At 50.9% G+C, this 54,811-nt stretch carries 51 protein-coding genes (1 of these 51 running past the window's edge); 32 read left to right on the top strand and 19 right to left on the bottom strand.

Annotation, left to right across the window (positions count from 1 at the left end):
- Positions 1–184: 184 nt before the first annotated feature.
- The 7 genes from ACYVBJ_RS17190 to ACYVBJ_RS17160 form a co-directional block, all read right to left on the bottom strand.
- The gene (locus ACYVBJ_RS17190) at positions 185–556 is read right to left on the bottom strand and encodes a hypothetical protein (protein WP_460983532.1); all 372 of its coding nucleotides are present in this window, start codon (positions 554–556) and stop codon (positions 185–187) included.
- Between the two features lie 600 nt (positions 557–1,156).
- Positions 1,157–1,717, bottom strand: a complete 561-nt coding sequence (locus ACYVBJ_RS17185; RefSeq protein WP_460983531.1) for a hypothetical protein — start codon at positions 1,715–1,717, stop codon at positions 1,157–1,159.
- 122 nt (positions 1,718–1,839) lie between these two features.
- Entirely contained in the window at positions 1,840–2,040 is a 201-nt protein-coding gene (locus tag ACYVBJ_RS17180) for a hypothetical protein (RefSeq protein WP_460983530.1), read from the bottom strand.
- 103 nt (positions 2,041–2,143) lie between these two features.
- Positions 2,144–3,091 carry a ketopantoate reductase family protein gene (locus ACYVBJ_RS17175; protein WP_460983529.1) on the bottom strand — a complete coding sequence of 316 codons (948 nt, stop codon included), beginning with the start codon at positions 3,089–3,091 and terminating at the stop codon, positions 2,144–2,146.
- A gap of 96 nt (positions 3,092–3,187) precedes the next feature.
- Positions 3,188–3,967, bottom strand: a complete 780-nt coding sequence (locus ACYVBJ_RS17170) for a class I SAM-dependent methyltransferase (protein ID WP_460983528.1) — start codon at positions 3,965–3,967, stop codon at positions 3,188–3,190.
- A gap of 79 nt (positions 3,968–4,046) precedes the next feature.
- Positions 4,047–5,945, bottom strand: coding sequence for a CocE/NonD family hydrolase (locus ACYVBJ_RS17165; protein WP_460983527.1), 1,899 nt, complete (start codon positions 5,943–5,945; stop codon positions 4,047–4,049).
- Complete coding sequence (locus tag ACYVBJ_RS17160) at positions 5,942–7,381, bottom strand: aminotransferase-like domain-containing protein (RefSeq protein ID WP_460983526.1); 1,440 nt, start codon at positions 7,379–7,381, stop codon at positions 5,942–5,944. The genes ACYVBJ_RS17165 and ACYVBJ_RS17160 overlap by 4 nt, the downstream gene beginning before the upstream one ends.
- A 197-nt stretch (positions 7,382–7,578) precedes the next feature.
- Here ACYVBJ_RS17160 and ACYVBJ_RS17155 point away from each other — a divergent pair, with 197 nt between their 5' ends.
- The 3 genes from ACYVBJ_RS17155 to ACYVBJ_RS17145 are packed head-to-tail and all read left to right on the top strand — an operon-like array spanning position 7,579 to position 9,819.
- The gene (locus tag ACYVBJ_RS17155; RefSeq protein WP_460983525.1) at positions 7,579–8,778 is read left to right on the top strand and encodes an aminotransferase class V-fold PLP-dependent enzyme; all 1,200 of its coding nucleotides are present in this window, start codon (positions 7,579–7,581) and stop codon (positions 8,776–8,778) included.
- Between the two features lie 59 nt (positions 8,779–8,837).
- Positions 8,838–9,428, top strand: a complete 591-nt coding sequence (locus tag ACYVBJ_RS17150; RefSeq protein WP_460983524.1) for a DinB family protein — start codon at positions 8,838–8,840, stop codon at positions 9,426–9,428.
- Positions 9,429–9,438: 10 nt separating this feature from the next.
- The gene (locus ACYVBJ_RS17145; protein ID WP_460983523.1) at positions 9,439–9,819 is read left to right on the top strand and encodes a nuclear transport factor 2 family protein; all 381 of its coding nucleotides are present in this window, start codon (positions 9,439–9,441) and stop codon (positions 9,817–9,819) included.
- Positions 9,820–9,848: 29 nt separating this feature from the next.
- Here the strand turns inward: ACYVBJ_RS17145 and ACYVBJ_RS17140 are convergent, their stop codons facing one another.
- Positions 9,849–11,078, bottom strand: coding sequence for a multidrug effflux MFS transporter (locus ACYVBJ_RS17140; protein ID WP_460983522.1), 1,230 nt, complete (start codon positions 11,076–11,078; stop codon positions 9,849–9,851).
- Between the two features lie 266 nt (positions 11,079–11,344).
- Here ACYVBJ_RS17140 and ACYVBJ_RS17135 point away from each other — a divergent pair, with 266 nt between their 5' ends.
- The 9 genes from ACYVBJ_RS17135 to ACYVBJ_RS17095 all read left to right on the top strand — a co-directional run bounded on the left by ACYVBJ_RS17135 (position 11,345) and on the right by ACYVBJ_RS17095 (position 20,698).
- On the top strand, positions 11,345–11,572 hold the full coding sequence (locus ACYVBJ_RS17135) for a 4a-hydroxytetrahydrobiopterin dehydratase (RefSeq protein WP_460983521.1): 228 nt from the start codon (positions 11,345–11,347) through the stop codon (positions 11,570–11,572).
- 86 nt (positions 11,573–11,658) lie between these two features.
- A complete protein-coding gene (gene rsmI / locus ACYVBJ_RS17130) occupies positions 11,659–12,381 on the top strand; it encodes a 16S rRNA (cytidine(1402)-2'-O)-methyltransferase (RefSeq protein ID WP_460983520.1) in 723 nt (240 codons plus the stop codon).
- Positions 12,359–13,588, top strand: coding sequence for a lipoprotein N-acyltransferase Lnb domain-containing protein (locus ACYVBJ_RS17125; RefSeq protein WP_460983519.1), 1,230 nt, complete (start codon positions 12,359–12,361; stop codon positions 13,586–13,588). Before rsmI ends, ACYVBJ_RS17125 begins: the two co-directional genes overlap by 23 nt.
- A 73-nt stretch (positions 13,589–13,661) precedes the next feature.
- Positions 13,662–14,966, top strand: coding sequence for an acetylxylan esterase (locus ACYVBJ_RS17120; protein ID WP_460983518.1), 1,305 nt, complete (start codon positions 13,662–13,664; stop codon positions 14,964–14,966).
- Between the two features lie 41 nt (positions 14,967–15,007).
- Entirely contained in the window at positions 15,008–15,940 is a 933-nt protein-coding gene (locus ACYVBJ_RS17115) for a D-2-hydroxyacid dehydrogenase (RefSeq protein ID WP_460983517.1), read from the top strand.
- Between the two features lie 146 nt (positions 15,941–16,086).
- Complete coding sequence (locus tag ACYVBJ_RS17110) at positions 16,087–18,792, top strand: DNA gyrase/topoisomerase IV subunit A (RefSeq protein WP_460983516.1); 2,706 nt, start codon at positions 16,087–16,089, stop codon at positions 18,790–18,792.
- A 51-nt stretch (positions 18,793–18,843) separates the two neighbouring features.
- Positions 18,844–19,209 (top strand): VOC family protein, encoded by a 366-nt coding sequence (locus ACYVBJ_RS17105; RefSeq protein WP_460983515.1) that lies wholly within the window; start codon positions 18,844–18,846, stop codon positions 19,207–19,209.
- A 1-nt stretch (position 19,210) separates the two neighbouring features.
- Positions 19,211–19,906, top strand: coding sequence for a SanA/YdcF family protein (locus tag ACYVBJ_RS17100; RefSeq protein WP_460983514.1), 696 nt, complete (start codon positions 19,211–19,213; stop codon positions 19,904–19,906).
- 192 nt (positions 19,907–20,098) lie between these two features.
- Complete coding sequence (locus ACYVBJ_RS17095; RefSeq protein ID WP_460983513.1) at positions 20,099–20,698, top strand: CAP domain-containing protein; 600 nt, start codon at positions 20,099–20,101, stop codon at positions 20,696–20,698.
- Between the two features lie 144 nt (positions 20,699–20,842).
- On the opposite strand, the gene ACYVBJ_RS17090 is transcribed toward ACYVBJ_RS17095, so the two are convergent.
- Complete coding sequence (locus ACYVBJ_RS17090; protein WP_460983512.1) at positions 20,843–21,397, bottom strand: RNA polymerase sigma factor; 555 nt, start codon at positions 21,395–21,397, stop codon at positions 20,843–20,845.
- Positions 21,398–21,700: 303 nt separating this feature from the next.
- Positions 21,701–23,191: a capsule assembly Wzi family protein gene (locus ACYVBJ_RS17085; protein ID WP_460983511.1), complete on the bottom strand. Its 1,491-nt coding sequence runs from the start codon at positions 23,189–23,191 to the stop codon at positions 21,701–21,703.
- Between the two features lie 531 nt (positions 23,192–23,722).
- On the opposite strand from ACYVBJ_RS17085, the gene ACYVBJ_RS17080 reads away from it, so the two are divergent.
- The 8 genes from ACYVBJ_RS17080 (at position 23,723) to rplT (ending at position 30,818) form a co-directional block, all read left to right on the top strand.
- Positions 23,723–24,298 carry a DinB family protein gene (locus ACYVBJ_RS17080; protein ID WP_460983510.1) on the top strand — a complete coding sequence of 192 codons (576 nt, stop codon included), beginning with the start codon at positions 23,723–23,725 and terminating at the stop codon, positions 24,296–24,298.
- Positions 24,299–24,375: 77 nt separating this feature from the next.
- The gene (locus tag ACYVBJ_RS17075) at positions 24,376–24,786 is read left to right on the top strand and encodes an EVE domain-containing protein (RefSeq protein ID WP_460983509.1); all 411 of its coding nucleotides are present in this window, start codon (positions 24,376–24,378) and stop codon (positions 24,784–24,786) included.
- 56 nt (positions 24,787–24,842) lie between these two features.
- On the top strand, positions 24,843–25,739 hold the full coding sequence (locus tag ACYVBJ_RS17070; RefSeq protein ID WP_460983508.1) for a class I SAM-dependent methyltransferase: 897 nt from the start codon (positions 24,843–24,845) through the stop codon (positions 25,737–25,739).
- A 20-nt stretch (positions 25,740–25,759) separates the two neighbouring features.
- Entirely contained in the window at positions 25,760–27,079 is a 1,320-nt protein-coding gene (locus tag ACYVBJ_RS17065; RefSeq protein ID WP_460983507.1) for a tetratricopeptide repeat protein, read from the top strand.
- A 136-nt stretch (positions 27,080–27,215) separates the two neighbouring features.
- On the top strand, positions 27,216–29,159 hold the full coding sequence (gene thrS, locus ACYVBJ_RS17060; RefSeq protein ID WP_460983506.1) for a threonine--tRNA ligase: 1,944 nt from the start codon (positions 27,216–27,218) through the stop codon (positions 29,157–29,159).
- Positions 29,160–29,354: 195 nt separating this feature from the next.
- A complete protein-coding gene (infC, locus tag ACYVBJ_RS17055) occupies positions 29,355–29,912 on the top strand; it encodes a translation initiation factor IF-3 (RefSeq protein ID WP_460983505.1) in 558 nt (185 codons plus the stop codon).
- A 262-nt stretch (positions 29,913–30,174) separates the two neighbouring features.
- Positions 30,175–30,369, top strand: coding sequence for a 50S ribosomal protein L35 (gene rpmI, locus ACYVBJ_RS17050; protein WP_381524364.1), 195 nt, complete (start codon positions 30,175–30,177; stop codon positions 30,367–30,369).
- A gap of 104 nt (positions 30,370–30,473) precedes the next feature.
- A complete protein-coding gene (gene rplT, locus ACYVBJ_RS17045) occupies positions 30,474–30,818 on the top strand; it encodes a 50S ribosomal protein L20 (RefSeq protein WP_460983504.1) in 345 nt (114 codons plus the stop codon).
- Between the two features lie 111 nt (positions 30,819–30,929).
- Here the strand turns inward: rplT and ACYVBJ_RS17040 are convergent, their stop codons facing one another.
- On the bottom strand, positions 30,930–31,355 hold the full coding sequence (locus tag ACYVBJ_RS17040) for a nuclease A inhibitor family protein (protein ID WP_460983503.1): 426 nt from the start codon (positions 31,353–31,355) through the stop codon (positions 30,930–30,932).
- Between the two features lie 141 nt (positions 31,356–31,496).
- On the opposite strand from ACYVBJ_RS17040, the gene ACYVBJ_RS17035 reads away from it, so the two are divergent.
- The 4 genes from ACYVBJ_RS17035 (at position 31,497) to ACYVBJ_RS17020 (ending at position 36,741) form a co-directional block, all read left to right on the top strand.
- Entirely contained in the window at positions 31,497–32,048 is a 552-nt protein-coding gene (locus tag ACYVBJ_RS17035) for a hypothetical protein (RefSeq protein ID WP_460983502.1), read from the top strand.
- 288 nt (positions 32,049–32,336) lie between these two features.
- Positions 32,337–34,265, top strand: coding sequence for a molecular chaperone DnaK (gene dnaK, locus ACYVBJ_RS17030; protein ID WP_460983501.1), 1,929 nt, complete (start codon positions 32,337–32,339; stop codon positions 34,263–34,265).
- 209 nt (positions 34,266–34,474) lie between these two features.
- Positions 34,475–35,635 (top strand): zinc-dependent alcohol dehydrogenase, encoded by a 1,161-nt coding sequence (locus ACYVBJ_RS17025; RefSeq protein ID WP_460983500.1) that lies wholly within the window; start codon positions 34,475–34,477, stop codon positions 35,633–35,635.
- Between the two features lie 56 nt (positions 35,636–35,691).
- The gene (locus ACYVBJ_RS17020) at positions 35,692–36,741 is read left to right on the top strand and encodes an SDR family NAD(P)-dependent oxidoreductase (protein WP_460983499.1); all 1,050 of its coding nucleotides are present in this window, start codon (positions 35,692–35,694) and stop codon (positions 36,739–36,741) included.
- 67 nt (positions 36,742–36,808) lie between these two features.
- On the opposite strand, the gene ACYVBJ_RS17015 is transcribed toward ACYVBJ_RS17020, so the two are convergent.
- The gene (locus ACYVBJ_RS17015) at positions 36,809–37,384 is read right to left on the bottom strand and encodes a DUF4142 domain-containing protein (protein ID WP_460983498.1); all 576 of its coding nucleotides are present in this window, start codon (positions 37,382–37,384) and stop codon (positions 36,809–36,811) included.
- 82 nt (positions 37,385–37,466) lie between these two features.
- Entirely contained in the window at positions 37,467–37,823 is a 357-nt protein-coding gene (locus ACYVBJ_RS17010) for a hypothetical protein (RefSeq protein WP_460983497.1), read from the bottom strand.
- A gap of 154 nt (positions 37,824–37,977) precedes the next feature.
- Here ACYVBJ_RS17010 and parS point away from each other — a divergent pair, with 154 nt between their 5' ends.
- The 4 genes from parS to ACYVBJ_RS16990 all read left to right on the top strand — a co-directional run bounded on the left by parS (position 37,978) and on the right by ACYVBJ_RS16990 (position 43,229).
- Entirely contained in the window at positions 37,978–38,358 is a 381-nt protein-coding gene (gene parS, locus ACYVBJ_RS17005) for a type II RES/Xre toxin-antitoxin system antitoxin (RefSeq protein ID WP_460979490.1), read from the top strand.
- A gap of 29 nt (positions 38,359–38,387) precedes the next feature.
- Positions 38,388–38,837, top strand: a complete 450-nt coding sequence (locus ACYVBJ_RS17000; protein WP_460983496.1) for an RES family NAD+ phosphorylase — start codon at positions 38,388–38,390, stop codon at positions 38,835–38,837.
- Between the two features lie 262 nt (positions 38,838–39,099).
- Positions 39,100–41,613: a DNA gyrase subunit A gene (gene gyrA / locus ACYVBJ_RS16995; RefSeq protein WP_460983495.1), complete on the top strand. Its 2,514-nt coding sequence runs from the start codon at positions 39,100–39,102 to the stop codon at positions 41,611–41,613.
- Between the two features lie 146 nt (positions 41,614–41,759).
- Entirely contained in the window at positions 41,760–43,229 is a 1,470-nt protein-coding gene (locus tag ACYVBJ_RS16990) for a tetratricopeptide repeat protein (protein ID WP_460983494.1), read from the top strand.
- A 918-nt stretch (positions 43,230–44,147) separates the two neighbouring features.
- Here ACYVBJ_RS16990 and ACYVBJ_RS16985 read toward each other — a convergent pair.
- Positions 44,148–44,618 carry a helix-turn-helix transcriptional regulator gene (locus tag ACYVBJ_RS16985; protein WP_460983493.1) on the bottom strand — a complete coding sequence of 157 codons (471 nt, stop codon included), beginning with the start codon at positions 44,616–44,618 and terminating at the stop codon, positions 44,148–44,150.
- A gap of 185 nt (positions 44,619–44,803) precedes the next feature.
- On the bottom strand, positions 44,804–45,619 hold the full coding sequence (locus tag ACYVBJ_RS16980) for a 2,3,4,5-tetrahydropyridine-2,6-dicarboxylate N-succinyltransferase (RefSeq protein ID WP_460983492.1): 816 nt from the start codon (positions 45,617–45,619) through the stop codon (positions 44,804–44,806).
- A gap of 1,090 nt (positions 45,620–46,709) precedes the next feature.
- Here ACYVBJ_RS16980 and gap point away from each other — a divergent pair.
- Positions 46,710–47,702 carry a type I glyceraldehyde-3-phosphate dehydrogenase gene (gene gap / locus ACYVBJ_RS16975; RefSeq protein ID WP_460983491.1) on the top strand — a complete coding sequence of 331 codons (993 nt, stop codon included), beginning with the start codon at positions 46,710–46,712 and terminating at the stop codon, positions 47,700–47,702.
- Positions 47,703–47,794: 92 nt separating this feature from the next.
- On the opposite strand, the gene trmB is transcribed toward gap, so the two are convergent.
- From trmB to ACYVBJ_RS16960, 3 genes are read right to left on the bottom strand one after another with little or no spacing between them, the layout of a single operon-like run.
- Positions 47,795–48,457: a tRNA (guanosine(46)-N7)-methyltransferase TrmB gene (trmB, locus tag ACYVBJ_RS16970; RefSeq protein WP_460983490.1), complete on the bottom strand. Its 663-nt coding sequence runs from the start codon at positions 48,455–48,457 to the stop codon at positions 47,795–47,797.
- Positions 48,458–48,459: 2 nt separating this feature from the next.
- Positions 48,460–49,746, bottom strand: a complete 1,287-nt coding sequence (locus ACYVBJ_RS16965; protein WP_460983489.1) for a bifunctional folylpolyglutamate synthase/dihydrofolate synthase — start codon at positions 49,744–49,746, stop codon at positions 48,460–48,462.
- A complete protein-coding gene (locus ACYVBJ_RS16960) occupies positions 49,746–50,690 on the bottom strand; it encodes an energy transducer TonB (protein WP_460977524.1) in 945 nt (314 codons plus the stop codon). The genes ACYVBJ_RS16965 and ACYVBJ_RS16960 overlap by 1 nt, the downstream gene beginning before the upstream one ends.
- 170 nt (positions 50,691–50,860) lie before the next feature.
- Between ACYVBJ_RS16960 and menD the strand changes: the two genes are divergently transcribed.
- The 3 genes from menD to ACYVBJ_RS16945 all read left to right on the top strand — a co-directional run bounded on the left by menD (position 50,861) and on the right by ACYVBJ_RS16945 (position 54,383).
- Complete coding sequence (gene menD, locus ACYVBJ_RS16955; protein WP_460983488.1) at positions 50,861–52,597, top strand: 2-succinyl-5-enolpyruvyl-6-hydroxy-3-cyclohexene-1-carboxylic-acid synthase; 1,737 nt, start codon at positions 50,861–50,863, stop codon at positions 52,595–52,597.
- A 109-nt stretch (positions 52,598–52,706) separates the two neighbouring features.
- Complete coding sequence (locus ACYVBJ_RS16950; RefSeq protein ID WP_460983487.1) at positions 52,707–53,276, top strand: Crp/Fnr family transcriptional regulator; 570 nt, start codon at positions 52,707–52,709, stop codon at positions 53,274–53,276.
- Between the two features lie 69 nt (positions 53,277–53,345).
- Positions 53,346–54,383 carry an alpha/beta hydrolase family protein gene (locus tag ACYVBJ_RS16945; RefSeq protein WP_460983486.1) on the top strand — a complete coding sequence of 346 codons (1,038 nt, stop codon included), beginning with the start codon at positions 53,346–53,348 and terminating at the stop codon, positions 54,381–54,383.
- A 64-nt stretch (positions 54,384–54,447) separates the two neighbouring features.
- Here the strand turns inward: ACYVBJ_RS16945 and ACYVBJ_RS16940 are convergent, their stop codons facing one another.
- Positions 54,448–54,811, bottom strand: the 3' end of a protein-coding gene (locus ACYVBJ_RS16940; protein ID WP_460983542.1) for a tetratricopeptide repeat protein. 674 nt of this gene lie beyond the right edge of the window; 364 of the gene's 1,038 nt are visible here — the last part of the coding sequence; its start codon lies beyond the right edge, outside the window; it ends in the stop codon at positions 54,448–54,450.

Below are 54,811 nucleotides of genomic sequence, written 5' to 3'. Positions count from 1 at the left end.
GTTGGAAGCCCTGACAGAAGCTGTTTTAGAGCAAATCGACACTTTGGGAAAAGATCGGAGATTAGTACAAGCCTTCTTCTACAAAAAGGAGATTGGCTTCTTTACAGGTTAATTCACGCATCAATAGAGACAATTCTTAACATGGTTAACGTATTGCCACTTATACAACAAATAAAACAGGTCATTACTTGATTTTTACTGCTATGGTATCCTTACTCTTTATATAAGCTGTTGTATCCTCAAGCACAAGTCTAATAGTTGATTCATTAATCAACTGAATTGTGTCCACTATATCATATCGCTCGTAGTTAGCAATAATACTATCCTTACCACCCGTAGATCGTCTCAGTTGTATGTAATCTTGAGTAGTAGCATTAGATGGGGTATAGAAGCATTTATAGCATACTTTATTTTGTTGAGTACATGTAGTTGCTAGTTCTTCAAATTTAGGCTCATCAAAAATTTGCACGTTATAAATAAAGAGCGAAACGAGTTTTGATATTAAAATAATAAAGCCTAACACACCGATAAGAACAACAATATTTCTTTTTCTCATTGATGAATATTTTGAATTTTTCTGATATACAACTCTAACAAATTAGGAGTAAAAACCTGGAATAGTTTCTTTACATAAAATCAGTTATAGAACTATTCTCTAGAAAGTGCTATTAACTGACTATTAATCAAGACCTTATCAGTAGTATTTTTCAAAGATCTTCTAATTCCTCAGAAAATACATTGTCGAAAATTTTGATATAAATATGGTCTAGAACTGAGTACATACCATGATTCCTATTACCAATGTATTTTTTCACTTCTTCGAGAGTAGGATAATGGTTCTCATTGTGAAAATAGTCTCTCCATTATTCAATGGCTTTGTAGACGAAAAGAAGCTGTTTGAGGTTAATCTCAATAGTTTCATCTTCTGGCACAGAAGCTAATTTTTTCTCTATTTGCTTTACTGAATGACGCATTGTTAATGAGCTAAAAACAAGAGTGAATGCAAAATTAAATTTCAAATTGAGAGTTTACATTTTGCACTTAACTAAGAGCTGTTGCATAACTACACTTATGTTAAGAGAATAAATTAAGAGCGTAAGAGTTTCGTGTAATAGATCTAGCTTAGAAAAATTACAATCGATAGAATGGGTTATAGCTACTGATGACTCATTTTAATAATGGTTATTAAAGGTCGGTTTGAAACTATTGGCCCATAAACAGAACCAAGTCGAGAGGTCCATCTTTTATTCAGGTCAACAAATGTTGTGCCCTTCGGTATTTCTACATTAAAGCTCAGACTACTACCATCAAGCTTTGCAATATTATAGTGTTCAGTTAACTGAGTGTCTTTATTCTCAAGTCTAAGAGTAGCTCCTCCATCGATCAGTGACCAAGCCCCCGAAGATTTCGAACCATCCGTGTCAACTTGGTTAAATGAGCCATCTTGATTCAGTTTTAGCTGAAATTTTGAGAAATCTGCAACATTAACGGGAGATTGCTTGGCATAAACGAACATGGCCTTAGAATAAATAGAGGTTGTCGTTAGCGTATCCATTTTTGATACCCTAACACTGTCTATGGTCCAGTTGTTGCTAATTGATTTTGCGTCAAAAACTGACGCTTGCGTTTGACCTGTTGATGTAGGCGCAAGCGGATATGGAGCGTTACAAGCAAATATTACTAAGCATATGGACAGTACTAATATTGTAAGTTTCATCTTTCAGTTAGCGTTTGTTAGTATGACTCAATACAGGATAAATTAATTGTATAATCATTTATATGTAAAGCTAGCTAACAAACACAATTTTGCAACTTGATCCAGTTACCAGTTTTTTATGGTTATTGAGCCCGTTGTTGCTGCCTGAACTTGCGCCAATTCCACCAGCCGAACAGCCGAACACCTGCGTAATACAGTCGATTGCTGAACTGGCCCCGATTAAAGCGCTCCATGAGCTCCAGATAGGCCTGATCGGCATACAGCCTGGCATCACGATGACCAGCCAGATCTGGATAAACCCTCACGAACTCCTCCCAATTCATATACAGTCGGTCATGGCTCCAGGCTGCGCTCGGCCTCAGGCAATCCGACCTGCATTACGTTACTGATAAGGTTTAGGCCAGCATTAGAGGTATTTTATTGGCATTACGTTGCCTTAGTGCGATGCCAAGCCAATCTATTGTCAGCTTTCAGGCGAACCAGTTCACCCAGGAGTCGAGTTCGGTTGGCTAGTTGAGGTTTACCCAGTCGCTCAGCCAGACGGGCTACGGCAAGGTTCAGCGCATCAATTTCGGTCTGGCGGCCCTCGTTAATGTCGACCAGCGTCGAAATCAGTTGCCCATCGGAACGTTGACTGATTTGCAGCAGGCGCTCCTCTACTTCCTGCTGATTCAGCACAATACCTACTTCCTTCGCCACGGCCACACATTCGTCGATGATGTCGCGGGCTAAAGCCATCGCCAACGTATTGCGATGAAAAATACCATTGTCAATCCCAAGCAGCGGACAAATGGCATTAAAAACACAGTTCGTAATGACCTTTTCCCAGATCGTCTGCTGAATAGCGCGCTCGGCCCGGAACAAGAACTGTGGTGTACTCAGCTGCGCCACAAGCTCCGATACGCAGGATTCATGGCCACATATCACCCCAATGGGCGATGCCGCAACGGGTTTGTAGCTAACCTTATACGGAGCTTGTACCTGACTGGTCGCCAGTAACACGCACCGATACACCTGAGGGAAACCGGCTGTCAGAAACGGCTCTTCGATTCCTAAACCGTTTTGCAGCAGAACCAGCGGAGACTGACCTATTTTTCCGCGTAAACGCTGGGCCAGTTCCTGATTGCCGAACGATTTACTAGTCAGCAAAACAATGCCGTTCAAGAATTTTACCTGTTCCAGTTCACGGATAGGAATAGATGCCGTTTCGGTAAGCCCATTGCTAGACTCAACCGTAATAGACGCGTCCTCGGGTTCCGGCGAACTATCCCGCCGACCGTGCAGCAGTATTACGTCTTTACCCGACTGCCTCAGCACAACAGCTAAGGTCATGCCAATGGCGCCGGCCCCGATTATATACATAGAGTTCTGCATAAGAAAAGGCTGGGAGGAGAGTTCATTTTTAGCTTGCAGGTAAGGAGTAACTACCTGATTACCGGTTGACTACAGAGTGGTCGTACGCCTGAGATGTCACGGTTTAAGCGGCTTTATAGCAATAAATCGCAGGCGCTTATAGTCCGCAAACCAGGAGCCGTCGCGGAAATTGGTTGGCCGGAGCTTTTCCTGCACTGCCTCCAGAACGGTTTGTCGGTCTTTATCAGTAAGGTCATTCAGGATGTCGCCCCGAAACATGCTGAGCCAGTCGGTCAGGCCGGTCACAGAATCGACCAGCGGTGTGTCACGATCAAAAAACCGCGCCCACGTAACGGTGAAGCCAGCGGTTTCCAACAGTCGAGCGTACTGACCCAGGCTTGGAAAGTAGTTTATCTCGACCGCTTTGCGAATGCCCAGTCCGTTCAGCGCATGGGTAAAGGCGTTTAGAATCCGTTCGACATTACCCCGACCACCCATCTCGGCCACGAAGCGCCCACCCGCTTTGAGCGCAGTAAAGACATTCGTCAATACCTTCGGTTGCTCCGTTTCGTCGATCCAGTGTAACGTAGCGTTGCTGAACACCGCGTCGAAGGGCTGATCCGTAACAAACTGCCGAGCATCGCCCTGTTGAAAGCTAAGCCGGGGGAACGATTGCCGGGCGTTTGCGATCATCGCTGCCGATGCATCAAGGCCAATGACGTCGGCACCACTTAGGGCTATCTGGGCCGTCAGTTCACCCGTACCACAGCCCAAATCCAGGATACGTTCGCCAGGCTGCGGCTTAAGTAAATTCAATACGTCAGTGCCATAGTGGAACACAAACGCGTGTTTCTGCTGATAGAGGTCGGCATTCCAGGGGCGATCAGATGGATTCATAAGGGATTGGCATTAATTGGATACACGTACGAAACGGATATACATGTTGGTTGCCTTAAATCCTGTTCACGAACAGAATTCAGGGCAACGCAGCTACTTCAATGACGGAGTTACCATACAGTCGATGATGAGCGGCCTGGAAATCGGTCGCTTTGGCTGTATAGATATTGTTGACGAACGTCTGCGGATTTCGGTCGATTAAGGGAAACCAGCTGCTTTGCACCTGGATCATGACCCGATGGCCTTTTTTAAAGGTGTGCAGTACGTCGGGTAACTGAAATGTCACTTCTGTAATTTGATTCGGGGTAAAGGGTTTGGGGGTTTCGAAACCGTTCCGAAAGCGCCCGCGCATCACCTCGGCCCGGACCAGTTGCTGATAATTAGCCAGTTGCGTATGGGGATTAGATCGGTAGGGGTGATTCGGCTCGTCGGGCGGGTACACGTCGATGAGCTTAACCACCCAATCGGCGTCGGTGCCCGTCGTGCTGACCTTCAGCCGTACTGTAATTTCTCCGCCTACCGTTATGGGGGCCGACAAAACAGTTGTCTGAAAGGTGAGTACATCGGGACGCCTGGACGCAAATCGCTGATCGGCCGACATATAGCTGAACAACGCGCTGAAACCCGGTTCGGCAGTCAGCGTTGCTTCACTGTAAGGGACAGGCTGAGCCGGGTCGCTGACATACGCCCGGAAACCGGATGGGTTAGCCGCCTGTGCGCTTAGCTGGCCAGCCGGGCTCAGATACCAGCTTAGACGGTGATTGTTCGATGCGGGCCATTGTGTAAACGTTCGCCAGGTCTTCAGTCCGGTATCGAACAGGCAGATTTTAGGTAATCCGGTTTTGCCATCGCCCGTGCCTTTCAGGTAGTGATGAAAGAAAGGAGCTTCCAGGGTGCGCTGGTAATACGTCGCCAGACTGTCGCCAAAATACAGGTCGTTGTGGAGCGTATGGCCGGTCTCTTCCGACCAGCCCCGGTGGCCAAACGGCCCCATGACCAGCATTGGGTGGGATTGTGGACTCTGCTGGTCAAGTGTTTTGTAAATACTTAAGGGGCCATACAGGTCTTCGGCATCGAACCAGCCCCCAACCACCAGCGTAGCAGGTCGAATGTTCCGCAGATGGGGCAGGATGTTCCGTTCCTGCCAGAAGGCATCGTAACTGGGATGGTCTATCGTTTGTTGCCAGAACACATTCCGGTCTAAATACGGCTTCGCATTGGCCAGGGGACCGAGGCCGATATGCCAGGCATACTCGGTTTGGGTCTCCGTTTGAATCCAGTCACTCATGAACCAGGGTTTGGTTGTTGGGCCGGTTGGGCGATCGCCGAACAGGGGGTAGGCCAGCAAAGCCAGCTGCGTGAAGGCACCGTTGTGGTGAATGTCTTCCCGAAAAAAGTCGGCAATAGGCGCTTGCGGGGAAGTCGCTTTTAGCGCGGGGTGCGCATTGATCGAACCCGCCACGGCATAGAAACCAGCGTAGCTCATGCCCCACAGACCCACCCGACCATTGTGATCGGGCACGTGCCGGAGCAGCCAGTCAATGGTGTCATAGGTATCCGTGCTTTCGTCAACAGAGCTGGAGGATGTCGATTTTCGGCGGTCGCTGACCATCGGGGTCATGTTGGTCCAACGGCCTTCCGAAGCCCAGCGCCCCCGTACATCCTGATACACAAAAATATAGCCATCCGCCTGGAGCGTGGGTGAAGGCCCTAAAGCGGTTTTGTACTGTTCAGGTCCATACGGAGCAGAACCAAAGCAGGTCCGCTGCATGAGAATGGGATAGGTTTTCGCCGGTGACGCGTCGCGGGGTACGTAAACGGCGGTGTATAGCGTAACCCCGTCGCGCATGGGAATCCGGTACTCCAGCTTTTTATACTGATCGTGTATCTCAGACGCTACGCATACAGACTGAACAAGAAAAAAAGACAGCAAAAGCGCGGGTAATAGAGCCAGAAAAGGCGCTCGTAGGTGTTTCATAAAGCTAATTGCTGGTGAACAAGCTGGCCGATGGTTTGCAGTCCCCGGGCGACGTGCTCGTCGAAGGGGAGACCGTAGCTAAGCCGCATGCAGCTGGCGTACTGCGGCTGAAGGCTGAATAAACTGCCGGGCATGATACTGATTTTATGCGGTGCCAGCTGGTCTGCCAGGGCCAGCGTATCGACCCTGGTATCGACTTCTACCCATAAGGTAAACCCGCCCTGGGGCTCGCTGATGCGCGTACCGTCAGGGAAGCAGGCGCGAATGGTCTGCTGGTAGCGTTGACAGTTGCTTTTCAGGCGCTGCCGCAGTCGGCGCAGGTGCAGCTCATACCGGTCGTTCGCCAGAAAGGTGGCTACCGCCTGCTGGGTGATGCCCGGCGAGAAGCCGGCCTGGTAACGCTTAATTTGAAGCAGCGCGTCATAATAGCGCCCCGGAGCTACCCAGCCCACCCGGTAACCGGGAGCCAGCGTTTTGCTGACGGAACCACACCATAGGACCAGTCCCTGCCGGTCAAAAGCCTTACAGGGAAGCGGTCGGTCGGGGGCGAAATGCAGGTCGCCGTAGAGGTCATCCTCAATGAGTGGAATTTGGTGCGTTTCCATCAACTGCACCAGCCGTTGTTTGTGGGCATTCGGCATGCAGCAGCCGAGCGGGTTGCTGAAGTTGGGCACCAGCAGACAGGCCTGTACCCGTCCCGCCCTCAAATACTCTTCCAATACGTCCAAATCAACGCCCGTTAAGGGATCGGTAGGCAGCTCAAGCACCTTCAGGCCCAGCGAGAGAATGGTCTGAAGGATACCGAAATAGATGGGACTTTCTACGGCAACGGTATCTCCGGGCTTAGTAACCGCCTTCAGGCATAGGGTCAGCGCGCCCGTGCAGCCTTCGGTCGTAATAATCTCTTCATCGGTGAGCCGACTCCCCCAGAACAGGGCGTACCGGGCAATCTGCCGACGTAGAGCCGCGTTGCCCGCCATCAGTTCATACTCGATACCACCATGCGGCAAATCGCGCTGGGCCTGCTGCAGAGCCCTGGTTAACTTGCCGACAGGCAGTAGCGAGGGAGCTGGTACACTCAGGGAAAAGGGCAGCCAGTCCGCCTGCCGCTGCTGGCGCATCAGCCTTAGCAGTACCGACTCCTGATCGGACAACGGGGTTTGATGGGCCGAGGACTGGGGTGCCGACCGGCGTGGTACCTGTCCCATCCGTTCGCTCAGGGTCCGGACGTAATAACCCGACTGAGGCCGGGCTTCCACCAATCCTTCGGCTTCCAGGCAATAATAGGCTTGCTGCACGGTGTTGATGCTGACGCCAAGCTCCTGGCTGAGCATACGAACGGAGGGCAGCTTGTCGCCCTCGGTTAGCATACCAAACCGCAGCTTATCACCTAGTTGACGAGCAATCTGCTGATACCTGGGCGTCGATAGGGCCATACGCTTCTTGGGTAGAAAAGTGCTGCTTTACGGAGCAAAAGTAGCAGCCCGATCTGTACGGATTACCATACAGATTTTATCAAAGTAAACCGTACAGTTTGGTTGTGCCAGCTAATGCCCAACAAACTGATCTGTATGGCTCCGAAATCGCTAAAGTGTATCTGGCTCCATAGACGCGGGTTTTCTTTTTTTGCCCCATGCAATCACAACCGATTCCTTTTTTAGATGTCGTCCAACTGCGGACGGATACGCCGGGGTGCCTTGATCACCTGTTTATGAACAGCGCTGGAGCCTCCCTGATGCCTCAACCCGTCGTGGCGGCTATGCTCAATTACCTTCAGCAGGAGACCCGGCTCGGTGGCTACGAAGTCGAACGGTTACGAGCAGATCAGATCGCCCAGTTTTACCAGGAAACCGCTCGGTTACTGAATACCCGGCCCGGCAACATCGCTTATGCGTACAGTGCTACGGATGCCTGCATTCAGGCTTTATCGGCCATTCCGTTTCGGGCGGGCGATACGATGCTGACCACTACCCATGATTACGTTTCCAATCAGCTGGCGTTTTTGTCGATGCGGCAGCGGTTGGGTATTCGCCTGATACGTATCAATGACCGGCCCAACGGCGACCTTGATCTGACGCATGCCGAAGAGTTGATTCGGGCACACCGGCCGGTGCTGGTCGCCATAACGCACGTACCAACGAATTCGGGTCTGGTGCTGCCTGCGGAAGAGATGGGTACCCTCTGTCGACAATATGGCGTCTGGTATCTGCTCGATGCGGCCCAGTCGGTGGGGCAGTTACCGCTCGATGTGACCCGCATTCAACCCGACTTTCTGGTGGCAACGGGCCGTAAGTTCCTGCGCGGTCCCCGCAATACGGGATTTCTGTACGTCTCCGATCGGGTGCTGGAGGCTGGTCTGTCTCCGCTGTTTATCGACCGGCGGGCGGCTGGCTGGACCGGATCGGACAGCTATACCGTGCAGGGCAGCGCCCGTCGGTTTGAACCCCAGGAGATTTCGCTACTTACTGTCGGGTTAGCGGAGGCCGTTCGGTACGCCAATGAGGTCGGCCTGGAGACGATTGCCCAACAAAATCAGCGCCTGATGCACCGGCTCCGGGTGGGCTTGAACCAGCTCGATGGAATCTCTTTACTGGATTGGGGCTCCCGGCAAAGCAACATCCTGAGTTTCCATACGCCCCGCCACTCGCTTTCCGCCCTGGAAGCTCTCCTCCGATGTGAGCAAGTGGTCTACACGGTGCAGTATTCGAATTCTGCTCTGATCGATTTTCAACGTAAGGGTGTAGAGTGGATAGTCCGACTTTCTCCTCACTACTTTAATACGCTGGAAGAACTGGATGAAGTGGTCGATATAATCGGCCGTTTTTTGTCGTAAGCCGCTCCTGATTCAAAGGATAAGTACAGCTGATTTTCAGCTATAAACTAACTTGCCGTATGTCAACCGATTACTTAAAAAGCGTGATCAGCCAATTTGAGTATTACAAATGGCTGGGCGAAAAAACGCTGGATCAACTGCCCGACGACGCCTTTTTCTGGCAGTACAACGAGCAAAGCAACAGCGTTGCCATCCTGATCAAGCACCTTTGGGGCAACATGCTCAGCCGCTGGACGGATTTTCTGACAACCGATGGCGAAAAAGAATGGCGCGATCGGGATGAGGAATTTACCCCTGATAGTCAGTCCAAAGACGAATTACGTCAAAAATGGGATGAAGGCTGGCGGGTTCTTCTGGAGACTCTTCAATCGCTTCGGGAAGAAGACCTGACCAAAACCATTTATATCCGAAACCAGGGCCATACGGTTGTGGAAGCGATCAACCGGCAGCTGGCTCATTACTCGTATCATATCGGGCAACTGGTGTTTCTGGGAAAAATGCTGGCGAAAAACTGGACGTCGCTCTCAATTCCAAGAGGGGAGTCCAGCCAGTTTAACGCCGATAAATTCGCCCTGCCAAAACACCGGGAACATTTCACCGATGCGTACCTGAAACCGGGCCAACCGGACGAAGAAACCACCTTAAATTAAGACAAACGCCATGACCCAACAAGAAGCGCTTCGTTTTGCCGACGAATGGATCGAAGCTTTTAATGCGCACGACCTGAACGCCATTTTGACCCATTATGCTGAGGAGCTGGAATTCCATTCCCCGTTTGTTCAACGGCTGAAGTTCAATGCGTCAGGCTGCATCACCAGCAGGCACGATCTGGAGCGCTACTTTCGGGTAGGTCTCAGCACCTATCCCGACCTGCACTTTACGCTGCATACCGTTTTTATAGGTATCGATACGTTGGTTATCTACTACACGTCGGTGAATAACCAACTGGCCAGTGAAGTCTTTCACCTGAATGAAAGGGGAAAAGCCAGGAAGGTGTTTTGTCACTATGCCGGGAATGAATCTTATCCCAAAAACACGTAGTGAGTGAACGGGTCTGGGGTAAGCGCCTTCTAGTGGAGTAGCGCTGCCTCGGCATCCTGTTGAACGTCGACCGGCCTTTGTATCCGTCTGCGTCCCGTCAGCAAGACCAGCAAGGCCAGAGTGGCCGATCCCGCCATACCCATCACCATTGGAATGGCCGAAGGAACTTCGAACATACTTATATAAACCGAGATCAACGTCCCCATTCCCATTTGTAAGGCGCCCATCAGGGCCGAAGCGCTGCCGGCATTTTTAGCAAAGGGAGCCAGCGACAGGGCGGCCGCATTGGGGTTTGTGAAACCGATGCAGCACAGGAACAGGAACAGAAAAACAAGGGTGATTGGCAGCGTCAGCCAGCCGTTCAGCGCAACTGCCAGAAACGTTAAGCCAATGAGTACCTGACAGATCAGGGCGACCGGGACAATCTGCTCGCTCCTGTAGTTTCGCAGGAGCAGGGTATTTACCTGACTTGACCCGATGAAGCCAACCGAAAGAAAGGCAAAAATCCACCCATACACTTTTTCATCGGTATGAAACACTTCCATAAACAGGATTGGTGAGCCGGAAACATAGGCGAAGAGTCCGGAGAAAGCGATGGCACCCGTGAAGGCATAGGTGTAGAATTGGGGTTCACGCAGCACATGCCAGAAATTAAGCAAGATCGGCTTCGGCTTCAGGGAAATCGACTTGTCGGGCGTATATTTCGTGGGCAGCCAGAAGAAAACGGCGCCTAGAACAGCGGTCCCCATCCCCGTCAGAATGACAAATACCGCCTGCCAGCCCAGGGCCGCGGTCACGTAGCCACCGATCGTTGGGGCAATCATCGGCGACGCACCCACTACCAGCAGTAGCAAGGAGAATACCTTTGCATTGTCTTTTACCGGAAACAGATCGCGCACCATGGCAACCGAAGCGACCGCTGCCGCGCAACTGCCGATGGCCTGGATAATACGCATGACGATCAGTCCGTTGATACTCACCGTAAAGGCGCATCCTATCGAGGCCAGTATGTAGATAATGAGCCCGACGTAGAGCGGCTTTTTCCGGCCAAACCTATCCAGCAGGGGGCCGTAAAGCAGCTGGCCTACCGAAATGCCGATGAAAAAGCCGGATAAGGACAAGGAGACGTTGGCCGCGGTCGTGTGCAGATCGTTGGCAATGGCCGGGAAGCCCGGTAGATACATGTCAATGGAAAACGGCCCCAGCGCCGTTAAACTTCCCAGAATCAGGATAAGAAAGAAATACGTCTTTTTGGACATCAGAAATGAAGGAGGTGAACGCGACTGCGGACGCGGCCAAGGAATAGCCGCCCGCGAACCATGTAAAGCTTGTTATGTATACACAAGTTCAGCGTCAATAATTTCAGAAAGCTGAAAAAGCTCGGTGAGCCGGCGAGTTCAATAAACCGGTTTGCGCTTTGTCAAAAGTAAGCGAGAAATCACGTGTGCACACGACTCGCCCGCGCCGGTCTGAACCCTGATGCACAGGTGGCGGTTGTAGGACTAAACGTTCAATCAACCCGTCTATGTGGCAGGAACAGGATAACCAACTCGTCCGCGAGTTTACATTTACTGATTTTAGCGAAGCCTTTTCGTTTATGACGCGGGTGGCGCTGCTCGCCGAAAAGATGGACCATCATCCCTGGTGGTCCAATGTCTATAACCAGGTGACCATAAAGCTAACGACGCACGATGCGGGGAATGTCGTTACCGAAAAAGACCGTCAGTTAGCCGCAGCCATCGACCAGTTGTAGTAGGCCGATTTTGGTTCAAAAGCTGGGCACAAACCGCTTTCCGTAGCGGGAAACGGTAAACCCGAAACCGTACGCTATCTTGCATCATGAAATTGTACCTTGTGCCAACGCCCATTGGCAATCTTGACGACATTACGTTGCGGGCCATCAAAACGCTGCAGGCGGCCGATGTGATTCTGGCCGAAGACACCCGTACGTCGGGTGTTTTGCTGCGTCACCTGAACATCAGCAAGCCGCTCCAGAGCTACCATATTTTTAACGAGCACCAGACGGTGCAGCGGCTGGTAAATCAACTGAAAGAAGGTAAAACCTTTGCGCTGGTGACGGACGCGGGGACGCCGGGTATCTCGGACCCTGGGTTTCTGCTGGTTCGGTCCTGCATTCAGAACGATATACCGGTTGAGTGCCTGCCGGGGCCAACGGCCTTCGTGCCTGCGCTGGTGAACTCGGGCCTACCCAACGATCGGTTCACGTTCGAAGGGTTTTTGCCGCACAAAAAAGGGCGTCAGACGCGGCTGGCTGAACTGGCGGCTGAAGCCCGAACGATGGTGTTCTACGAGTCGCCCCACCGGCTGGTCAAAACGCTGCAGCAGTTTGCCGAAGCCTTTGGCGCTGACCGGCCCGCCAGCGTATCGCGCGAACTGACGAAGCTGTTCGAAGAAAACAAGCGCGGGCCGTTGTCCGAACTTATTACGTACTTTGCCGAAAAAACAGTAAAAGGTGAGCTTGTTATCTGCGTTCAGGGAAAAGAGCCAAGCCGGGAGAAAACCCGTAAGTACAGCCGTGATGACGACGACGAAGACGAGTAGGGGAGCGCTCGCCAAATGGGTAGTTAGCCTGTTTCTCGCCCTTGGCGGCCTGCTGCCAACGGCCAGCGGTCAGCAGCTTTCGCCAGCCGCCCAGATTAGTCTGCTGACGGTAGGGCCGGGGGAGGAGCTGTATTCCGTATTTGGGCACACGGCCATTCGGATTTACGATCCATCGCAAAACATGGATGTGACTTACGGCTGGGGTGGCTTCCGGTTTTCTGAAGATAATTTTTACCTCAAGTTTTTACGGGGTACACTGCCGTACTACATCGATGGGTACGATATGTATCCGTTCCTGTACGCCTACCAGGCCGATAATCGTACCGTCCGCGAGCAACTGCTGAACCTGACCGCTGCGCAGAAAAATCGGTTGTGGAGCCAGATTCAGGAGAACTACCAGCCCGAAAATCGAACGTATCAGTATAAATTTTTCTATGATAACTGTGCGACCCGGCCGCGGGATGTGATCGCCCGGGCGTGTGGCGATAGCCTGAACGTACCCACTCGATCAAAAATGACGGGAAAATCGTACCGCGACTGGATGAACGATCACCTGGGCGAGAAACCCTGGGCGAAACTGGGCATGAACCTGGCCATTGGTCAGCCCGCCGACGAACAAACCGATGGTTGGCGCGCCATGTATCTTCCCAACAACGTCCACGATCAGATGGCTCAGGCAATGCTTCGCAGCCCGACCGGCCAGATCAGGCCCTTGGTAAGCCGGGACCAGGCTCTGTTTACGGCAACGAAAACAATCCGGCAGCAGATCCCTTTCTTTTTCGACCCTAACGTTGTCTTTACCATCCTGGGCGTCGTGGTTGTGTTGGTTACTGTTCGCCGGTATCAGCAGGGGCGGGTTGATCGGTGGCTCGATCGGCTGCTGTTTGGCGTTTCCGGTTTTCTGGGCTGGTTCCTGTTTCTGCTATGGGTCGGTACCGATCATGGCGTTACGGCCTGGAATCCTACGTTGCTTTATCTGATGCCGCTGCATCTGCCCTTGATCTACTGGGCAACCGGTTCCAATACGACCGCACGTCGCCGGACCACGTATTTTGGGCTGACGGCCGTTCTGATTCTGCTCGGTATGATCTTGTCGAATGTGCCGGGTGGGGTCGACGTCGTGTATCCGCTGATGCTGCTGGTCCGTTGCCTGGTCAATGTTCAGCCCGTTCGGCGGGGACAGCAGACGCCAATGCGGGTGTCCTGACCGGTTTCCGGTTATAATTCGGAACGTAGCTGCTTTGTCAGGATGATAGGACTCTGTATTCATCCTGAACTTCATGAAAACGCGTTTACTTTCTGGTTTATTCCTGATCTGGGTCAGCACGGCCCTGGCCCAGCCCGCCGAACGGCTCGTCAAAATCATCGTTACGCCCAATCATGCCGACTGGCTTTATAAGATTGGCGAACCCGTTTCGTTTTCCATCGCCGTTTACCGGGACAACGTACCGCTCAAGGCCGCTCCGCTCCGCTATGAGGTCGGACCCGAAAAAATGGAGCCCGTTAAAAAACAAACCGTTACGTTGAAAGACGGAACTCTTACCCTGGATGGAGGCACTCTACGTACCGCTGGCTTTCTGCGCTGTACCGCCACGGTTGAGCTGGACGGGAAAGAGTACCGGGGACTGACCACGGTGGGGTTTGAACCCCAGGCGATCAAGCCGACGGTCGAGAATCCGGCCGATTTCCGGGCGTTCTGGGACAAGGCGAAAGCGGATCTGGCCAAGGTGCCTATCGACGCCCGGATGACCCTGCTGCCCGAGCGGTGTACGGAGCGGACCAATGTCTATCAGCTTAATCTGCAGAACATTAATAATTCGCGCTTCTACGGGATTTTGTGCGTACCCAAGAAAGAAGGAAAATATCCGGCCATTCTGCGCGTACCCGGTGCCGGTGTGCGACCTTACAACGGCATGATTGCTGAAGCTGAAAAAGGCTTCATTACGTTGGAAGTCGGTATCCACGGCGTACCGGTCACCATGGACCCCAGTGTGTATGATAACCTGAGTCGGGGACCGCTCAATGGCTATCAGGCCGCGAACCTCGACGATCGCGATCGGTACTACTATAAGCGGGTATATTTGGGCTGCGTGCGCGCCGTCGATTTCCTGACGAGTCTGCCCCAGTACGATGGGCAGAACCTGGCCGTAACGGGCGGTAGCCAGGGGGGCGCTTTATCGATTGTTACGGCCGGTCTCGACTCCCGGATAAAGTGGCTGGGGGCGTATTATCCGGCCCTGAGCGACGTAACGGGGTATCTGCACGGCCGGGCAGGCGGTTGGCCGCATCTGTTTACGGGTGATAATCTCGCGTACAACAACAAACCCGACCGCATCAAAACCACCGGTTATTACGACGTCGTTAACTTTGCCCGGCTGGTGAACGTACCCGGCTATTATTCCTGGGGGTTCAATGACGAAACCTGCCCGCCTACGTCTATGTATGCGGCTTATAACGTGATTCCCGGCACGAAACAACTGGAACTGTACCGGGAAACAGGGCATTGGACCTTTCCCGAACAAACCGAAAAAATGACAAACTGGCTGTTGAGCCAGTTAACCGGCGGTGAAGTTGGGAAGCGATAGCCGATGCGCAACCATTTAGGCGCAATTTTCGTAGAACTACTATGATACTTTTTGTAAACACCGCCCTCGACACTGCGCTCAAAGAAACGCTCCTGCGTGAACTTCCCCAGGACATTACCGTCCGGTTTCGGCACGACCTGCCCGAATCCGAACAGCAGACATCTCTGCGGTCGGCGAATTTTCTGCTTGGCAATCCGCCGGCCGCCTGGTTCACGGAGCCGTTGCCCAGGCTGAAGTTCTGGCAACTCGACTCGGCCGGCTTCGACGGCTACCGTTCTACCCAACTTGATGCCGTCGTGGCCAATATGGGCGATTACTTCGCCTGGCCCTGCGCCGAGACCATGGTAGCGGGTATTCTGGGGGTGTACCGGCGTATTCCGGAGTTAGCCCTGCTCCAGAGCCGGAGTGAATGGATCGGTGCCCCCATCCGGGCCCGGACGGGATTGCTCCGGGCGAAACAGGTGGTTATTCTGGGGACGGGGACGATTGGGCAGGCCGTGCGGCAAATGTTAACCGGATTTGACTGCGATATGAAGATGCTGGCCCGTACCGACCCGCAGGCCGAGCTGCATTCGGTCGACGAGTTGAAGGCCGTTCTGCCCCAAACCGATATTGTAGTCAACTGCCTGCCCGGTACGGCGGTCGGGTTCTTTTCGGCCGAGCTGATCGAGGCCATGAAACCCGGCAGCCTGTACGCCAACGTGGGCCGGGGCAGCACAACCGATGAACCCGCCTTAATCAAAGCCCTGCAATCTGGGGCGCTGGGGGGCGCGGTGCTCGACGTAACGGAAACGGAACCTTTGCCCGTCGACAGTCCACTCTGGACGTTGCCAACTGTCCTGCTGACCCAGCATACGGGCGGAGGGCAGCCCGCCGAAGATGCGGGTAAAGTTGCCTTGTTTTTAGAGAACTTCCAGCGCTACCTCAAGGGCGAGAGCATAACGAATAGAGTAGAGCTTGGGCGGGGATATTGACCAGTCGGGAAAGCGCCTTAAATTGCCTTTTTACGCCAATCAAGGCTGTTTTCTTAACTTTTCTTCGTATATTTAAGGAGCCGAATGGCACATGACCATTCGGGGTTACCCGCCAATTTTCAACTGAAATAGTTTCAGACCAATTCATGATAGACAACGAAGATCAGGAACCGATGGCCGATGATGCGCAGCCGCTCCCGTCAGAATTTTCGGCGGAGGGAGCGGAGCTAAGCGATGCCAGCGGGGCTAATGAACAACCCCTTGATACAGGTAAAGATATGCTGCACGACCAGACGGTTGTGTCAGGGCTTTACGAAAATTACTTTCTCGATTACGCATCTTATGTTATTCTCGAACGGGCGGTCCCAGCCGTAGAAGATGGGTTGAAGCCGGTTCAGCGCCGGATACTGCACGCCCTGAAAGAAATGGACGATGGCCGCTTCAACAAGGTGGCGAACGTAATTGGGCAGACCATGCAGTTCCACCCGCACGGCGATGCCTCGATCGGCGAAGCGCTGGTCAACATCGGCCAGAAAGAGCTGCTCTTCGATACGCAGGGAAGCTGGGGTGATGTCCGCACAGGCGATGGCGCGGCTGCTCCCCGGTATATTGAAGTCCGGCTCTCCAAGTTTGCCCTCGATACCATCTATAACGACAAAACCACCGAGTGGCAGCTGTCGTACGATGGGCGTAAGAAAGAGCCGGTAACCCTGCCCGTAAAATTCCCGCTTCTGCTGGCACAGGGCGTTGAAGGTATTGCCGTTGGGTTATCCACCAAGATTCTGCCCCACAACTTCAACGAGCTGGTCGAAGCGTCGATTCAGATTCTGAAAGATAAGCCGGTTCAGTTGTTCCCCGATTTTCAGACCGGTGGGTTGGTCGATGTCAGCAACTACAACGATGGACACCGGGGGGGCAAAGTTCGGGTACGGGCTCGAATCGAAGAGGTCGATAAAAAGACCCTGGCGATTCGGGACGTACCGTTTGGGGTAACCACTTCGCAGCTGATCGACTCCATCGTGAAAGCCGCTGAATTGGGCAAGATTCGGATTAAAGCGCCGAGTCGCAACGTAGCGGCCGTCGTTGACAACACCGCCAGAGATGTCGAGATTCTGGTGCACCTGCAGCCGGGCGTATCGCCGGACGTGACCATCGATGCGCTCTACGCGTTTACCGACTGCGAAGTGTCGATTTCGCCGAACGCCTGTGTCATCATCGGCGACAAACCCCATTTCGTTAGTGTTACGGACATTCTGCGCGTCAATACGCATCAGACCGTTCAGTTGCTGCAACGCGAACTGGAGATTCGGCGTAGTGAGTTACTGGAGCGGCTGCTTTACAGTTCACTCGAAAAGATCTTTATCGAGAACCGCATCTATCGGAAAATCGAAGACTGCGAAACGTTCGAAGCGGTACTGGCGACGATTGACAAAGCGCTCAAGCCGTTTAAAAAGCAGTTCTACCGGGAGATCAACGAAGATGACCTGATTCGGCTCACCGAAATAAAGATCAAACGAATCTCTAAATACGACGGCTTCAAGGCGGATGAACTGATGCGACGTCTGGAACAGGAACTCGCTGAAACGGAAGATCACCTGGCCAACATCACCCGCTACGCCATTGCGTTTTACAAGGACCTGCAAAAGAAATACGGCAAAGGCCGCGAGCGCAAAACTGAAATCCGGGCGTTCAATACCATTGCCGCGAGCGTAGTGGCAGCCGCCAACCAGAAGCTGTACGTTGATCGGGAAGGTGGTTTTATTGGCTATGGCCTGAAGAAAGACGAGTACGTAAGCGACTGTTCGGACATTGACGACATTATCGTGTTCCGGCGCGACGGCAAATGCCTGGTTACCAAAATCCAGGAGAAAGTTTTTGTCGGCAAGGATATTCTGTACGTATCGGTTTTCAAGAAAAACGACGAACGTAAAATCTATAACCTGGTGTACTTAGACGCCAAGTCGGGTATTTCGATGGCGAAGCGATTCCCGGTTACCGGCGTTACCCGCGATCGGGAGTACGACCTGACCATGGGCAATCCGAAGTCGAAGATTACCTACTTCAGCGCTAATGATAACGGAGAGGCCGAAGTGATTACGGTGAACCTGACCGCTCAGAGTTCGGCCAAGATCAAGCAGTTTGATTATGACTTCGCTTCGGTTGGTATAAAGAACCGGTCGGCCCAGGGCAATATCCTGACGAAGTATCCGGTGCGGAAGATCACCCAGAAAACAGGTGGGGTGTCGACGCTCGGCGGGGTAGACATCTGGTACGACGAGCATCTGGGACGGCTCAACCGCGATGAGCGGGGCAGGCTGCTCGGTAACTTCGACGCTAAGGACAGTATTCTGGTTGTTTACAAGGAGGGGCAGTATGAACTGACCAGTTTTGACCTGACCAACCGGTATGAGCCGAACGAAGTGGCCATTTTGACGAAGTTCGATCCCGAAACGGTGCTGTCCGCTGTATATTACGAAGCGAATCAGAAGTCATGGTACGTAAAACGGTTTAAAGTTGAAACCACCACGTTGGATAAGAAATTCAGCTTTATTGGGGATGCCAAAGGATCGAAGTCGTTGATTGTTACGGCTGATCAATACCCGCGTATCGAAATTGTCCACCAGGTCAAGGAGCGTGGTCCGGTCGAGAAGATGGTCCTGGAACCCGAAGGATTTATCGATATTCGGGGCTGGAAGGCACTAGGCAAACCTTTGCCCTTCGCTAAAGTGAAAGACGTGAAGCTTCTGGCTCCCAGAGTGGTCAGAGAAACCGTGAAAGTAGCCGAAGCGATTGAGCCGGTTGCCGCTGAGGCTGAGTCGGCAGAACCCGTGCAGTTAGGATTGTTTTCATAAGTAGAGCCGTTGCCAAACGTCAGCCGGCTTTTGGCAACGGTACCTGAAATCATGCTGGAAAAACCTTTTTTAGGGCTGCGCACAGTAATTTACGCGGCTCCCGCCCTTTCCGAAGCCAAAGCCTGGTACACCAACGCCTTTGGTGTTGCACCGTACTTTGATGAGCCTTTTTACGTTGGCTTTTCGGTAGGTGGCTACGAACTTGGCCTCGATCCAAACCGGCAGCCGACTGCGGGAAGCACTATTACGTACTGGGGTGTTGCTGACATTCAGACTGCACTGGAACGGCTGCTTGGCTTGGGGGCGACAACCCACGAAGATATTCAGGATGTGGGAGAAGGTATAAAAACAGCCGCCGTTAACGACCCGTTTGGCAACGTAATTGGTTTGATTGAAAATCCGCATTTCAGTTTATGACATGAATACCCTGTTGGCCACCGAATACAATAGCGATATACCTCCGGAAACGGTGGCGGTTCGTGTGGTCAAGTGGTGCATAAAATTCGTGGTGGCCGTGGTGTTTACGACCTCGGTTGGCATCCTGATCTGCAACTGGTGGGTGGTTTATAACACCCGTGACCAGATTTATTTTGACATTCAGGAGCTGCCGACGAACGATGTCGGGCTCGTGCTGGGTACCAGTAAGTTCGTCCGGACGGGCAAAGAAAATTTATTTTTCCGCTACCGGATGGAGGCTACGGCCCGACTTTGGAAAGAAGGTAAGGTAAAGTACCTGATCTTAAGCGGGAATAACGACTCCGAATACTATAACGAACCCGTCGATATGCAACGGGCTCTGATCAAATTAGGTGTTCCGCAATCGGTGATGACGCTGGATTACGCCGGTTACCGGACATTTGATTCCGTAGTGCGTTGCAAAGACGTATTCAATCAGGAAAAGATTACGATCATCTCCCAGAACTTTCACAATGCCCGCGCCTTGTACATCGGCAACCACGAGGGCATTGAAGCGATTGCCTTTGCGGCTCAGGATGTGCCCGATGGCTATTCATTTCGTACGCTTATCCGCGAATATTTGGCACGTCCGTATGCGTTACTCGACGTGTATATCATCCGTCCCCAGCCCGAAAAAGGCAACTTCCAACGCAAATAATAGCAGCTGCCATCTCACACCTTTTAAGGGGCCGATAGGCCGGTTTGGTGTAATGTAGCGTCTTTATTTTAAATTCACAGGGTACATTACTATATCGATATATATGTAAACTTAATATTAAGTTTATTGGAGATTTGTATAATAATTAAAGTAAAGATACCGTTTAATCAACAAACATAACCAGATCAACTGATGAAATTTACGTATTTCCTGAGTGCTGCTGCTCTTTTATGGGCAACCGCTGCCTGTCAATCCGATCGGGAATCGCAAACGCCCGCGCCGGTCATGTCATCCGTTTACAAGGAGGGTGGAGCAGGGAACGAGACAACCAGCCCGCCGAATTTGGCTGGTGCCCGGGCCGCAGCCGCGACTACCGCTCAGCAGCAGGAAGTCTTGGCTTATGTGAACCAGGCCCGGTCGAAGCCCTGCCAATGCGGAGCAACAACGTATCCGGCCGTACCCGCTCTTGCGCTCGATTCGCAGTTGAACGCTGCCTCGGATAAACACGCTCAGGATATGGCTACGTATAATTATTTCAGTCACACCGGTCGTGATGGCTCCCAACCCTGGGATCGTATGACGCGGGAAGGATACAGCTGGCGGGCCGCCGGGGAGAATATTGCCGCTGGCTACACAACGACCCGCGCCGTGGTAGACGGCTGGCTTAAGTCGCCCGGCCACTGCGCAAATATTATGAGTGCCAACTTCAAAAATGTGGGTGTCGGCTATACGTACGGTGCCAGCAGTACCTATAAACACTACTGGGTAACCGACTTCGGTACCCGACGGTAATGACCTGTATCTAAACGGAACCAGCCCGCTACGTAGCGGGCTGGTTCCGTTTGTAACTACGAATCACTAGCCTGAAGTGACCAATGGAGAGTAGATTCGAATAAAGTAAGCGGAAACGTAGAATTGATCGATAGAAAAAATTAGTTAGTAGGATTGTTCACCGTACATCCGGCGGATCTTGTCGCGGGTGCGTTTCAACCGCATTTTCACCGCACTATCTTTTAGACCGAACTGCTCGGCGATCTCTCTGATATCCAATCCCTGTTCATATTTCAGCCGGAGCATAAGCGTTTCTTCGGGCGATATGGTGCCCATGACCTGGGCTAGATGCTGTAACCGGAATTCTGTGGTTTCCTGCTCGGACGAATCACTCCAGGTATATTCCTGATCCTGTTCAATGGAAACGGTACTGGTTCGATTGGCGTAGCGGAGCTGGTCCATACAGTAGTTGTAGGAGATCGAATAGAGCCAGGTCGAAAACGCCGAATTCTCTTTGAAGCTGCCTAGATTCCCATGCACCCGCAGAAAAATATCATGCGTAAAATCTTCAGCCTGGGCCGAATCCTTAGTCAGCGACAGACACCGTCGGTATACTTTGCTAACGTAACGATTGTACAGCGTTTCGAAATAATTGTTCTGTTCGCTGCGCAGGTGCATACGAATTAATTCTTCATCTTTCAGTTGGTGATGGGTAGCCATATAGATTAAGTACTATTTATAGTTGAGGTTATTGAGGCTAAAACTAAGGCAAGGGTAAGTAATTATTACCAGATCAGATTAGGCAAAAATCAAATGTTACCGAAGGCTACATTTGATTGTGTTGCGATCTGGAAGTATTATGTAGATGGAAAAATACGAAGAGTAAGTAAAATAACAGTTACTCGAAAAAAACAATTTTTGAGGATTTACTATTCGGTAGCTTTTCTTTATAGACTAGATAGTACAACTTAAGGAGGAGTGCATACGCTGAAGAAACTCAGCGCTACCGGAATGGTTGTAACGTCAATCTAGTGTTCGCTTACGGCTTTGTCCTTCCTTGCGGATTCCTACAAAAAATCCAATACTGTTCGTGTACAGCTGGCCGAAATCGGCAGCTACGGCCAGACTGCCGGTAACGCCGTTGAGAACAGAGAGAGGTGCTGACATCCGGAAGCTGGATGAAAATTGCGGCACCGCCGTCGGGAACGGTTTTTCGTAGGTACCAAAGTTTTCGCTGTACGAGGCTTTAAGCTGAAAACGAAAGAAGTCGTACAGGTGCCCCGACAAACCCAGGTGTAGCACCGTCAACCGATTGTTATTCGTGAATGCGTAGCGGGGTAAATCACTTCGGCTGTCGCCCGAAGGCGTAATGAACGGGGTGCCGATGGTCATGCCGTAGCGGGACCAGCCATCCTGGTACTGGGAATGATTGAAATAGTTGTCCCGGCCCCGGTGCGCCTGGTCATCCAGGAATAAACTGCCGCCCTGGCTTTTCGTGTATAAATATTCGATAAGTACGTTTTGGATCTGTAAGCCGTTAGGGTTGAGCGGGCGACGGTTACGTATGCGCAGGCCATTCAGGCCATCCTGTATGTTGGTCAGGTAAAACAGGGAGCCGTCGTCGTAAACGCTTTGCCGGTAGGCGAGAATCGAAAATGAGCGGGCGGTATATTCAAACGCGAGGTCAACGGAGCCAAGGTGGTTCCCAATTCGGTTTTCCCGATCAAATTTGCTCACCCGGTTTGTGTCGACATCGCTTCGGTCGCCCAGCGTATTGCCCATCACGATGTCGAGGTAATCCTGAAAGGTGGCGGGTAACTGGTTGTTTTTGATGAGCGAACCCGGCAGGCGCTCGGTGTTGCCGCCCCACATGACCTGGTGGTTGATGCCGCCGTAGAACTTCACCCGCCACTTGGGTTTCCCCACGCGCACGTACAACGCTTTTTGATGGAGCATGGTGTTTTTTACAAACTGATCCGACTCAAACCAGCCGTGCGCGTAAAACCCTTTAAAGCTAAATAAACCTAAGCGGGGCGTAAACTCAGGAATGGCGACCTGAAATTTAAGCAGCGGTAAGGCGTTGCCCGACATCGAGTAGGCCCCGGACGTAAGACTCGTATCGACCAGGCCCGCTATTTCCCGTCGGCGGCCAGTCCAGATTTCTACTGCGCCTAACTTTACTTTAACGTAAGCCTCCGGAATGAGTAGACGATACGTATAGCCCGCATTGAGTACCGCTTCGGCCCCCCAGCCCCAGTCAACCCGTCGGTTTGCCGCCCGTAAGCTATCGAGTTTGCTCACGGGCGCATCGTGGTAATCTACGCGCATGGCGTGCCGGAGGGTCATGATCGCGTGTTCGTGCGGGACTGTACCGTACTGATTCGCCCGGAGCCAGAACGGCGTTTGCCCGGAGGTTGAAAAATAACTGCCCACTTCGGTTTGGTAGCGAAGAGGCTTGAGCGTCTGTCCGAAGCAGGTGGATGCCAGCAATACGTATAAAAGCAACAGCCGCATGAGATCGAGTGGGGAAGCAGTACACACAGACGGACTACCTGAGTCGTAAAATCGGGAATTTCGTCACTTCCCAAGGCAAAGAGAAGTACCTGGAATTCGCTGCATAAAATATGCCACGCCGATAAAAATGAGTAGATATACCGCTGAAGTAAGTAAAATACCGGCACGTCCGGCCGTCGCCCTTAAAAAGAGGCCTTGCCAGGGCCAACTGCTAATAATGTGCCAGTGATCCATAGGGGCTTGTCGGTAATCTAGGCCGATAAATTTTTGGGAGCCCCATTAATTATAAAACGTAACTTTGCGGAAGATTTCTGGTAACGCGATAGGGCTGTTCCGTAAATTTATTGCAGCAGCATGAGTATAAACGGATCTGGCGGCTCATTACGGGTAAAGCCGTATTGAATCGAGGCCGGGTAGGAGATTAACCGGAAACCAGTCTTCTTTTTTTACATCGTATAAACCAGACAGTCCTGTAAGCGACACCGTTCCCTGGCGCGGAACGTCAGGGCTGTATGACCTAATTCATTGACTATGATTTCTAATGACGAGCTAATACGCATCATTGATCTGCTCAACACAACGTATGAAAGCGAGGAGGCCTGGCACGGTCCCTCGGTAGTGGAAGCGTTACGGGGTGTTACGCCGGATATGGCCGGACGCCGGATCACGCCAAACACCCATTCGATTGCTGAACTGGTTTTCCATATGACGAGCTGGCGGATTTTCTGCGTCAAGAAGATGCAGGGCGACGCTACGTTCGATATCACAACGCCGGAGAAAAACTTTGGCGCGCTCCCCGATAAGATCGACGATTTTGAGTGGGAAGCCCTGGAGATGGAACTTAGCCTGAGTCAGGAAGAACTGATCAATGAGCTCGACAAACGAGACGACGACGAATTCCTGGAAGATATTGTACCGGGGCGCGACTATACGTATTACGATATGCTCCACGGGATCATCAATCACGATCTGTATCATACCGGGCAGATCATGATTATCAAAAAAGCGCTGACTTTCAACCGGGCTGGTTCCCGCTTCGCCGAAGATGACGAGGATCAATACGGTTCGCCGTTTGGCGGCAGCCAGGAACACGACGATTATTATTGAGCAAATTAAGGAAATACGTGCCGACAAGACCTCAGGCATACGTACTGAATTTCTTGTAGCGTCTGTATTTGGTGACAATGAACTATTGGCTTGTTAAATCCGAACCCGACGCATACGGGTGGCATCATTTTGTGAAACAGGGCCGGGCCGTATGGGATGGCGTTCGCAACTATCAGGCACGTAACAACCTGAAAGCCATGCAGGTGGGCGACCAGGTCTTGTTCTACCATAGCGTAACGAACCCGGCCGTAGTAGGTCTGGCTTCCGTTGTGCGGGAGGCCTACCCGGACCCTACCGTACCCGATGACGCCCGTTGGGTTGTAGTCGAACTCGAACCTGTACTGACCCTGCCGAATCCGGTGGCACTGGCTACAATCAAAGCAGAGCCTATGTTGGCTACTATCGGCCTGATCAAACAATCGCGTTTATCCGTGATGCCGGTTCGCCCCCATGAATTTGAATTAATCCTGCAAATGGGTCAGGATTAATCGTATGTTTATCTGCCGAAAGCCTCCTCATGCGGGGAGGTTTTCGCGTTTTACTTATGACTGACATTCAACTGATTACCCCCGCCCCCTGGACCCAGTACGAGCTGATTGACACGGGTGGTTTCCAGAAACTGGAGCGGTTCGGCGAGTATATACTGTCCCGGCCGGAACCCCAGGCGATCTGGGATAAATCCTTATCCGAGTCGGAGTGGGAACGGCAGGCACACGCCATTTTTCGGCGCGACCGCCAGTCACCCGAGCGGGGTGACTGGCAAACAAAGCCGACCATGCGCGATCCGTGGTCTGTATCGTTTCGGCAGGGTAACCTAAACCTCACGTTCAAGCTTGCGCTGACTACGTTCAAACACGTTGGTCTGTTTCCCGAACAGGCCAACAACTGGATGTATATCGACCAGAAGATCAACGCCCTCAAGGCCCATGTGCCGCGGCCCAAAGTGCTGAACCTGTTCGCCTACACGGGGGGAGCTTCGCTGGCCGCCCGCCAGGCCGGGGCCGACGTAACGCACGTCGATGCGGTGAAACCCGTCATCAGCTGGGCGCGGGAAAACATGGATCAGAGTAAGTTAGATAATATCCGCTGGGTTGTAGAAGATGCCGTGAAGTTTGTCCGGCGGGAAGTGCGCCGGGGCAATCGCTACAACGGCCTCATCCTCGACCCGCCCGCCTATGGCCGGGGCCCGGATGGGGAAAAGTGGGTGCTCGACGAACACCTGAACGATCTGCTGAAATCCTGCGTGGAGATCCTGGAGCAGGACCACTTCTTTTTCGTAATCAATCTGTACTCGCTGGGATTCTCGTCGCTTATTCTGGAAAACCTGATGCAGCAAACCTTTCGTCAGGTGCCAAACCCGGAGTGGGGCGAATTAGTCATGAACGATTCGGCCCGAAAACGCTTGCCCCTGGGCGTATTTTATCGGTTTGCATCGGCTTGAAACCGTATCTTTGTCAGTCTATGAACGAGCGAAAAGCGGAAATAGTGAATAAGAACGCCGAATCGGAGCGAAAGGCGGAGTACGGTCACCGAATCGGAGTGAACCTAATGGCTTCGCTCCGATTCGGCGTTCCGATTCGCTCATTCACTCTTTCACTCTTTGTTTTGTTTCTCTTATCGAGTTGTGGAGATGACAACCGGCAAACCGCGCGTATTCCGGATTTTCCAAAGCCCGGCGACAGCAGCCGCACGGAGGGCGCTTTGCGGGCCTTAACACAGGCCATCAATCAGTCGTCGCCCGCGTCGGCCTATGCCAAGCGAGCCATACTCTTACTGACCATGGGCCGGTACGCCGAAGCGCTGGCCGACATCGAAGAAGCCATCGACCGGAACGACAACGCCGGTTCGTATTATTTAACCCGCGCCCAGATCCTGCGCGCTTTGCAGCAACCCGCCAAAGCGCTCGAGAATGCCCAACGCGCCGAAATATTAGGGGTTGAGACCCCTGAACTGTATACGTTGCTGGGGGATTTACTCCAACAGCAGAACCAATTCGACAAAGCACGGCTGTACGTTGCCAAGGCTCTTCAGATGGCTCCGTATGACGGAGAAGCCTATTTTTTCAACGGACTGATGACCGCCCGGCAAGGCGATACGGCGCAGGCCTTGGTGCTCTACCAGCAATCATTACGGCTCAAACCCCGCTATCTGGAAACCTATAACCAACTGGCGTCGATTTACCGATCCCTGGGTGATCTGAATGCTGCGATGACCTATAACGGGCAGGCACTGGCGTATTTTCCGAATAACGCAAAGCTTTATTTCGGCCGGGGCCTGATTTATCACGCGTGGGGTCAGCTTGATAGCGCCATGACGTGCTACCAGCAAACTATTAAGCGGCAGCCGACGTATTATCAGGCGTATTTCCAGGCGGGGCTAATCAACCAGAAATACCGAAACTATTACGCAGCTCTGATCAATTACCAGCGGGTGCAGCAGCTACGTCCGCAGTTTCCGCGTATCGATACGTACATTGGCTACTGCCACGAGCAGATGGGGCAGTTCGACTTAGCGATTGCAGCCTATACCAAAGCCAGTCAGCAAAATGCCGCCGACCGACAGGCCACGGCGGGGTTATGGCGCTCCCAGCGACGGCAGTATGCTCAAAATTCGTATAACCCCTTATTTTTGCCGAATGAGTCCGTTCAGCCACTGCCCTCAACGGCGAGTCGACCGGTTCTCGATACCACCCGGGTGCGAATCTCAACCATTCAACCCAAAACGCGCGTCGTGACCAGCGAGAGCGATTCATTACGTCGAACGATTAAACCAATAAACTGATTTGTGATGTATACGATCAGGGCTTTTTACGGGAAAGGCAGTGGCTTTACCCCAAAATCAGCGCATCGTAACTCGTAAATAAAGTAGCTTACAGTTGTAGGTAAGCTGCGGGTGCCCACAAATAACCAATACACAAATGATTGCGCAGGACGAACAAATCCGCGTAACGCTGCCCGACGGGAGCGTACGGCAATATCCCAAAGGAAGTACCGGGGTCGATATTGCCACCCAAATCAGTGAAGGGCTGGCGCGTAATGTGCTGGCCGCCAAGGTCAACGGCAAGGTGCAGGACGCTACGCTGCCGATTGAGGAAGATGCCAACGTGCAGCTTCTGACCTGGAACGATGCCGAAGGAAAGGCCACGTTCTGGCACTCGTCGGCGCATTTGCTGGCCGAAGCACTCGAAGCCCTCTATCCGGGCGTCAAGTTCGGCATCGGTCCGGCGATCGAAACGGGTTTCTATTACGACGTTGACCTGAATGGCCAATCGTTCTCGCAGGAAGACTTCAAAAAAGTAGAAGACAAAATGCTGGAGTTGGCCCGCCAGAAACAGCAGTATGTACGTAAGCCCATGAGCAAGGCTGATGCCATCGCTTATTTCGACCAGAAAGGCGATCCGTACAAGCTCGACCTGCTCGACGGACTCGAAGATGGGACGATTACGTTTTATACCCAGGGGGATTTCACAGATCTGTGTCGGGGTCCCCATATTCCGAATACGGGGTTTATTAAAGCGGCCAAGATCATGAACGTGGCCGGGGCCTACTGGCGCGGCAACGAAAAAAATAAACAGCTCACCCGGATTTACGCCGTTACGTATCCGAAGCAGAAGGAACTCGACGAGTACCTGTATGTGCTCGAAGAAGCCAAAAAACGGGATCACCGCAAACTGGGTAAGGAACTGGAACTGTTCGCGTTTTCGGAGCGGGTAGGGCAGGGTCTGCCCCTTTGGCTACCCAAAGGAACCATGCTGCGCGAACGGCTGGAGAATTTCTTGCGCAGAGCACAGGTGCGAGCGGGTTATCAGCAGGTTGTAACCCCCCACATCGGCAGCAAGCAGTTGTACGTAACGTCGGGTCACTGGGAGAAATACGGGGAAGATTCGTTCCAGCCGATTAAGACGCCCGACCCGAACGAGGAGTTCCTGCTGAAGCCCATGAACTGCCCGCACCACTGCGAAATTTACAAGACCAAGCCTCGCTCGTACCGGGATCTGCCGCTTCGGCTGGCCGAGTTCGGCACAGTGTATCGCTACGAACAGTCGGGTGAGCTGCACGGCCTGACGCGGGTACGTGGGTTTACGCAGGATGATGCGCACATCTTCTGTCGGCCCGACCAGGTGAAAGACGAGTTCATGAAGGTGATCGACCTGGTGCTGTACGTATTTAAATCGCTTGGGTTCAGCGATTACAGCGCGCAGATATCGTTACGTGATCCGGAAAATAAAACCAAATACATTGGCTCCGACGATCTGTGGGAGAAAGCCGAATCGGCCATTGTGGAAGCGGCCGCCGAGAAAGGGCTCCGCACGGTAACCGAGCTGGGCGAAGCGGCTTTCTACGGGCCTAAGCTCGACTTCATGGTTCGCGATGCGCTGGGCCGGAAGTGGCAGCTTGGTACCATTCAGGTCGATTATAATTTACCGAATCGGTTTGAGCTTGAATACATTGGCGCTGACAACCAGAAGCACCGCCCCGTAATGATTCACCGGGCGCCCTTCGGGTCGATGGAGCGGTTTATTGCGATTCTGATCGAGAACACGGCTGGTAATTTCCCGCTTTGGCTGTCGCCCGAACAGATTGCGATCCTGCCGATTTCAGAGAAGTACGAAGCCTACGCCAACGATTTGTTCTTTTCCCTGCAGGAGCATGACATCCGTGGCGTGGTCGATCTGCGCGACGAAAAAATCGGCCGCAAAATCCGCGATGCCGAAGTCAACAAAGTGCCGTATATGCTTATTGTGGGCGAAAAAGAAGCCGCCGAAGGCAAGGTTTCGGTTCGGCGCAAAGGCCAGGGAGACCTGGGCAGCATGAGCGTTGAGGAGTTTGTTAAAACCTTCCAGGCCGAAGTGAAGATATAATAGATAGGGAACGCATATTTAGTGCAGGATGGACTGACACCCGGGTCTTGCTGTAGCGTCAGTTCATCCTGAATAGAATCCGGCCGGGTAAACTGCGGTCAAACTTGCACTGAATCTGTATTTTCAATAGCTTCCCGAACTTTTTAACAGCCTGTACGTTATCCAAGCGATTTTCAGTTACACTAAACATAATCTATGGCATTACCCCAGCGCAGACCACCCCGTCGCGTGGTTGAAGAACCTTACAAAGTCAATGAGCGCATCCTGGCCCGCGAAGTGCGGGTGGTCGGTGAAAATGTAGAGCAGGGAATCTACGACATTAACAAGGCGCAGGCCTTGGCTAAGGCGCAGAATCTCGACCTCGTCGAGGTATCGCCCAACGCCGTGCCGCCCGTCTGCCGTATTGTCGATTATTCGAAGTTCAAGTACGAGCAGAAAAAGAAGCAGAAAGAAATCAAGGCGAATGCCACCAAAGTTGTCATCAAGGAGATCCGATTCGGGCCGAATACCGATGACCACGACTTCGAGTTCAAGCTGAAGCACGCCATCAACTTCCTGAAAGAAGGGGCCAAGGTGAAGGCCTACGTGCAGTTCGTGGGCCGGGCCATTGTGTTCAAAGACCGCGGATTTCAACTGTTGGAACGGTTCTCGAAGGGACTGGAAGAATACGGTAAAATTGAAGCGGAGCCGAAGCTGGAAGGCAAACGGATGACGATATTTTTAACGCCGAAGGTTGCTACGGTAAAGAAATAAGTTTCTTTACCCGGCAGCGCCGACCGCAGTTTACCTCTGTGCCCTTGGCTGTATAGCATCAACGGAACAGCAAATCCCAGCCTGACCAGCCATCAAGGTTGTCAGACTGGGATTTGCTGTTCCTTCAGAATGCCGGTTTAGAACTGCTTGCTCTACGCAGTCTATTCGTGCGAAGAAGACCGAATGACATGCCGTTTTTCTGCGGTTTTTTCGTATCTTTGCGGCCTGTTTACTTAAATTTTCACGAAAGCGGGTTACGATAATGCCTAAAGTAAAAACCAATTCGGCGGCCAAGAAGCGTTTTAAGCTGACCGGCACCGGAAAAATTAAGCGGAAGCACGCCTTCCATAGTCACATCCTGACGAAAAAAACAACCAAGCAGAAGCGCAATCTAGTGCACGACACGCTGGTTAATGGTTCTGACGAGCGTCGCATCAAAGCGTTGTTGAACGTCTAAGAACAAAGAAAAGACGCGGTTGCGTCTTGGTTTCACGTTTCACCCGATTACTGGCTTTTAAGCGCCTGTCAGCCGGTCGCCAGTCGTCAAAAAACAATTAATGTATGCCACGTTCCGTCAATCACGTTGCCTCACGGGCGCGTCGGAAAAAAGTAATGAAGCTGGCCAAAGGATTTTTTGGTCGGCGTAAAAATGTTTGGACGGTTGCTAAGAACGCCGTCGAAAAAGGCTTAGGGTACGCCTACCGCGACCGCCGGGCCAAGAAGCGGGATTTCCGGGGTCTCTGGATTCAACGGATCAACGCGGGTGCCCGGATCAACGGCATGTCGTATTCGGCGCTGATGGGTGCACTGAATAAATCAGGCATCGAACTCAACCGCAAAGTACTGGCCGATCTGGCCATGAACCACCCGGAAGCATTTGCCGCCGTTGTGGAACAAGTGAAGTAAACAGAACAAGTAGGTAGAAGCGAGGAGATCGGAGTGAGAATGCAGATGTCGTCTATGTAAGATGCATCAGCCATTCTCACTTCGATCTCCTCGCTTCTTTTTACTCGTATCCTATGTCTGCACGATTTTAGTTTTTATCCCCACCCGTTCACCGTTGGCTTGTCGGCCGAGCAGATACACGTCAATCTCGGTTTCGCCAACGCGAAACACCTGCCGTACGCTCAGTTCGCTTTCCATCACCTGTCTTATCTGCTGAAACTTAGCCGTGCGCGCTTTTTCTTCGTCGTCATACCAGGCTTCGTCGGTACTAACCGGCTCCCAGAACTCTGTTTCCGGAATTTCTTCTACGTAAATCGAGGGGGGGAGCAGCTGCCAGTCTTTGATCTGGCTAACGGTTAAGGGTTCGGCTTGTCGCAGGTAGCAGGTCACTACGTCAACCGGCTCATCCGATTCACCGGGATAATACAGATCAACCAGCAACGGACGGAGCTGTTCTTCGACAGTCTGACCGTTACGTTCATCGGATTCGTTCGTCATAGGGTAGTTTTGAATGGCAAGAAGTGCTAGTTGACTGCAAACTTATCAATTTCGTTCAACAGCGCTGTTAACGACGCTGAATCTACTCCCGGTTAAACAATTTGGTTTGCTTTCAACTTAAACTATAAAAACAATACGAATATGTTTGAAACCCTTATGAACCTGGTTCAGCAGCAGGCGGGACAGGCGGTCGTTAATAATCCGGCCATTCCGAACGAACAAAACGATAACGTAATGCAAACCGTGACCAGCAGCATCCTGAGCGGTCTGGGTCAGCAGGCGCAGGGGGGCGGGTTGGGTAATCTACTCGGTATGGTTGTCAATGGGGGCAGTAACGTGCACGAGAGTCCGGTGACAAGCGGTGTTCAGCAGCATGTCGAACAAAACCTGATGCAGAAGCTGGGTATTTCGCCCCAGGTGGCTATGTCGATAGCTTCGGCGGTAGTGCCGATCGTGCTCAGCAAACTTATGCACAAAGCCTCTGATCCGAACGACAACAGCGTAGACGGAAACAGCATCATGGGTGCCGCAACCGGTCAGCAGGGTACCGACTGGATGGGCATGGCCTCGTCGGCGATGGCCGATGGGAAACTGGATATGAATGATTTGATGCGGACAATGGGTGGTGGCGGTAACCAACAGTCAGGCGGTGGCCTTGGTGGTATGCTGGGCGGTCTGTTCGGTGGTCGATAACACTATAAAGATAGTTACCAGTACGCAGTGAACAGACTCCCGTTGGGCACGACTCAGCGGGAGTTCTGCTTTTGAGGGAATTGAGGTTATCGTTACGTGTTTTCTGCCACGTATCGGGACTTGATTATGTCTCTAAACGTCATTATGGCCCATCCAGTCAGGTTATTCTGCCAATCTGACAGCAAACCGAACAAATTAGCCCGCTGGCATTTGTATTGATAGATAGGTGATGTCTGTCAGTTAACAACCGCTGCAACAAGAAGCTAAACCACTATTGAATTAGTAACTATGGGAAAGATTATTGGTATTGACTTAGGAACCACGAACTCGTGCGTGGCCGTCATGGAAGGGAACGAGCCGGTCGTTATTCCAAACAGTGAAGGTGCCCGGACGACTCCGTCAGTGGTGGCATTTATGGATAATGGCAACGGCGAACGTAAAGTGGGTGCTCCAGCGAAACGCCAGGCCATCACCAACCCGAAAAACACAATTTCTTCGATTAAGCGTTTCATGGGTAAACGCTTTAATGAAGTAACGAACGAGACTAAAAACGTCGCTTACGACGTAGAGAACGGCCCGAACGCTACGCCCCGTGTGCGCATTGGCGACCGTCAATATACACCTCAGGAAATTTCGGCCCTGATTCTGCAAAAGATGAAGCAGACAGCCGAAGATTACCTGGGCCAAACCGTAACCGAAGCCGTTATTACGGTACCGGCTTACTTTAACGATGCCGAGCGTCAGGCCACCAAAGAGGCAGGTCAGATTGCGGGTCTCGACGTAAAACGGATCATCAACGAACCGACCGCAGCCGCGCTGGCCTACGGTTTAGACAAAACAAACCACGATCAGAAAATCGCCGTATTCGACCTGGGTGGCGGTACGTTCGATATTTCGATTCTGGAACTGGGCGATGGCGTGTTCGAGGTAAAATCGACCGATGGGGATACGCACCTCGGTGGTGATGACTTCGACCAGGTGATCATTGACTGGCTCGCCGACGAGTTCAAAAAAGATGAAGCTATCGATCTGCGTCAGGACCCAATGGCCCTGCAACGCTTGAAAGAAGCCGCCGAAAAAGCAAAGATCGAACTGTCGAGTTCAAACTCGACCGAGATCAACCTGCCGTACATTATGCCGGTGAACGGTATTCCCAAACACTTGGTACGTACCCTGAGCCGGGCGAAGTTTGAGCAACTGGCCGATTCGTTGATTCAGCGCAGCCTGGAGCCTTGCCGCCGTGCTCTCAAAAACTCGGGTCTGTCGGCCAGCCAAGTCGATGAGGTGATTCTGGTGGGTGGTTCGACCCGGATTCCGAAAGTACAGGAAGAGGTTGAAAAGCTGTTTGGCCGTAAACCATCGAAAGCCGTTAATCCCGACGAAGCGGTAGCTATCGGGGCTGCTGTTCAGGGTGGTGTATTGACGGGTGAAGTGAAAGATGTCCTTTTGCTCGACGTGATCCCGCTCTCACTGGGTATTGAAACGATGGGTGGCGTGTTCACCAAAATGGTCGAAGCGAATACGACCATTCCAAGCAAGAAAGTGGAGGTGTACTCGACAGCTTCGGACAACCAGCCGAGCGTAGAGATCAACATCCTGCAAGGGGAGCGGCCAATGGCGCAGCAAAATCGTCAGTTAGGCCGGTTTATCCTGTCGGATATTCCACCAGCACCGCGCGGTGTTCCACAAATTGAAGTAACCTTCGACGTGGATGCCAACGGTATTCTGAACGTAACGGCCAAAGACAAAGGCACCGGTAAAGAGCAGAAGATCCGGATTGAAGCGTCGAGCGGTCTAACCGAGACGGAAATCAACCGGATGCGCGAAGAAGCCAAAGCCAATGAAGCCGCCGATAAAGCAGAACGCGAAAAAATCGAGAAAGTCAACCAGGCGGACTCGATGATCTTCCAGACGGAGAAGCAGCTGAAAGATTACGGTGACAAACTGTCGGAAGGCAACAAATCGGCGATCGAAGCGGCTCTCGGTCAGTTGCGTACGGCGCACGGTTCGCGCGATGTAGCGGCCATTGATTCGGCTCTCGAAGGACTGAACGCGGCCTGGGCTACGGCTTCGCAGGAACTGTATAACGCGACGAACGGCGCGGGTGCCAACCCAGCGGATGGCACGGCCGGTTTCGACGGTGGCAACACGAACCCTAACCAGGGTCAGCCAGCCGGCGATAACGTATCCGACGTCCCCTACGAAGAAGTGAAGTAATCGAATAGATTCTAGCGAAAAGCCCCTGCTGGTACCGGCGGGGGCTTTTTGCTTTTGCGCAGAAATCACATTTATTACGTACCCCTACGTATCCCACATAGTTGGTAAATTAAACCAAGCGAAGCGAGTGGAAGTTACGGATAGATGCTGGTAGCATGTCCTGAGGTATCCTTGACAGACCAGTTCACGCAACTTTTTCATCGCTTCGTATGAAAGCAGCAGTGTTTCACAAAGTTGGCGACATCCGTTACGAAACCATGGATGACCCCAAAATTGAGCAGTCGCGGGATGTTATCCTGCGCGTTACGTCCACCGCCATCTGCGGCTCCGACCTGCACATTTACGACGGCTTCCTGCCCCAGTTACGTAACGAGGTGCTGGGCCACGAATTTATGGGCATCGTTGAGGAGGTTGGCTCGGAGGTGACCAATCTCAAAAAAGGCGACCGGGTTGTCGTACCTTTTACGATTGCCTGTGGCAAGTGCTATTTCTGTCAGCATCAGCTGCAGATGCACTGCGAAAATTCAAATCCTGAAGCGTACGGACCCGACGGAGGGCTGCTCTCCGAAAAAGGAGGAGGCCTGTTTGGCTATTCCGATCTATACGGCGGCTACAATGGCGGACAGGCACAGTACGTCCGGGTGCCGTTTGCTGATTATGGTCTTCGGCACGTACCCGAACAGCTCAAAGACGAACAGGTGCTGTTTCTATCCGATATTTTCCCGACCGGCTGGAGTTCCATCGAGTGGGGTGAACTGAGCGGGGGCGAAACCGTAGCCATTTTTGGGTCCGGTCCGGTTGGCCTGATGGCGCAGAAATCGGCCTGGCTGCAGGGGGCCGGACGAGTCATTGCCATTGATCCGGTTAACTACCGACTGGAACGGGCCAAGCGGGTCAACAATGTGGAAACGCTGAACCCCAACGAGGTAGACGTAGTGGAGGTGATCCGGAGCATGACCGAAGGGCGGGGCGCTGACCTCTGCGTGGATGCCGTGGGTATGGAAGCCCACCGGTCGGTTCTCGATAAAGCCAAAGCTGTTATCAATCTGGAAAAAGGAACGACCAGCGTACTCGAACAATGCTTCCGGGCGGTGCGTCGGGGCGGTATTGTGTCCGTTGTCGGAGTCTACGGTGCCCCCACCGACAACTACCCAATTGGACGCATCTTCGATAAAGGGCTGACCGTTCGCTACGGGCAGTCGCAGGTACACAAAAATATTGATCACCTGCTGAATCTGGTCGTTGACGGCAAAGTCGTGCTCGACGACATTATTTCGCACGTACTGCCTCTGGAGGAAATCTCGCGGGCCTACGACATTTTTAAGAAGAAAGAAGACGATTGTACAAAAGTGATCCTGAAACCGTTTTAGATCATCTCAATCATCCGGTTTGATCTGGCCCAACGAATGAACTAAACAACTCAACTATGGAAACCAAACAGAATGGAAAAACGGCCTTGATTACGGGAGCCAGCAGCGGCATTGGTCGTGAGCTTACCCGACTGTTCGCCAAAGACGGCTATAACCTGGTGCTGGTTGGGCGCGATGAGGAAGCCCTGCAACAGTCGGCCTATAATTTTCAGAACCAGTACGGCACCCAGACAACGATCATCAGCAAAGACTTATCGGACCCGAAAGCGCCCGACGAAATCTACGCCGACACCAGCCAGCAGGGAATACAGATTGATGTGCTGGTGAACGATGCGGGATTTGGGGAGTACGGCATGTTTGCCACCGAAACCGATCTTCAGAAGGAACTGGATATTGTGCAGGTTAATGCCGTGGCGCTCATGCACCTGACCAAGCTGTATCTAAAAGATATGACCAGCCGGAACGAAGGAAAAATCCTGATGCTCGGTTCCGAAGTATCTGTTGCGCCTAACCCCATGATGGCCGTTTACGGAGCCACGAAAGCATTTATAAAATCGTTTTCGGAGGCCATACGTAACGAACTGAAGGGAACGAATATTACCATTACGGTTTTGATGCCGGGGGCTACGAACACAAATTTCTTTAAAGCCGCCGGAGCAACGGAGGCAAAAGGAGCGGACCCCAACAAAACGGCCGATCCGGCAGCGGTGGCCAAAGAAGGGTATCAGGCGTTGATGAGCGGCAAAGACCACGTAGTGGCAGGTTGGAAAAATAAGCTAACCGTGGCTATGGCGCATGTATTGCCAGATCCGGTTGTTGCGGCCAACGTCCGAAAAGACATGACCCCAAAAGAAGAAGCTGAACAGCAGCAGAAGCAGACCATCGTCATGGCCCTTGCCGTAGGGGCGGCCGTACTCGGCGGTCTGTGGCTGCTGTCGCGCAATCGCTCGTCGGTTATTCCGGTTAGTACGTATGATCGGGCAAAATACCGATACAAAGCGCACAAAGTCGGGATGTCGGCGAAGCATGCACTAGCTTCGGTTACTGATTCCGTCAAGGGAGTGTATCACGATGCCAAAGCTACCGTCGAGGGAGCATTGACGTAAACCAAATACGTTACATACAGAAAATGCCCGGTACATACCGGGCATTTTCTGTATGTAAGCTTCGCGATTACTTCATGCTCTTGTCAATGGTGGTGATCCGTTCGAGGTGCTTTTGCAGCGTGGGCAGGGTTTTTACCGCAAAGGCTTTTACGGCTGGATCGTCTGCATCGTCGGCTGCTTCCTTAAACAATTTGACGTCTTCTTCGTGATCATCGACCATCATATCCACGTACTTTTTGTCGAACTCAGCACCGGATAATCTACTTAATTCATCGACATGCTCCTGGCCTTCTTTGCCCAGCGTGGTTGGCAGGGTGATGTTTTTACTGGCCGCAATCGTTTTCAGTTCGTCGTTGGCTTTTGAGTGATCAGCGATCATCATGGCCGCAAACTCTTTCACCTCGCTGCTCTGGGCTTTTTCGCGGGCAAGCTGGGCCAGTTCCACCTCGAGCATACCACCATTGGCGGCTTTTACCGCGAAATCGTTTGTGTCGTCGCTTTGACCTGTGTCGTTCTGTTCCTTCAGATCATTCGCATCGTGGGCGTTTTCGACACTGTCGTCGCTTGCTTTTTTGTTTTCGTTGCAGGCCTGAAAGCTTAATGTGCTGACGGCCAGGCAAATTGCTAAGGTTATCCGTTTCATAACGTTGATTAACTAGTTGAACGATAATTAACTAAACCATCAGTCGCCGGTAAGGTTTGAGCCGGACGCTGACAATTTCGGCTTACGGGTTACTTTTTGCCGACGCCCGTTTGCCCGACCGAGTGCTTTTTTGGGGAGAGGAACCGGCAGACGTAGCGTTAGCGCTTGATTCTTTCCGATTGGATGAGCCGTCGGGTGAAGCTGATCGGTTCTTTGTTTGTTTCGGCGGTACGTACATATAATCGCGGGAAGCACCTTCATCCGCGATGGTCATGCTCTGCGGATTACTGGCCGCTTTTCGTTTACCGCCGGTTAAATAGCCTGAACCCGTTGAGGCTGTAGACCCACCGCTTTTTCCGCCGGTGGTCGACTGGGCCTGACCGCTGGTAAATACCACTACGGCTAAAAAGGTGACCAGAAAAAAAGGGGTTGGTTTCATAGCATCCAGACGTTGAGTTTGATTATACTAACCACCAAAAGTCGACAAAGGCTGTGATTATCGCTGAATCTGATAAAACGGTAGGGACGAGTCAGGTTGAACCATAAGACAAATTTCTTTGTATTACAGACAAAAGTCGTATGTTTGTATTGCTATGATCCAGGACCGTACTGCCATCGTTCTTTCAGCCCTCAAAGGAATTCCGGCCACCTCATTCTTCGATATCGCCGATTTAACCGGCTACAAGCGTGAGCAGCTGGCCGAAGTGTTCGATACGTCCCTCAAGACCTTCCAGCGCTACGAGCGTGAACAGAAAAAGCTGAATCCGCAGGATAGTGAGAAAGTGCTCAAAATCATGGCGTTATTCCGAACGGGCGAGTTTGTGTTTGGTTCGGCGGATGCCTTTCGACGCTGGATGGATAAACCGGCGTATGGATTAGGCAATCAGATTCCGTTTGACCTGCTGCATACCTCAGGCGGAATTGACCTGGTAATGGATGAGGTCACCCGGATCGAATACGGTGATCTGGCTTAGCAGTCGCTTACTACGGAATCTTTATTTGCATGCTGGTTTATCGGATTACAAAGGCCGTCTACGCGGATCGACTGGCGGCTTCGGGCGGTGCTGCACGCTGGAATAGCCGGGGGCAGTTTGTGATTTATACAGCCGCAACACGGGCGCTGGCCTGTTTAGAGAACGTAGTGCACCGGAGTGGGGAGGGGTTGCTCGACACGTTCCGGGTAATGCTGATTGACGTTCCTGATGAACTTGGCTTCGAAACCATAGAGCCTGATACGTTACCCGCCGACTGGGTTGATTTCCGTCAATACGACGTCTGCCAGCGGATAGGAGGGGAGTGGCTGCGGACTGGCCGCACGGCCCTGCTTCGGGTGCCGTCTGCCATTATCAGCCACGAATGGAATTTTTTACTCAATCCGGCCCATCCGGATTTCGGACGTATCCGGCTCAAGGGAAATGAACCGTTTACCTTCGATCCACGCATCAAATCATAAACGTTTCGCCGGTCATTAACCATAACTGCAGGGATACATTTTTGTTGAAATAGAATTGTATTTCATTTAGATGATACCGGTCGGTTTCATTCCGGTGTTATGAGCCGGATAAATGAGCCAAAAGCGCCGGTTTACGCCTTGTGCGCGTGTATTTACGGTATTATTTCTAGTTCTCCTGAAAATTTTGTATATTTGTCTATACGGCGATATGCGCGTACTGTGCGTGCCGGAATAGTAATTTTCTGCGAAACTCACTTATCACATGGCGGAAGAAAATCCCGACCTCGAAACTCCTAGTAACATTATTCCCATCAACATTGAGGACGAAATGCGCGGTGCCTACATTGATTATTCAATGTCGGTTATTATCTCCCGCGCCTTGCCCGACGTCCGCGACGGCCTTAAGCCAGTGCATCGGCGGGTATTGTTCGGAATGGCTGAACTAGGGGTTAATTACAATAAACCTCATAAAAAATCGGCCCGTATCGTCGGGGAGGTGCTCGGTAAATATCACCCCCACGGCGACTCGTCGGTTTACGATACAATGGTCCGTATGGCCCAGGACTGGTCGCTGCGGTATCCGCTGGTGGACGGGCAGGGAAACTTCGGATCCATCGATGGCGACTCGCCGGCGGCTATGCGGTATACCGAAGCCCGGCTAAAACGGATTGCCGAAGAACTATTAACCGACATCTACAAAGAAACGGTTGATTTCCAGCCCAACTTTGACGACTCGCTTGAAGAGCCGAGCGTGATGCCTGCCAAGCTTCCTAACCTGTTGCTAAACGGTTCGTCGGGGATTGCGGTCGGTATGGCGACCAACATGGCTCCGCATAATCTGACCGAAGTTGTAGATGGTATCATCGCTTATCTCGACAACAACGACATTACGGTAGAGGAGCTGATGCAGTACGTGAAAGCGCCCGATTTTCCTACGGGGGCTACGATCTACGGCATGGAAGGCGTTAAGTCGGCGTTTAAAACCGGTCGTGGCCGGGTAGTGATGCGGGCCAACGCGACCATCGAAGAGAACCGGGGTAAAACGCAGATCATTGTAACGGACGTACCGTACATGGTCAACAAAGCCGTTATGCTCGAAAAGACGGCCGAACTGATCAACGACAAGAAGATCGAAGGCATTACGGCCTTCCGCGACGAGTCGGACCGGGATGGCCTGCGGGTGGTGTACGATCTGCGCAAAGATGCCATTGCGAACGTAGTGCTCAATAACTTATATAAGCACACGGCGTTGCAGTCGTCGTTCAGCATCAACAACGTAGCGCTCGTAAAAGGGCGTCCGATGCTGCTGAACCTGAAAGATATGATGAAGTATTACGTCGAGCACCGGTTCGAGGTAGTTACCCGTCGTACGCAGTATGAGCTTCGCGAAGCCGAGAAGCGGGCGCACATCTTGGAAGGCCTGCTGATTGCGCTTGACAATATTGATGCGGTGATCGAACTGATCCGTTCGTCGCGTGATCCTGAAGTCGCGCGCACCGGCTTAATGGAGCGGTTCTCGCTGAGCGATGTGCAGGCTAAGGCCATCCTGGAGATGCGTCTGCAAAGGCTGACGGGTCTGGAGCGGGATAAGCTGCAGGCCGAGTACGACGAGCTGATGCAGGAAATTGCTGACTACAAAGAAATTCTGGCCAGTGAAGACCGCAAGCGTCAGGTAATCAAAGACGAGCTGGTCGACATCCGTGCCCGTTATGGTGATGCGCGTCGGACGCAGATCAACGCCCTTGGGGACGGTAACATCAGTGACCTGTCGCTGATTGCCGACGAGGACATGGTTATTACCATTTCGCACGAAGGCTACATCAAACGGACACCAACCACCGAATACCGGTCGCAGAGTCGGGGAGGGGTTGGGGCCAAGGCAGCCGCTACCAAAGAGGAAGATTTTACCGAACACCTCTTTACGGCGACTATGCATAATACGTTGCTGGCGTTCACTCAGAAAGGGCGGCTGTACTGGCTGCCGGTATATGAGTTGCCCGAAGGGTCACGGACGGCGAAAGGTCGGCCCCTGGCCAACTTCATCAACATCGAGTCGGACGATAAAGTCCGGGCGGTTATCAACGTATCGGACCTCAAGAACGAGGACTACATCAACAATAACTACATTGTGATGTGTACGCGCCAGGGCACGATCAAGAAAACCATGCTGGAAGCGTTTTCGCGGCCGCGGCAGAACGGCATTATCGCCATTACGATTGATGAAGACGATCAGCTGATCGGCGTTTGCCTGACCAACGGGGACAATGATATTGTCATCGCGTCGAGTGCTGGTAAAGCGGTTCGGTTCCACGAGAGCCGGGTTCGTCCGATGGGACGTACGGCCGCTGGTGTTCGGGGTATCTCGCTGGATGAGGACGATTCAACCGACCACGTAGTCGGTATGGTGTGTATTGCCTCGGCAGATGCCCAACTGCTGGTGGTATCCGAGAAAGGATACGGCAAACGTTCGGACATCGATGGCTATCGGATCACGAACCGGGGCGCAAAAGGCGTCGGTACGTTGAAAGTGACCGAGAAAGTCGGTCGACTGGTGGCCGTGCTTGACGTTGCGGACAATGACGACCTGATGATCATCAACAAATCGGGGATTGCCATCCGGACCCCGGTTGATGCGATCAACGTCATTGGACGTAATACGCAGGGCGTACGGTTAATCAGCCTGCGCGATGGGGATGAAATATCGTCGGTAACTAAGATTAAGCGGGAAGAAGGCGAAGAGGAGACTTTAGCAGGAGAGGAACCCGTTGCCGAATAGATTAGCTGACAATGAGTAGTTTGAGCCGTTGGTTCTGATTTTACGAATCAGGCTGGCGGCTCAAACAATTTAAGGTCGGTCATGCTTATACGGATTGATTCCGTAATTTCGTTTTTGAAAACAATTAACATAATCCCATTTAACACATGAAACCAGTTTTCTTAGTTCTTGTAGCATGTTGCCTGTCCGCGGGCGCACATGCTCAGAACCAACAGGGGCAAGGCCAGGCAGGAGCTGCTGGAGGAGCAGATGCACTCATCATAGAGGGGTACAAGAAGAATAAAGAAAAGAGCGATAAGGATATTGCGGATGCCAAAGCGTCAGCGAAGGCAAGCACTTGGATGGATCGGGCCAAAACCTACCAGGATATTGCGTCGCAGGCCATCCGGCTTGATTCGGCAGCCGCAACGACGGCGTATGAGGCTTATAACAAGGTCATTGAATTAGACAAAGACAAAAAAGGCGGTCCCGGCAAATTGGCTAAGGAAGCTCAGGAAGCGTTGAAGAGCCCTGGTATGTATGGCGCATTCATGCAGCAGGGGGTTGCTAAGTTCCAAAGCAAAAACTACCAGGATGCCATTAAGTCGATGGCTATAGCGGGCGACATAAATCCTAAGGATACGTTAGCCCCTCTGTATACGGCAATCGCTGCCCAGCAGGTTAAAGACAATCCGACCGCGAAAACCCAGTTAGAAAAATATATTGCTGCAGGTGGTAAAGATGCTTCTATCTACGGATCGTTAGCTATGTTATATAGCTCCGACAATGAGGTTGACAAAGCACTGGCCGCGCTGGACAAAGGCATTGCCCTGGCTCCAGGCAACAAAGATCTGTCCAATGAGAAGATCAACATAATGCTACGTACTAACCGGATGGATGAGGCTATCGCTGGTATGAAGCAGATGGTCGAAAAAGATCCGAACAACGTACAGAATCTGGTAAACCTGTCGATTGTATATAACAACATCGCGCAGAAAGATCTGGAAGAACTTCGTAAACTGGAAGCCGAAACCAAAAAAGGAAGCAGCACAGGTAAGCAGCTTGCCGACGCAAAAGGCTTGCTGGATACGTACAACGGAGAGGTAACCCGCTTGGGCGGTTTGATAAAGAAGCAGCCTAAAAACGCTGACTTGAAGCGCCAGCTCGCCGACGTTCAGAAAAAAGCTGCGGATCAGAAAGCGAACATTGCTAAACTGGAGGCTGATGCCAAAGAGGCTGCGGCCAGCGCATCGGGTAATGCTGACAAAGAAAAGCGTCTGGCTGAGTTGAAGCAGAACTACGCAGCGCAAAAAACTCAGGAGAAAGATTACCTGAACAAAGCGTTAGCCATTGACCCGAACAACTACGACGCCAACTTTAACCTGGGAGTTTATTATTTCAACGAAGCGGTTGATATGAAGAAGTCCGTTGATGCAATGGATATGGCTGAGTACAACAAGCGCGGTAAAGAAGTGGACGGGCAGGTTTGTGGTAAGTTTAAACAATCGCTGCCGTACTTTACCAAAGCGAAGTCGGTGAAAGATGAAGCAGATTTAAATGAAAACCTGACAAATCTGCAAAACATCCTGAAGCAATACGAAGAACGTAAAGTGGTTTGCGTAGAGCCTAAGTCATAATAGTAGGGGTCGGTGGGAAACCATCGGCCCTTTATTTGAAAATTCTACTTAACATAATATAAATTATACAACAAAATGTATATCCCTGAAAACCTAGTCAGCAGCCATACGGTAATTACTATTTAATATAGTAGTTAGGTATAACGTGAGAAAGACAGCTCAACCTCTGCATTGGTAGAAGCGTCGGTGATTACAAAAATTGATTGTAGCCAATCTTTGTAGCTGCAAAAAATTGAATAGTGTCAGCAAAGTTCATTTTTTACGATTGCAGACGTTAACTTATCCAACTGTAATTCAGATTTTTAAACACCAATAAGTTTGGCCTGACTAACCAAATACAACATGCGCAGTATGCGGTTACTGGCTACGAAGAAAAATAAGAATTTATACGTGATTTGCTTATTATAACTATTCGGAGCGAGTTGTGAAGCGCGACGCCTGAATATATCTACGCTATCGCTGATGCAAAATTCAATTCATTATAAATGAGTCATATTAAAGGTTGTGATGTTAAATAGTTAAGAACGTTGATTAAACGTATGCAGCGATACGGGTTAATGCAGAAAGTTAGCACGTTTCCTTACGCTATGCACATGTTTTCCACAAGTTATCCACGTGGAACGTTAAAGTCTTGCTTCACAAGGAGTTAGCTCATTCCTCGTAGAAAATGGCTATATGAGCCAGTAAACAAGGTTTTAACCTATTTAAGTAGATGCCAATTAATCTGTAAAATCGGTTAAAGTAAAAATTCAATTTGATTTATTACCCCTTGAAGCTTCGTCAGAGGCATGTGCCTCTGGCAACTAAATAGCTAGTAAAGTTCATTTGCTTCAGTTCGTTATCTATAAATAGACTAATTATGAAATAGTTGACTAAAAACTATAATTGATTGTTAAACTGGGATAACGTAGTATATAATTAACTAGCCGGAGAATATTCACGGAACGATCCATCTGTATAGAAGATAAGAATCCGTTCTATTTTCTTATCAGCCATATTAGCTACAGGAGTTGGTTGAGGAGCGGGCTGAATTTCTTGATGGGGCGGTGCGACAGGCGGAATTTCGTTACGTTGCGAACGGATGATCGTCGGTGCTGGAGGTATATAGGATGTTGGCGACGTATTAAAGCGGTCCGAAGCAGGGCGGCCAGCAAACCTATTGGTGTGGGAAGGTTGATTAACAAGTTGTGGCTCCTCTTCCATTATCCATTCGTAGCCTAATTCTGGGAAACGACGAATTATCTTCTGTATGATATCAAAGCTTGGCCGATTGCGGCCGGATAATATGTGTGATATACTTGACCGCTGTACCCCTATTTCATCAGCGAAATAAGACGGCGTTAAGTTTTTGTCAATCAGAATCTGTTTAATCTTGTCATTTATAGTCATATCTGTATAACTGCGTTAAACCTGTATAGATTACAAATATAAATGATATAAATAAACAATAGAAAATAGCCAGTATAATTATGTAACACAAGGGCGTGTGTAACATTTACATTGTTACACACGCCCTTGTAAATTGACTAAGTATATAATTGACTAATGTATATATGTGTTAGTTAGTTACGGTATTAAACAGAAACGTTATTTTCACGCAAGGCATCATTCAACGATGTTTTCAGATCGGTAGAGGATTTACGCTGACCGATAATTAGGGCACATGGAACGTGGAACTCTCCGGCCGGAAACTGTTTAGTATAGCTGCCGGGAATGACTACTGAGTTAGCAGGAACAAACCCTTTATATTCTACTGGTTTAGTAGCAGTAACGTCAATAATCTTAGAGGAGCCAGTAATCGTAACCCCTGCTCCTAGCACGGCACGTTTACCAATCCGTGCGCCCTCGACAACAATGCACCGTGAACCAATAAATGCACCGTCCTCAATAATGACTGGCGCTGCCTGAGGTGGCTCAAGGACTCCACCAATTCCAACTCCTCCGCTCAGGTGAACGTCCTTACCAATTTGTGCACAACTGCCAACAGTTGCCCAGGTATCAACCATAGTACGTTCGTCAACGTATGCACCAATGTTTACGTAAGATGGCATTAGAATTACACCCGGTGCCTGGAAGGATCCATACCGAGCAACAGCTGGGGGAACGGTTCTCACATTAGCTTCCGCAAAATTTGTCTTCAGAGGAATTTTGTCGTTAAAGGTAAATATGCCGACTTCCTCCGTTTGCATTCGCTGGCTTACGAAATAAAGAAGAATGGCTTTTTTTACCCACTCATTAACGGTCCATTCTCCTGACTCCTCGGTGGGTGGATTTGCTACCCGAAGCTCTCCCCTATCTAATTGGTCTATTATAGTACGAACAATCTGGATTGATCTGGCATCAGCCAATAGTTCACGATTAGCCCAGATGGCTTCTACTTCGTTAATCATTTAAGTAAAGTAATTGTTTATAAATAATGATATAACTACTTGATAAGACCTATTTTATACATTATGACAAAATATTATTTTGAGCTTACAATAACCTTTTATATACTATTAATACTTGTTCCAAAGGTAATAAATAGACGTGTATAGTTGAAATATAAGACTGATTTTCTATAAATGTTTTGCTAGAGCTCAATGGCGCTAACTTCAATGCTAGTCATTAAATGGTTTGATAAGAAAGAGCAGTGAGATGGTTATTCCAGTTCAACAATAGTGTTGGTACAAGAATGATGCCTAAAGATTATGGTTTCTATACAAATATTGTAGACAATAAAAAAACAAGGAGTTTGTGGTAGACTATGCAAGGCACTGTGTCGCTCATTCTACAATTATGTAGACAGGATTAGTTACATGTAGTCAGGCTTAAGAGAACACACGGAAAGTTAAGCGAATGATACGTATTGACTTATTAAAAGCATTACTGAAGCTGTATAGGATCTTAAGCGATAGGACAAAAATGAAACGTGTTTCCTCTTGTTGAAAGCCTTTCGTACAAGAAGCAAGACTTTGTCAGTGAACTCTTGTTAATGTTGGAATAACAGGTATTACAAATCAATAAATCAGTATATATCGGCTGTGACTATACAGGAACGTAAAATAGTCTCCCCTATTCTCGTTGTCGACCAGCTGTAACCATTTTGGTCATTAGCATGAATTAAAACTGAAATGATAGTGGACTGTGGATTAATACAATGAGGAGTTAGCCAATATGAACTGATAGAATACTAATTTAATCGGTATTTAGTAATTTAGATTTATATCAGTAATAATTTAGCAAGAACAATAAAACCATGTACTTTCTTTAGTAAAATAATAGTATTTAGCTAATATATTTAGCATATTATGCCTATTGTGCCAATAATATTTAGCTTCCACTAACATTAATACTAATTTATTACTAAATTTTACCATATTTTTAGCGATTGCTAAATTTCCCTCTTTGGAATTGCTAAATTTCCCCTACTACTATTCGTGTTTAATAGACCTTATTAAATCCGTATATTTGGCCCGAAAACAAACCAATTACTTGTTCATGGAAAAAATTCGCGTAGCCATCAATGGCTTCGGTCGCATTGGACGGTTGTCGTTCAGAAGACTACTTGAGAAAGAAAACATTGAGATAGTCGCTATAAACGACCTAACGGACAATGCAACGTTAGCACACCTGCTTAAATATGATTCGGTACACGGCAAATTCCCGGGTGAAGTTCAGTCTGACAATGACAGCCTGACCGTAAACGGTACCCGTATTAAAGCTTATGCCGAGCGTGATCCTAAAAATCTGCCCTGGAAAGATCTAAATATCGACGTGGTTCTGGAATCAACCGGCCGCTTTGTCGATGAGGCTGGCGCAGGCATGCACCTACAGGCAGGTGCTAAAAAGGTAGTCATTTCCGCGCCTGCTAAAGGCAATATTCCAACGGTGGTTCTGGGTGTAAACGACGATACACTCACTGGTCAGGAGACCATTGTCTCGAATGCTTCATGTACCACGAACTGTTTGGCTCCAATGGCTAAGGTGCTCGATGACGTATTCGGCATTGAGAAAGGGTATATGACCACAATTCACGCTTACACCGCTGATCAGAACTTGCAGGATGCCCCCCATTCAGATCTACGTCGGGCTCGGGCAGCCGCCTTATCGATTGTTCCTACCTCTACCGGTGCTGCTAAAGCAGTTGGTCTGGTTCTACCCCAGCTAAAAGGCAAATTGGACGGAAACGCAATGCGGGTTCCTACTCCGGATGGATCGCTAACCGATCTGACTGTAATTCTAAAGCGGGAGGCATCTGTTGAAGAAATTAACAATGCGATAAAACAAGCCTCAGAAACCACATTAGCTGGCATTCTGGAGTACAGCACAGATGAGATTGTATCGATTGACATCATTGGCAATCCTCACTCCTGCATTTTCGATTCTAAACTGACAACTGTAAATGGCACACTCGCAAAAGTTGTCGGCTGGTACGATAATGAATACGGATACTCAAGCCGCGTTGCCGATCTGATGACAAAGTTATTTTAAGTCTGTAACAACATTTAAACTCGTTAACATAATATCATTAACAAGTTTAAATAAACATAAGTAAATTAATAAAGTTAAACGGGTGCGATAAGTTAAATCGCACCCGTTTTGCATTGTAAATAGTTAATTGTAAATCCTCTGTCGAAGAACATTTGCTCGTATTTTGTCTTTATACCGATGTGAATTTGGTTTAATGGCGACTTGTATAAATCGGTTGTCCATTGTAAATCTGTGAATCCTTCTTCCTTTACTTTTTCCAGACTATAGGCAAACAACTCCGGATTGTCGGTCTTTAAATGCAGGGTGCCCGACTTTACCAGCAACGATTTATAAAGCATCAGAAAGCGAGGGTACGTAAGCCGATGCTTTTCCTGCTTAGGACGTGGCTGCGGATCCGGAAACGTTATCCAGATTTCGCTGATTTCCCCTTCGGCAAAGAATTCAGAGATGTAGTTAATATCCGTCCGGAGAAAGGCTGCGTTAGTTAACCCCAGCACCTGAGCCGCTTTTGCCCCTCTCGCAATACGATCTCCCTTTATATCGACACCAATAAAATTTACGTCTGGATACGCTTGTGCTAGGCCTACTGTATACTCGCCCTTACCACATGCGAGTTCAACAACAATCGGATTGTCGTTGTTAAAGTACTCAGTACCCCAATTGCCTCGAATGGTTTTGTACTGCGGTTTACCAACTTCAATTACATTTCGGCTCTCTGCATTTTGCAGAAAGAATTGTTGTTTTCTACGAGTCACGATTATAAATCAATTAATTCAGCAACGATATAGTTACTCCCGGTAATAACAATTACATCGTTCGTAACCGATTGACTAATAGCAGCTTGCAGTGCTTCATTTACATTTGTATACACACTGCCGAGTATGTTAAATTCAGCAGCTTCCGCCTGTAATTGAACTGCCGACAATGAGCGTGGTGTGTGCGCTTGACAAAAGTAAAATGTAGCCTGCGGAGGTAGTACGTCAAATAAACCTACACGATCCTTATCCGCTACAAACCCCAGTACAATTCGCAGTTGATTAATGGGCAGCGTCTCAACAGTTTCAAATAAGGCCTGTAAACCGGGGCGATTATGAGCGGTGTCGGCGATCACGAGCGGCTGCTCCTGGATCGTTTGGAAACGCCCCTTTAAGCCGGTTAAGGACGTTACGTTAGCCAGTGCCGCTTTCTGAGCAGCGACCGAAACCGGGAAAACAGACTGTAAAACGTCGACGGTTTCCATTACGCCCGCTATGTTACGTAGCTGATAAGCACCCGGTAGATCCAAGGAAAAATCGATTGCAGATTCTTCCTTGCCAAGTATCGTTATCTGCCGACGTCGGGCTACTATTCCCTTGTCCTGGATCCGGTAATGTTGATCCGCAAAACGAATAGGTGCATTTACTTCTCCGGCCACATTAAGAAAAACAGGCTGAGTTTCGGGCTGCATTTCGCTAATAATAACGGGTACCTGCGCCTTGATTATACCCGCTTTTTCGGCAGCAATCTGGGGTAAGGTATCGCCTAGAATATCGGTGTGATCGAATCCGATATTTGTAATCAGCGAGGCAACCGGCGTAATGATATTCGTCGAATCGAGCCGCCCACCCAGCCCGACTTCAATAATGGCCAGGTCGACCGCCTGTTTCGCAAAATAATCGAACGCCATGGCTACCGCCACTTCAAAAAACGAAGGCTCAATCCGTTCGATCAGCGCCTGGTTGTCGACAACGAATTGCGCCACTTTTGCCTCGGCAATCGGCTGTCCATTCAGACGGATACGTTCGGTAAAGGATTTGAGGTGCGGTGACGTATACAAACCGACCCGATAACCGGCAGACTGATAAATAGCCGCCAGCATGTGCGAACTGCTTCCTTTGCCATTCGTCCCCGCTACGTGGATGCTGCGGAATTTCTGGTGGGGATTCCCAAGCGCTTCACACAACGCAAGGATGTTGGTCAAACCCGGCTTAAGAGCTTTCGGACCTATTCGATGAAAAACGGGGAGCCGACTGTAGAGATAGTCGATCGCTTCCGAATACTGCATTAATCTCGGGCCTTAATAATAAACGTAATGGTTCCGGTCGACGTGGGGGGCGTTGCTCCTCCTTTGGGCCGCAGTCGGAGCCGCTGCACAGCTTTTCGGTATACTTCGGCCACCGAAGGACTCACCGTTGATTGCTGCTGCTGCACCCGAACGATTTCGCCATCACCGTCGACGGTGATGCGAAAAACAATTCTGCCGGTTTCATCGGAGTCGTCATTTACGTTCGGGCGGCTGGCCAGCGACCATCCGGACACGTCGAAGGCTACGCCCGAGGAAGCGCCACCTGGGGTACCGTATAAACTTTTCGCGTCAATCTTTCCGTTGGGATTTCCTTTATCACCTACCCCATCGGCGTCATCGCCGTTGTTATTACCTCCCGTACCCGACGCTTTGCCAACTGTTCCGTTCGATCCACCCCCGCCCGATGATTTCTTAAATAAGGCATCGTTATTTACCGTTTCGACCTTTTTAGCCGGTACCGGTGGCGCAGTACGTTCAACGGGTGCTGTGGGTTTGGGTGCTTCGACCCGTTTGGGTTCCGGTCGCTCGGGAGTTGTAACGGGGCTTTCGGCCTTGCTGGTGATGATTGGTTTTTCGGTCGATGTCTTGGCCGGCTTCGCGTCCTCTACTTTAGGCGTTGGCGTAGCCCGCGTTCGTTCTAAGCGGGGCGTCGTGTTTTCTTTAGGATTCGGGCGGTTTTCCGACGGTTTCACATCCACAGGATTCGGCGAGTCCGACGCTTTGTTATACGTCTGAATTTTACCGCTGCCGCGGGCATCCGTGCCGAAGTTTACCTCCACAAATTGAATGGGGGGCGGATTGGGAATCGTTTGCGACAAGTGCACGAACAACAGCACCAGCACGAGCAGGACGTTTATCGTCAAGGCGCCCGCAAACGATTTTAGCCGGATTTCTTTCTCGTTCTCAAAGGTAATACGGTCCATAAAGAGATGTTTTCGTTGGTATAACGCAGAAGGCGTCCGCTTCGTTTATGCCCGGAAGGAAAGGCCTAAGCTTACCGCTTGAGCAAAGTAACAGAAAAACCTCGACAGCCGGCGGGTCAGACCATCCCGTTCGTGGTTATGTTTGTATCCGCAACCCGTTTTACCGCATCATGCCTGTTCTGCAACCGATCGTCGACATCGCTGAACTTCTCGCCCAAAAAGGAATCTCTCAGGTTATCGTTTCGCCCGGCTCCCGCTCGGCTCCCCTGACCCTGGCCGTCGCCCGGCACCCGCGCCTGCGCGTTCGGGTCGTGGCCGATGAACGGTCGGCGGGTTTTACGGCCCTCGGTATTGCTCAGCAAAGCCAGACACCGGTCGCGCTCATCTGTACGTCGGGCAGTGCCGTATACAATTTGGCACCCGCCGTTGTCGAAGCGTACTTCCAGCAGGTCCCCCTGATCCTGTTAACCGCCGACCGTCCGCACGAGTGGCTGCATCAACAGGATGGGCAGACGATTGATCAGGCTGGTCTGTTCGGCTCACACGTTAAGCGGGCGTATGACCTGCCGGCCGACTACACCCATGTCGACGCGCGCTGGTTCATTGAGCGTTCCCTGAATGAGGCCATCAACCTAAGCCAAGCCTATCCTGCCGGACCAGTACATGTAAACGTACCGCTGCGGGAACCGTTTTATCCAGCGCCCGACGATACGTTCAGCTACAGCCCCGTACGAATTATAGAAACCTTGCCGGCCCAGCCTACGCTTCCGGCCGAAGCCTGGCATAGTTTACTAAACGAGTGGGATGGTCAGGAACGGATTCTGATTGCCGTAGGACAACTGCCCTGCGATCACGCCCTGGCGGCCATCCTGCGAAAAATCAGCGACGAGTTAGGCGTACCGGTAGTCGGCGAGATTATTAGTAACCTCCACCGGAACGACGTATTTATTACCCATACCGATACGTTCCTGGCCGGGATCGACGAGGCCACCGGGAAATCGCTCCAGCCTGATCTGCTCATCACCCTGGGCAACTCGTTTCTGACCCGGAATCTCAAAACGTTCCTCCGGAACTATCCGGCGCGCCGACACTGGCATATCCAGCCAGCCATCGACCGAATCAATGATTCATTCCAGAGTCTGACCACCCTGATTCCGGCCGAACCGCTGGCTTTCCTGGAGAAACTATTTGCGGATGTCGATTACCAGCGGTTTTTACAGGGCGATGACGAGGAAGAGTCCGGCGATTTCGTTCATCGTTGGCAGACATTTGACCATCAAGCCGCCCGGCTCGTTCAGCAAACCCTCACTCAGCCGAATCAGCCCTTAACCGACTGGTCAGCCGTGCAATCGGTCCTTGACGCCTTACCCGAACAGTCCGCCCTGCATCTGGCCAACAGCATGCCAGTGCGCTACGCGAACCTGTGCGGACTTGACCAACGCCAGCAGATCCGGGTGTTTGCGAACCGGGGAGTCAGCGGGATCGACGGTTGTTTAAGCACTGCCCTCGGCGCAGCCCTCGCCACCGATCAGCTCGTTACGCTCCTCATCGGCGACATCGCCTTTTTCTACGACCGGAACGCGCTCTGGTCGGCTCCCATCCCTCCGAACCTCAGGATCGTATTACTAAATAATGACAGCGGGCATATTTTCCGGCTGATCGACGGCCCCGGTCGCCAGCCCGAGCTGGAAACGTATTTTGAAACGCCCCACGGCTACACGGGCCGCAACACGGCGGCTGATGCCCATCTGGCTTATGTCGACTGTTCGACGCAGGAACAGCTCCAGACCCTCCTCCCCGATTTCTTTAAACCGGGCAATGAGGCCAAGTTGCTGGAGATTAAAACAGACAAATACGACAACCACGCCCAGTTCCTGGCCTATAAGTCGGCGATACATATAAAATAGTTTAACAACTATACCGATCGGTATAGTTGTTAAACTGGAGTTAAAATGAGTTATATCCTTTGTCTAAAGCTGTAGAGCTTTAGCGCCCGTTGGTCATCTACCATGTTCTATGCATCCTGCCCTGCAAACTTATCTGGCCGATAAACTTGTCCTCTCCCCTGAACAGGAATCAATCGTTAGCAGCTACTTCAAATCTAAAAGGACGAAGCGGAATGAGATCCTCGTACCTAAGGGTAGCGTGGCTCGCTACGTTTATTTCGTCGTAAAAGGATGTCTACGCGTATTTTTGACCGATGACCAGGGAAATGAATCAACCCGTTTTCTGGTTTTGGAGGGCCGTTTCGGAACGGCTTTTCCCAGCTTTGCTCTTCGTCAGCCTTCGATCGCTTCCGTACAAAGCCCGGAACCATCCGAATTGCTCATGCTCAGTTATGAGGATCGACAGGCGCTTTATCAGCGTATACCAGGCTGGGAAACCCTGGATCGAATTGGCCTCGAACTCGATTATATTGAGTCCATTCAACGTATTGAACACTTTATTTCGTTAGACGCTAAAGGTCGGTATGATACGCTTCAACAGACCAATCCAGAGATTATTCAACGATTGCCTGCTAAAATCATCGCCGATTATCTGGGTATTTCCCAGGAAACGTTGAGCCGATTAAAGGCAAAACGGTAGTTTGTTGATTTTTGTCAATCTTTTTTCCGTGTTGAGCGGCTTGCTTTGTGGCAACAAGTCGATACAACGATGTACCATTTACGAATTATTATCCTTTATTGGCTGCTAGTGCCGCAGCTTAGCGTTGCCCGCTACCCATCACCTACTCAGATCGGTCAGCAAACCTTTACGTTCATGAATCAGAGCCGTCACCGCCCGGTAGTGACGGAAGTATGGTACCCAACCGACGACACGTTGAAAGCGAGTGACAAGCTATTTTCTCCCTTCATTCGTCAACATACGGTGCGCAACGGGCAATTGCCTGACCGCAAAATGCCGCTGATCCTATTGTCACACGGTACCGGGGGTGGCCGATTGACCATAGAGTGGTTAGCGCAGGGACTGGTTCAGAAAGGCTATATTGTAGCCGCTGTCGATCATTGGGGAAATACCTATGATAACAAAGTACCCCTCGAATTTCTCAAGTTCTGGGAGCGCCCGCTGGACATTCAGTTTGCGCTGAGCGCATTGTTGACCAATACCCCGTTCAGTAGGGTGATTGATCCGCAACGCATAGGCGCGGCTGGATTTTCGTATGGAGGTTATACGGTCATCGCTCTGGCCGGGGCTGTGCTCGATCATTCAGCCCTACTCACCTATTATAAAACGAAGGGGCGTCAGGAAATTGATATTCCCGAACTTCCGGGCCTGGCCCAATACCTCGACGACCCAACTCTGCAAGCCGCTATGCAGAACATACCACATCTGCGGGATGATCGAATCCGTGCATGTGTGGCGATCTCACCGGCACTCGGCCAGGGGTTTGTCCGCAAAGAGCAGATGAAGGCTATTCAAAAACCTATGTATATTATCGGTTCTCAAAGTGATCGCATAGCGCCAGTACAAACAAATGCCTACCACTATCACACGCTCATTTCAGGATCCAGCTACTTCGAATTTGGCGGTAAAACTGGTCACTATGTAATGCTGAATGAAGCCATTGAGGACGTCAAAAAGTCTGACCCGACTTACTTTACCGATGATCCTACCGTAGATCGTCATAAAGTCCACGCTGAAGTTATTCGTTTAACCGAACTGTTTTTCCGAAAAAAACTGTCTGAACATTGACCCTGTATTCTATTGACCCCGCAAAATGGGGTAGATATACCTGCATAAACGGGTGTATTGCTCTTTACGGACACTGCGTCTTTCGGGCCTGAGCCGCCTGAGCATCCCCCGCCGATTCACCCCGTTGCCAGGCCTCGCAGGCGGCCGTCTTATTCCCGGTCTGGATTTCGGCCCTACCTATATAATAATAGAGCGCATCGACGGAAGCATCCAACTTTTCGGCCGTCCGAAATTCGGCCAGTGCCTTTGCCGGTTGTTTCTGGTCCAGAAAGTAAAAGCCCAGGGTTCGATGCGCCCAGGCGTTCCGCCCATCGCGACGTAACGACTCCTCAACCAGGGGCAGAGCTTCGGCCGGGCGCCTGAGCATCAACAGCAGATACGCTTTATTGTTCAGGTAGTACGGCTGACCGGGCTGCGCGGCCAAAGCC

The sequence above is a fragment of the Spirosoma fluminis genome (assembly GCF_054778895.1).
Note: the sequence above shows the minus strand (reverse complement) of the source record. Positions and strands in the feature narration are given on the sequence as shown.

Bases quoted from the DNA above. Each gene is read 5' to 3' on its own strand.
- ACYVBJ_RS17175 (WP_460983529.1), bottom strand. From the start codon at position 3,091: ATGCAGAACTCTATGTATATAATCGGGGCCGGCGCCATTGGCATGACC.
- ACYVBJ_RS17025 (WP_460983500.1), top strand. From the start codon at position 34,475: ATGAAAGCAGCAGTGTTTCACAAAGTTGGCGACATCCGTTACGAAACC.
- ACYVBJ_RS17095 (WP_460983513.1), top strand. From the start codon at position 20,099: ATGAAATTTACGTATTTCCTGAGTGCTGCTGCTCTTTTATGGGCAACC.
- dnaK (WP_460983501.1), top strand. From the start codon at position 32,337: ATGGGAAAGATTATTGGTATTGACTTAGGAACCACGAACTCGTGCGTG.
- ACYVBJ_RS17085 (WP_460983511.1), bottom strand. From the start codon at position 23,191: ATGCGGCTGTTGCTTTTATACGTATTGCTGGCATCCACCTGCTTCGGA.
- ACYVBJ_RS17115 (WP_460983517.1), top strand. From the start codon at position 15,008: ATGATACTTTTTGTAAACACCGCCCTCGACACTGCGCTCAAAGAAACG.
- ACYVBJ_RS16990 (WP_460983494.1), top strand. From the start codon at position 41,760: ATGAAACCAGTTTTCTTAGTTCTTGTAGCATGTTGCCTGTCCGCGGGC.
- ACYVBJ_RS17140 (WP_460983522.1), bottom strand. From the start codon at position 11,078: ATGTCCAAAAAGACGTATTTCTTTCTTATCCTGATTCTGGGAAGTTTA.
- ACYVBJ_RS17150 (WP_460983524.1), top strand. From the start codon at position 8,838: ATGTCAACCGATTACTTAAAAAGCGTGATCAGCCAATTTGAGTATTAC.
- ACYVBJ_RS17180 (WP_460983530.1), bottom strand. From the start codon at position 2,040: ATGAATTGGGAGGAGTTCGTGAGGGTTTATCCAGATCTGGCTGGTCAT.
- thrS (WP_460983506.1), top strand. From the start codon at position 27,216: ATGATTGCGCAGGACGAACAAATCCGCGTAACGCTGCCCGACGGGAGC.
- ACYVBJ_RS17040 (WP_460983503.1), bottom strand. From the start codon at position 31,355: ATGACGAACGAATCCGATGAACGTAACGGTCAGACTGTCGAAGAACAG.
- ACYVBJ_RS16980 (WP_460983492.1), bottom strand. From the start codon at position 45,619: ATGATTAACGAAGTAGAAGCCATCTGGGCTAATCGTGAACTATTGGCT.
- ACYVBJ_RS17015 (WP_460983498.1), bottom strand. From the start codon at position 37,384: ATGAAACGGATAACCTTAGCAATTTGCCTGGCCGTCAGCACATTAAGC.
- ACYVBJ_RS17105 (WP_460983515.1), top strand. From the start codon at position 18,844: ATGCTGGAAAAACCTTTTTTAGGGCTGCGCACAGTAATTTACGCGGCT.
- menD (WP_460983488.1), top strand. From the start codon at position 50,861: ATGCCTGTTCTGCAACCGATCGTCGACATCGCTGAACTTCTCGCCCAA.
- ACYVBJ_RS17070 (WP_460983508.1), top strand. From the start codon at position 24,843: ATGACTGACATTCAACTGATTACCCCCGCCCCCTGGACCCAGTACGAG.
- ACYVBJ_RS16965 (WP_460983489.1), bottom strand. From the start codon at position 49,746: ATGCAGTATTCGGAAGCGATCGACTATCTCTACAGTCGGCTCCCCGTT.
- parS (WP_460979490.1), top strand. From the start codon at position 37,978: ATGATCCAGGACCGTACTGCCATCGTTCTTTCAGCCCTCAAAGGAATT.
- ACYVBJ_RS17010 (WP_460983497.1), bottom strand. From the start codon at position 37,823: ATGAAACCAACCCCTTTTTTTCTGGTCACCTTTTTAGCCGTAGTGGTA.
- ACYVBJ_RS17160 (WP_460983526.1), bottom strand. From the start codon at position 7,381: ATGGCCCTATCGACGCCCAGGTATCAGCAGATTGCTCGTCAACTAGGT.
- rpmI (WP_381524364.1), top strand. From the start codon at position 30,175: ATGCCTAAAGTAAAAACCAATTCGGCGGCCAAGAAGCGTTTTAAGCTG.
- ACYVBJ_RS17065 (WP_460983507.1), top strand. From the start codon at position 25,760: ATGAACGAGCGAAAAGCGGAAATAGTGAATAAGAACGCCGAATCGGAG.
- ACYVBJ_RS17135 (WP_460983521.1), top strand. From the start codon at position 11,345: ATGTGGCAGGAACAGGATAACCAACTCGTCCGCGAGTTTACATTTACT.
- ACYVBJ_RS16945 (WP_460983486.1), top strand. From the start codon at position 53,346: ATGTACCATTTACGAATTATTATCCTTTATTGGCTGCTAGTGCCGCAG.
- ACYVBJ_RS16950 (WP_460983487.1), top strand. From the start codon at position 52,707: ATGCATCCTGCCCTGCAAACTTATCTGGCCGATAAACTTGTCCTCTCC.
- ACYVBJ_RS17020 (WP_460983499.1), top strand. From the start codon at position 35,692: ATGGAAACCAAACAGAATGGAAAAACGGCCTTGATTACGGGAGCCAGC.
- ACYVBJ_RS17080 (WP_460983510.1), top strand. From the start codon at position 23,723: ATGATTTCTAATGACGAGCTAATACGCATCATTGATCTGCTCAACACA.
- ACYVBJ_RS17110 (WP_460983516.1), top strand. From the start codon at position 16,087: ATGATAGACAACGAAGATCAGGAACCGATGGCCGATGATGCGCAGCCG.
- gyrA (WP_460983495.1), top strand. From the start codon at position 39,100: ATGGCGGAAGAAAATCCCGACCTCGAAACTCCTAGTAACATTATTCCC.
- ACYVBJ_RS17075 (WP_460983509.1), top strand. From the start codon at position 24,376: ATGAACTATTGGCTTGTTAAATCCGAACCCGACGCATACGGGTGGCAT.
- ACYVBJ_RS17165 (WP_460983527.1), bottom strand. From the start codon at position 5,945: ATGAAACACCTACGAGCGCCTTTTCTGGCTCTATTACCCGCGCTTTTG.
- rplT (WP_460983504.1), top strand. From the start codon at position 30,474: ATGCCACGTTCCGTCAATCACGTTGCCTCACGGGCGCGTCGGAAAAAA.
- ACYVBJ_RS17145 (WP_460983523.1), top strand. From the start codon at position 9,439: ATGACCCAACAAGAAGCGCTTCGTTTTGCCGACGAATGGATCGAAGCT.
- ACYVBJ_RS17000 (WP_460983496.1), top strand. From the start codon at position 38,388: ATGCTGGTTTATCGGATTACAAAGGCCGTCTACGCGGATCGACTGGCG.
- ACYVBJ_RS17100 (WP_460983514.1), top strand. From the start codon at position 19,211: ATGAATACCCTGTTGGCCACCGAATACAATAGCGATATACCTCCGGAA.
- ACYVBJ_RS16960 (WP_460977524.1), bottom strand. From the start codon at position 50,690: ATGGACCGTATTACCTTTGAGAACGAGAAAGAAATCCGGCTAAAATCG.
- rsmI (WP_460983520.1), top strand. From the start codon at position 11,659: ATGAAATTGTACCTTGTGCCAACGCCCATTGGCAATCTTGACGACATT.
- ACYVBJ_RS17035 (WP_460983502.1), top strand. From the start codon at position 31,497: ATGTTTGAAACCCTTATGAACCTGGTTCAGCAGCAGGCGGGACAGGCG.
- ACYVBJ_RS16985 (WP_460983493.1), bottom strand. From the start codon at position 44,618: ATGACTATAAATGACAAGATTAAACAGATTCTGATTGACAAAAACTTA.
- ACYVBJ_RS17190 (WP_460983532.1), bottom strand. From the start codon at position 556: ATGAGAAAAAGAAATATTGTTGTTCTTATCGGTGTGTTAGGCTTTATT.
- ACYVBJ_RS17185 (WP_460983531.1), bottom strand. From the start codon at position 1,717: ATGAAACTTACAATATTAGTACTGTCCATATGCTTAGTAATATTTGCT.
- ACYVBJ_RS17170 (WP_460983528.1), bottom strand. From the start codon at position 3,967: ATGAATCCATCTGATCGCCCCTGGAATGCCGACCTCTATCAGCAGAAA.
- infC (WP_460983505.1), top strand. From the start codon at position 29,355: ATGGCATTACCCCAGCGCAGACCACCCCGTCGCGTGGTTGAAGAACCT.
- ACYVBJ_RS17120 (WP_460983518.1), top strand. From the start codon at position 13,662: ATGAAAACGCGTTTACTTTCTGGTTTATTCCTGATCTGGGTCAGCACG.
- ACYVBJ_RS17090 (WP_460983512.1), bottom strand. From the start codon at position 21,397: ATGGCTACCCATCACCAACTGAAAGATGAAGAATTAATTCGTATGCAC.
- ACYVBJ_RS17155 (WP_460983525.1), top strand. From the start codon at position 7,579: ATGCAATCACAACCGATTCCTTTTTTAGATGTCGTCCAACTGCGGACG.
- gap (WP_460983491.1), top strand. From the start codon at position 46,710: ATGGAAAAAATTCGCGTAGCCATCAATGGCTTCGGTCGCATTGGACGG.
- ACYVBJ_RS17125 (WP_460983519.1), top strand. From the start codon at position 12,359: ATGACGACGACGAAGACGAGTAGGGGAGCGCTCGCCAAATGGGTAGTT.